Below are 56,651 nucleotides of genomic sequence, written 5' to 3' on the forward strand. Positions count from 1 at the left end.
CGAGGGAGCCCCGCGGGGAAGTCGTCAAGGGGCGGGGTGTTGGTGGGGGCGAACCCAAAGCGCCAACCCCCCCCCCCCCCCCCCCTCGGGCCGCCCCCCCCCCTCCCCCCCGCCCCGCTGTTTGCATAGGGCTTTCCCTAGGGCTGCGCCGCGCAGCCGCGGGACATCGCCCTGCGTGCAGGTCCCGTGGAAGGATGGCCGAACCCACCCATAACGAGGAGATGACCGCGTGCCTGGCACAAACCTGACTCGCGAAGAGGCGCAGCAGCGGGCGACGCTGCTCACCGTTGACTCGTACGAGATCGATCTCGACCTCTCCGGCGCGCAGGAGGGCGGTACCTACCGGTCCGTGACCACGGTGCGCTTCGACGTCGCCGAAAACGGCGCCGAATCCTTCATCGACCTGGTCGCCCCGGCCGTGCACGAGGTGACGCTCAACGGGGACGCGCTCGACGCCGCCGCGCTCTTCAAGGACTCGCGGATCGCGCTGCCCGGCCTGCTGCAGGGACGCAACGTCCTGCGGGTCGTCGCCGACTGCGCCTACACCAACACCGGCGAGGGCCTGCACCGCTTCGTGGACCCGGTCGACGAGCAGGCGTACCTGTACACCCAGTTCGAGGTCCCGGACGCCCGCCGGGTCTTCGCCTCGTTCGAGCAGCCGGACCTGAAGGCGACCTTCCAGTTCACCGTGAAGGCCCCCGAGGGCTGGACGGTCATCTCCAACTCGGCGACGCCCGAGCCCCAGGACAACGTCTGGTCCTTCGAGCCGACGCCGCGCATCTCGTCGTACATCACCGCGCTGATCGTCGGGCCGTACCACTCCGTGCACAGCGTGTACGAGAAGGACGGGCAGAGCGTGCCGCTCGGCATCTACTGCCGTCCCTCGCTCGCCGAGTTCCTGGACTCGGACGCGATCTTCGAGGTGACCCGGCAGGGCTTCGACTGGTTCCAGGAGAAGTTCGACTACGCCTACCCGTTCGAGAAGTACGACCAGCTGTTCGTGCCCGAGTTCAACGCGGGCGCGATGGAGAACGCAGGCGCGGTCACCATCCGTGACCAGTACGTCTTCCGGTCCAAGGTGACCGACGCGGCGTACGAGGTGCGGGCGGAGACGATCCTGCACGAGCTGGCCCACATGTGGTTCGGCGACCTGGTCACCATGGAGTGGTGGAACGACCTGTGGCTGAACGAGTCGTTCGCCACCTACACCTCCATCGCCTGCCAGGCCTCCGCGCCGGGCTCGAAGTGGCCGCACTCGTGGACCACGTTCGCCAACTCGATGAAGACCTGGGCCTACCGCCAGGACCAGCTGCCGTCGACGCACCCGATCATGGCGGACATCCGCGACCTGGACGACGTGCTGGTCAACTTCGACGGCATCACGTACGCCAAGGGCGCGAGCGTGCTGAAGCAGCTCGTCGCGTACGTCGGCGAGGACGAGTTCTTCACGGGCGTGCAGGCCTACTTCAAGCGGCACGCGTTCGGCAACACCCGCCTGTCCGACCTGCTGGGCGCCCTGGAGGAGACCTCCGGCCGCGACCTGAAGACCTGGTCGAAGAAGTGGCTGGAGACGGCCGGCATCAACATCCTGCGGCCCGAGGTGGAGGTCGACGCCGAGGGGCTCGTCACCTCCTTCGCCGTCCGCCAGGAGGCCCCGGCCCTGCCCACGGGCGCCAAGGGCGAGCCGACCCTGCGCCCGCACCGTATCGCGATCGGCCTGTACGACCTCGACTCCGCGAGCGGCAAGCTGGTGCGCACCGAGCGGATCGAGCTCGACGTCGACGGCGAGCTGACCGCCGTACCGCAGCTGGCCGGCAGGCGCCGCCCCGCGGTCGTCCTGCTCAACGACGACGACCTCTCCTACGCGAAGGTCCGTCTGGACGAGGAGTCGCTGAAGGTCGTCACCGAGCACCTCGGCGACTTCGAGGCGTCCCTGCCGCGTGCCCTGTGCTGGGCGTCGGCCTGGGACATGACCCGTGACGCCGAGCTGGCCACCCGCGACTACCTCTCGCTGGTGCTGTCCGGCATCGGCAAGGAGTCCGACATCGGCGTGGTGCAGTCGCTGCACCGCCAGGTGAAGCTGGCGATCGACCTGTACGCCGCCCCGGCCGCCCGCGAGGCCCTGCTGACGCGCTGGACCGACGCGACGCTGGCCCACCTGCGCTCGGCCGAGCCGGGCGGCGACCACCAGCTGGCCTGGGCGCGTGCCTTCGCGGCGACGGCCCGCACGCCGGAGCAGCTCGACCTGCTGGAGGGTCTGCTGGACGGCTCGCAGACGATCGAGGGGCTGGCCGTCGACACGGAGCTGCGCTGGGCGTTCGTGCAGCGGCTCGCGGCGGTCGGCCGCTTCGACGAGGCGGAGATCGCGGCCGAGTACGAGCGGGACAAGACCGCGGCCGGTGAGCGGCACGCGGCCACCGCCAGGGCCGCCCGCCCGACCCCGGAGGCCAAGGCGGAGGCGTGGGCGTCGGTCATCGAGTCCGACAAGCTGCCGAACGCCGTGCAGGAGGCCGTGATCGGCGGCTTCGTGCAGACCGACCAGCGGGAGCTGCTCGCGCCGTTCGCGGAGAGGTACTTCGAGGTCCTCAAGGACGTCTGGGACTCCCGTTCGCACGAGATCGCCCAGCAGATCGCGATCGGCCTGTACCCGTCGGTCCAGGTCTCCGAGGAGATCCTCGCCAGGACCGACACCTGGCTGGCTTCGGCCGAGGCCGGCGCGGCCCTGCGCCGGCTGGTCTCGGAGTCCCGTTCGGGCGTCGAGCGGGCGCTGAAGGCCCAGGCGGCGGACGCGACGGCCGCCGCGTAGTCCGTCGTAACGCCGCCGAAAGGGCGCCCGGCAGCGAGCCGGGCGCCCTTTCGCGTGCTCAGCCGCAGACCCTGCGGGCGACGTCCAGCATGGTCCGTACGTGCAGTCCGGTCTGAGCGGCCACCGGTATCCAGCGCAGCTCGTACGCCTTGTCGAGTTCCCGGCACCACTCGCGCACCAGGTCCGCGAGGACGCAGGCGGTACCTGGCGCGGTGCGGGCGAGGGCCCGGCGCATCATGGACGCCGCGCGCAGTGGGATGCGGCGGCCGGCGACACCCAGGGTCGCGAGGTGGCCCCGGGAGCCGCCGCGTTCCTCGGCGGCCCAGGCGGCGGCGAGCGACGGCGCCACGTCGAGCAGCTCGCGGGCCGCGGTGTACAGCGGCAGGAGTTCCTCGGGCACGTCCGCGGCCGGTACCTCGCCGAGCAGCTCGGTGATCTCCCGGGTACGGGCCAGCAGCAGCTCGCCGACCTGGGCGACCTCCCGCTCCGGGGCGAGTGCGGGCCGGGGGTCGCTCACCGCCGCGGCGGCCCAGGCGGGCGTCTCGACCAGGACGGTCAGGGTGCCGTACCGCCGCGGGTACAGCCAGGTGCTCCCGGCGACGAAGCCGCTCGGGTCGCGTTCGCTTCCGGTGCTGCCGTCCGGGAGCCGCAGGACCCCGGGCGGGTCGGGGTGCCAGTCGGGGCCGTCGCAGGGGTGGTCGTCGAGCGGGATGCCGAGGAGCGCGGCCGTCTCCCGGAAGGCGCGCGCGGCACCGGCCACGGGCCTGGTCTGCATCGTGAAGGCGCCGCCGAACTCGATGCCGTGCAGCGTGAACTGGGCCTCGGGCCGCAGGGTGTCCAGCAGCCGGACGAGCGCCGCCGACTCGGGCAGCGGCCGCCGTCCGGTGCCGGGCGCGGGCAGCGACTCGGGCTGGCAGGCGAACGCGGGGCGGTAGAAGTGCCGGTGGCACTCCTCCAGCGAGGGGGCCGGCTCCTCGGGCTGCCAGCCGTGCGCGAGGCGCGCCCCGTCCGGGTCGAGACACAGCAGGAAGTGCCAGGTGCAGCGGAGCGCGGCGAGGTGCTGCGGCCGGTGTGCGAGGAGCCTGGCGAGCCGGAGCGCGGAGGCCCCGCCCACCGGCTCGTTGGCGTGCGCGCCGGCAACGGTCAGCAGCTGCCGCTCCCCGTGCCCGGCGGACAGCAGCCACAGCGGACGACCGCCCCTGCTCTCACCGACGGCACGCAGCCGCAGCGCCCCGGGCGCCGCGGCGACCAGCGCACGGGCATGGCGCTCCAGTTCGTCGGCGCCCGGATAGCCCATGTCGACTCCACTTCCGCCACTGGTCGTCGAGCGCTTCCATGGGAACGTCGGGAGTGGGCCCCGTCAAGACCGACCCGTGATGTCAGGACACGGTCGAAAGCCCGGCCCTGAGGGCCAGTGCCATGTCCGGATTCCGCCGGTCACGGGCCCCGCCGCGCGCGACGCTGGCTCCATGACCACCTACCTGGCACGACCGCTGACGCCTTCGGTTCTCGAGGAACTGCGCACCCGCGACGACGCGGGTCGCCCCCTGCTCCCCTTCCCCGACGAGGAGGGCGGCTCACCCCTGCGCTGCTGTCTGCGCCGCAGCGCACCCGGCGAGCGGATCGCCCTGGTCTCGTACGCGCCCCTGCGCCGCTGGGCGGCCGAGACCGGCGCGGACCCGGGTGCCTACGACGAGCAGGGCCCCGTGTTCGTGCACGCCGAGAAGTGCGCCGGACCGGACGGCGACGCCCTTCCCTTCGCCGGCGCCCACCGCACGGTCCGCCGCTACTCCGCCGACGGCCGCATCCTCGGCGGCCGCCTGGTAGAGGGCCCGGATGCCTTCGCGCCGGCGTTCGCGGAGGCCTTCGCCGACCCCGAGGTGGCTCTCGTGCAGGTGCGGGCGGTGGAGTACGGCTGCTTCCTGTACGAGGTGCGGCGCCCGTAGGCCCCCGGCTCAGCCCGTCGCCTCCGCCGCCCTGAGCAGGGCCCGGAGCACGTTGTCCACGGCCGCTCCCGCCTCCGCGCCCTTGCGCACGGCCGCCACCACATGCCGGACCGGCCGGTCCGCGCCCAGCTCCCGCATCACCACCCCGTCACGGCGTGCCGCGGCCGTCCGGGGCACCAGGGCGACGCCCATTCCCGCCTCCACCATGGCCAGGATCGCGGTCCAGCCGGAGGCCGAGTGGCCCTGGTGGGGGCTGAACCCGGCGACCTCGCAGGCGCGACGGGTGATGTCCGACCAGGGGCCGCTGCCGCCGAAGATCCACGGCTCGGCCGCGAGGTCGGTCAGGCGCAGGCCGGGCGCGCCGGCCAGGGGGTGGTCCGGCGGCAGGGCGACGTCCAGCGGATCGGACAGGAGGGGCAGCCGGGTGAAGCGGGGGTCGGCCGCGCCGGGTGCCTCGGCGGCGAGGGAGAGCGCGAGGTCGACCTCCCCGGCGGCCAGCAGGTCGTACGCCTCGGCGGCCGCGGCCTCACGCACCCGCACGGTCACGCCCGGGTGCGACGCCCGCAGGGCGCGCACGGCCGGTACGACGAGGGCGGGCACCGCCGTGGAGAAGGCACCGACCCGCACCTCGCCGGCCTCACCCTGCGCGTAGGCCGCCAACGCCGCGTCGGCGCGCTCCAGTTGTTCGAAAACCGCCTCCACGTGCCGGAGCACCAGCCGGGCCGCGTCGGTGAGCCGGACCCGGCGGCCCTGGGCCTCCAGCAGGGGCACGCCCAGCTGCCGGGCCAGATTGGTGAGTTGCTGGGAGACCGCGGAGGGGGTCATGTGCAGGGCCTCGGCCGTCGCGGTGACGGTGCCCCGCTCGCGCAGGGTGCGCAGGATCCGCAGCTTCCTCAGGTCCCACTCGGCCATGGCGGCACCGTACACGCCGGTCGGCGGCGTCTCCGGCGCGGCCGTGCGGTGCCCGCGGACCGCGGACGTCACCGGCGGGAGGCCGCGCCCAGCATGACCCCGCCCAGGATCAGTGCCATGCACAGGAGCTGGGACCGTCCGGTCGGCTCGCCGAGCACCGCCCAGGAGAGCAGGGCAACGCACACAGGCTGGAGGTAGTAGACGATGCCCGCGCGGGTGGCGCCGATCAGGGCGATGGCCTTGTTCCAGGCGAAGAAGGCGACGGCGGAGGAGGCCACGCCGACGTACAGCAGGGGCAGGACCGTGGCGGGCGTGGGCCGGAAGCCGCCCTGCACGGCGAGGTCGGCCGCCTGCACGGGCAGCAGCAGGACCGTGCCGACGAGGAACGTGGTGAACAGGAAGGCGGTGCCGTCCAGTTCGGCGGGCCGGCGGCGGAGCAGCGCGCTGTAGGCGGCGAAGCAGCAGGCTGCGGCGATCATCCACAGGTCGCCGGGGCCGAAGCCGGCTCCGCCGCCCATGAGCAGGAGCACGCCGGCGCAGGCGGTGAGCAGTCCGGTGGTGCGCCGCGCCCCGAGCCGTGCGCCGCCCAGCCGCGCGAACACCGCCATCAGGACCGGTGAGGCGGCCATGATCATGCCCATGGTGGCCGCCGGTGTGGTCAGACCCGCCTGGTTGACGCAGGTGTTGTAGACGGCGACGCCGAGCAGGGAGGCCAGCAGGATGTAGCGGCCGTGCCGACGGACGAGGGCCCGTTGCCGCCAGGCCTGGCGGGCACCGAAGGGGGCGACGGCCACGAGGGCGATCACCCAGCGCCAGAAGGCGTGCTGGATCGGCGGGACGCTGTCGTGCAGCGCGCGGGAGGTGACGAAGCTGCCGGACCAGACGACCGTGGCGAGGGCGGCCGGCGCCAGGCCGAGCAGGGGGGCGGCTGTCCTGCGGGGACGGGCGGTGGGGGTGGTGGGGGCGGTGGTCCGGTGCAGGACGGCGGCCACGGGGGTCCTTTCAGTGGGCGGTGGCGGGTGTGTGCCTACCGTCGCAGCGCCGCACCTGTCAGGTCCATCGAATCTTTTCGAGCATTCCTTTCAGCAGGCCTGAACGTTCGGCGCCTACCCGTGCCCAGCTGCCCGGCCAGCGTCGCCCCGAAGGCCAGCGCCATGCCCGCCACCTGCACCGGTGTGAGCCCCTGTCCGAGGGCCGCCCAGCCGACCACGGCGGCGGTCAGCGGGGACAGCGGGCCGAGGAAGCCGACCCGGGTGGCGCTGAGCCGGCCGATACCGCGGAACCAGAGCCAATAGGCGACCGCCGTGTTGGCCAGCGCGAGGTAGAGACAGCCGCCCGCCGCGGGCGCGTCGAGCGCCGGCGGGGCTCCTTCGACCAGGAGGGCGACCGGCGCGATGAGCAGGCCGCCCGCGGTGAGCTGCCAGCCGGCGAGGGCCAGCGGGCCGACGCCGTCCGGCCGGCCCCACCGCTTGGTCAGCACCGTCCCGGTGGCCATCGAGGCGGTGGAGGCGACGGCCGCGAGCACCCCGACGGCGTCCAGCGCACCGGCGCCCTTGAGCACGACGAGGCTCACCCCGAACCCGGCCACGACGCCGGTGACGAGCGTGCGCGCGGTCGGCCGCTGCCCCAGCAGCAGCGCCGAGAGGCCCACGACGAACAGCGGCCCCACCGAGCCGACGACGGCGGCCATGCCGCCGGGCAGCCGGTACGCCGACACGAACAGCAGCGGGAAGAACGCGCCGATGTTCAGCGCGCCGAGCGCCGCCGCCTTCCACCACCAGACACCGCGCGGCAGCACCCGGACCAGCGCCAGCAGGACAAGTCCGGCGGGCAGGGCCCGCATCAGGCCGGTGAACAGGGGGCGGTCCGGCGGCAGGAACTCGGTGGTGACGGCGTAGGTGGTGCCCCAGGAGACGGGGGCGAGGGCGGTGAGCAGGACGATCGCGTGCCGCTTCATGGCCGGGTCCCTTCGGTCTCGGGCGAGACGGGCGTCGCGCTGTACCGGGTGGGCGGGGCGGCGTCGCCGCCCCGGGTCACGGTCACCGGCAGGGGCCGCAGCGCCTCCGCCGGCAGTCGGGGTTCCGTCCGGATCAGCAGGGCCGCGGCCACCGCCGAGGTCAGGACGAGGAAGGCCCACGGCGCCCGGCCGTCCAGCGCGAGCAGGGCCGTGAACAGGGAGGGCGCCACGGCCTTCGCCAGCGACCAGGACATCTGGTAGGCGGCCAGGTACCGGCCGCGCAGCGCCTCGGGCGCCGCCGCCACGGCGAGCACCTGGGCGGCGGGGCTGTGGATCAGCTCGCCAAGGGTGTAGGCGACGACCACGGCGACCAGGGCGCCGCCCAGCACGGCGTCCGAGCCGGGCCGCAGGGTGCCGAGCACGATCTGGGCGGCGAAGGCGGTCGCGAACAGGCCACCGCCCAGCGCAGCCGCCCGGGTGCGCCGGGCCCCGGCCCGCCGGACCCGGGCACCGACGAGGACGCCGGCCGCCGCGCACAGCACCGTGTTGAGGGTGAATGCGGCGCCGGTGAGCACCGCGGGCCCGTGCAGCCACTCCACGGTGAACAGCGGGAAGAGGACCGAGAGGGCCGAATAGCTCAGCGCGTTCAGAAAGTTGGCGCCGGTGACGACCAGGAAGGGCCGGTCGGCGAGGACGAGCCGGTAACCGGCGCCCGCCCGCCGCGGCATCGGGTCCCCGTCGGCGGGCAGCGGCTTCAGCGGGCGCAGCAACAGGGCCGCCAGCGCGAAGGAGAGGGCGTTGCCCCAGGCCGCGTAGGTGTAACCGGTGCTGCCCGCGAGGGCGATGACCAGGGTGGCCAGCAGCGCGCCCGCCCCGTTGCCGGCGTTCTGCAGCGCACGCGTCGACGCCTGCAGCCGGTCCCGGTCCGACCCGCGCGCCACCTCGCCGATCAGGGACTGCTGTGCGGCCGGAAAGGCCCGGTCGGCGGCCGCGGTGACCAGGGCGACGGCCGCGAAGGCGGCGAGGGAGTGGGCGAAGGGGTAGAGGGCGAAGCCGACGACCCGGACGCCGTACAGCAGGTACTGCACACGCTTCGCGCCGTACCGGTCCACGGCCGTGCCGGCGAGCGGGAGCACGCCGATGCCAGCCAGGCCGGTGGCCGTGAGCACGGCGCCGACGAGCGCGAAGGACAGGCCGGTGACGTGGTGGAAGAACACCAGCGTGAACGGCACGTACATGCCGGTGCCGACGCCGTTGACCGCTGCGGCCACGGGCAGGGCCCACTCCCCCGGGACGCGCTCGCTCGCCCCTCCGTTCCTCTTCACCCTGCCGACACCCCTTCCGAATGACTTGATGGAAAGTAGCTTAGCTTTAAGCAACTTTCCGTCAAGCTACTTTCTTGCGGGTGACCGTCCGGAAGGCGATACTCGGCCCATGAGTGCAGGCCGCCAGCAGGGCAGGGACCCCGTCGACGCGATCATCGACCAGTGGGCGGCCGCGCGGCCCGACCTCGACACGAAGGCGATGGAGGTCTTCGGGCGGATCTACCGCCTGGCCCGCACCATGGGCGACCGCATGGAGAAGGCCTACGCCCCCTACGGCATCTCGCGCGGCGAGTTCGACGTCCTGGCGACCCTGCGCCGCTCCGGCGAGCCCCACACCCTCTCCCCGCGCCGGCTCGCACAGACGCTGATGCTCACCACCGGCGGCATGACCGGCCGCCTCGACAAGCTGGAACGGGCCGGCCTGCTGCGCCGGTCCCCCGACCCCCACGACCGCCGCGGTCTCCAGGTGACGCTGACGGAGAAGGGGCTGGACGTCGTCGACCGGGCGGTCGGCGCGGGCCTCGCCGTCCAGACGGCGGCCCTGGCGTCCCTCGACGGCGAACAGGCCGACCAACTGGCCGGCCTGCTGCGGGAACTGCTCGCGGGGACAGGGACCGAGGAGCACTAGGAAGTGCCTTCCGGGGCATGCCGAAGGAGAGCGCCGCGCCCTCGAAGTCACCGGTGAGCCTCGGACGGGGGTTCGACGACAGGGCCTGGACCTGGCCTAGACCCCGACGTGTTCGGCCACCACCGCCCGGATCCGGGCCGGCTCGGCCGAGTCGGCCGCCCAGGCCACGTATCCGTCGGGGCGCACCAGCAGGGCGGTACGACGGTCGCTCGCCCAGCGCGTCACGGCCAGCCGCTCCGCACGCCCGCCCTCGTACGGTTCCGGGGTGATCAGCACGAACCGGCCGCCGCGCAGCGCCTCGTAGAGGCGCCCGCCGTCGGCCAGTGCGACGTCCGGGACCCGTGTACCGGTGAGGCGGTGGGCACCCCGGGGCGCCGGATAGCGGTAGCCGATGCCGGTGACCTGGCCCGCGACCTTGCGCCGGGCGGGGCCGGCCGCGTCGAGGAACGCGGTGAGCACGGCGCGTGCCGCCAGCGTCCAGGGGCGCTTGGCCATGGCGAGGCGCACGATCCCGCCGCTGCTGCGCAACACCGCCCTGCCGATGGGGTGCCGCTCGGCCTGGTAGCTGTCGAGCAGCTCCGGGGCCGCGTGCCCGGTGAGGACCGAGGCCAGCTTCCAGCTCAAGTTGGCCGCGTCCTGCAGCCCGGTGTTCATGCCCTGCCCACCGGCCGGGGTGTGCACGTGCGCGGCGTCTCCGGCGAGGAAGACCCGGTCGACCCGGTAGGCGGGGGCCTGGCGCTCGTCGCTGTGGAAGCGGGACATCCAGCGGGCGTCGTGCATCCCGAAGTCCCGGCCGAGCGCGAGGCGGGTGATCTCCTTGACCTCGGCCAGGTCCAGCGGACGGTCCTCGGGCACATCGCGGCCGCGGTGCCAGCCGATCACCCGGTAGTAGCCGTCCCCGAAGGGCGCGAGGAAGGCGAAGGCGTCGCCGACGGCGTTGACGGTGAGCAGGGCAGGGGGCTTCTCGGCGAGCAGGACGTCGGCGAGGACGACGGACCGGATCACCGACTTGCCCGGGAACGGCAGTCCGATCGCGTTCCGCACGGCGCTGCGCATGCCGTCCGCACCCACGACGTACTCGGCCCGCAGGCTCTCCGTCCGCCCTTCCGGCCCGCGGGTCCGCACGGTCACGCCGTCCGCGTCCTGGTCGAGGCCGGTCAGCTCGGTCTCGTACCGGAAGTCGACGCCCGCCTCGACCGCCCGCCGCTCCAGCGCCTTCTCCACCTCGTACTGCGGGAGAACCAGCAGGTGCCTGAAGCGTGAGGGGAGGGTGCCGAGGTCGACGGTGAGCCTGCCGAAGAGGCGCAGCCGGTCCAGGGGCCGGCCGACCGCCTCCACGTCCTCGGCGAGGCCACGGGCGTCGAGCTGTTCCAGGGTGCGGGCGTGCAGGACGAAGGCCCGGGACAGGTTGCTGATCCTGTGGGGGCGCTTTTCGAGGACCGTGACCGGGACACCGGCGGTGGCGAGATCGCCGGCGAGGAGGAGGCCGGTGGGACCGGAGCCGATGACGAGGACACGAGGAGCTGCGGGGCCGGTGGTGCCGGTGGTGCCGTTCATGAGGGCCTCCCGAATGCCAACGCTTGTAGGTCAACAGTTGTTGGTCAACGCTTGTTGGCAACGGTAGGACGGCTCAGGCCGCGAAGTCAACAGTTGTTGGCCCACGGCTGTTGGCCTACGCTCGTGGGCATGAACGGCAGCACGAGTACCGGCCAAGGACGCCGCTCCGAGGCCACCCGCACCGCGATCCTCGCCTCCGCGCGCGAGCGCTTCGCCTCCGACGGCTACGAGCGGGCCACCATCCGGGCCATCGCCAAGGACGCCCGCATCGATCCGTCGATGGTGATGCGGTACTTCGGCAGCAAGGAGGGGCTGTTCGCGGCGGCCGTCGCGCTCGACCTGCGGCTGCCCGACCTGGGGCGGGTACCGCGGGAGGAGGCCGGCCGGGCGCTGGTGACCCACTTCCTCGGCCTGTGGGAGCAGAACGAGGAGCTGACGGCGGTACTGAGGGTCGGCGCGACCAACCAGGCCGGCGCCGAGCGCATGCAGGGCATCTTCCGGGACCAGTTGCTCCCGGTGGCCCTGCAGGTGTGCCCCGATCCCGAGCAGGTCCCGGCGCGCGCCGCGCTCTGCGCGGCCCAGCTGCTCGGGCTCGCGCTCACCCGCTATGTGCTGCGACTGCCGCCGGCGGTGGCGCTCACCCGCGAGGAGCTGGTGGCGTGGCTGGGGCCGACCGTGCAGCGCTATCTGACCGCGCCGAGCCCCTGAGGCCCGCCCCGGAAAACACCGAAGGCGCCGGCCTCACCCGTGTGTACGGGAGGATCGGCGCCCTCGGCGGGAGAACTGGGGGCTGGTCAGGCCTTCGCCTCGCCCTTGGCGGCGATGCTGGGCTTGATGACGCGCTTCTTCCTGTCGGACTTGTCCAGCACCATGACCAGACCGGTGATCACCAGGAACAGGACCACCGGGAGGACGACGTAGAGGCCCAGCGTCTGGGCGACGCTCAGGCCCGTACCGGGGTCGTCGCCGTCGTCGCGGGCCAGCGCGAGCGCGGGGGACGACATGAGCAGCATCATCAGCGTCGTACCGGCGGCCAGGGCGCCGGCGCGCAGGGCGTTCTTCTTGTCCACGTTCTCAAGTTAGCGAACGGCCGGAAAGGCCGCGCGCCCGGGGTGCCCTACAAGGGCTCGCCCCCCTCTCCGTCCCGGAGGACCGCGAGCAGCGCCCTCAGCCGCGGCGAGGCCGTCAGTTCCTCGAGACCGACCGGGCGGCCGTCGGCGTCGGCGACGGGCAGCCGCCAGTTGGGGTACTGGTCCCAGGTGCCGGGGAGGTTCTGCGGGCGCCGGTCGCCGACGCCGTCCGGGAGCCAGACGCCGATCAGGCGGGCCGGGGTGCGCAGCAGGAAGCGGTGGACGCCCTGGATCTCCGCCTCCTCGTCGGATCCCGGGGGTCCGGCCGCCGGGCTGTCGAGCAGGCCGAGGCTGCCCAGCAGGGCGAGCCACTCCGCCGTGTCCGCGATCGCCTCCGCGCGCTCCTCGGTGGCCGGGCGGGTCAGCAGGCCGAGGCGGTCGCGCAGGTCGACGTGGTCGCCGGTGAGCCGGGCGGCGGTGGGCGGCAGGTCGTGGGTGGTGGCGGTGGCCAGACAGTCGGCGCGCCAGCGCTCCGGCGGCAACGGACGGCCGTCGCCCTCCCAGTCCCGCTCGAACCACAGCACCGAGGTGCCGAGCACCCCGCGCCGCTGCAGCGTCTCGCGCACCCCCGGCTCCACGGTTCCCAGGTCCTCGCCGATCACCACGGCCCCGGCCCGGGAGGCCTCCAGGGCGAGCAGGGCCAGCATGGCCTCGGCGTCGTAGCGAACGTAGGTGCCCTCGGTGGGCGGGCTGCCCTGCGGCACCCACCAGAGCCGGAACAGGCCCATCACATGGTCGATGCGCAGGGCGCCGGTGTAGCGGAAGAGGGCGCGCAGGAGATGGCGGTAGGGGGCATGGCCGGAGGCGGCGAGGCGGTCGGGACGCCAGGGGGGCAGGCCCCAGTCCTGGCCGCGGGCGTTGAAGGCGTCGGGCGGGGCGCCGACGGAGGTGCCGGCCGCGAAGTGGTCCTGCTGCGCCCAGGCGTCCGCGCCCCCGGGGTGCACGCCGACGGCGAGGTCGTGCACGATCCCGACGCTCATGCCGGCCTCCCGGGCGGCGCGCTGGGCGGCGCGGAGCTGGCCGTCCGTGAGCCAGGAGAGCCGGGAGTGGAAGTCGACGCGGCCGGCCAGCTCGGTGCGGGCGCGGGCGGTCTCGGCGGAGCGGGGGTCGCGCAGCCCGTCCGGCCACCGGTGCCAGTCCGGGCCGTGCTTCTCGGCGAGGGCGTACCAGGTGGCGTGGTCCTCGAGCGCCTGCCCCTCCTCGGCGCGGAAGGCGTCGTACGCGGCCTGCCGACCCGGTCCGAGCGGGATCTCGAGGACCAGCTCCAGGGCCTGCCGCTTCAGCTCCCAGACCGCGTCCCGGTCGATGAGGGCGCCCTTGTCGAGGACGTCGGCGCGCAGTCGCTCGGCACGTTGCAGCAGGGCGCGGACCCCGTCGAGGTCCTCGGGATCCCGGACGTACGCGAACTCGGGGATGTCCTCGATCCGCAGGTGCACGGGGTCGGGGAAGCGGCGCGAGGACGGCCGGTACGGGGACGGGTCGGTCGGGGCTCCGGGTACGGCCGCGTGCAGCGGGTTGACCTGCACGAACCCGGCACCGGCGGTCCGGCCGGCCCAGCCGGCCAGCTCGGCGAGGTCACCGAGGTCGCCCATGCCCCAGGAGCGCCGGGAGAGCAGCGAGTACAGCTGGACGAGCAGGCCGTAGGAGCGGCCTGCGGGGGCGGGCAGCCGGTCCGGCGCGACGATGAGGTGGGCGTGTGCGGTACGACCGTCCGGGGCGGTGGCGCTCACCCGGTGGACACCGAGCGGCAGCCCCTCGACGCCGTCGCGTGCCCCGCCCTGCTCGGTCTCGACGCTCAGCCGGGTGCCCGGGGGCAGCGCGGCGAGGACGGCGGGGCCCTGAGCGTCGCCGGCCCAGTGCACGACCGTCGTCGGCAGCAGCCGCTCGCGCAGCTCGCGCTCCCGCTCGGCGAGTGCGGCCCGGACGGCCTCGGGGGTGCCCGCCTCGACGCCGAGGGCGGCCAGGGCGGAGACCACGGCGGAGGCGGAGACGGCGACCGTGCGGTCCGGGGCGGGGCTGTAGGCGGTGGCGACCCCGTGCAGCCCGGCGAGCCGGGCGAGCTCCTCGTCCTCCTGCGCCGCTGCCATCTACAACCTCGCGCCGAAGAAGTCCGGAACCGGGTCGGACTCGCTGGTCAGCGGGGCGGCGTCGGCGAGCGGCGGCTCGCTGGTCAGGGGTTCGGCATCGGGCAGCGGCGGCTCGCTGGTCAGCGGCGCCTCCGCGCACGCGCTCTCCGCGCTGAAGACGCACAGCCGCGCTTCGTCGGTCTCGGCGGACGGCTCCGCCACGGGTTTCCACTGGGCCGGGATCGAGAGATGAGCCGGTGCGGCCACGGGGGCCTCCTTGTCGCTGCGTCGGGTTCTACCGGGTCTGCGGATGAGAGCAGGCCTACCCCGTGGGCGCGATGCCAGACCTGTACGGCCGAACTACGCGCCTCTTCCGACATGCCGGCCACTCCTTCCAGGAGTTCGCGGACCACTATTCACTCAGTACATGTATCCAGTGCATACTGATCTCCATGAGCACCCGGCACATCCTTCTGGGGCTGCTCGAGGCAGGGCCGAGCCATGGCTACGACCTCAAGCGGCGCCACGACGAACGCTTCCCCCAGGCTCGTCCGCTGGCCTACGGGCAGGTCTACACGACCCTGCAACGCCTGGTCCGGGACGGTCTCGCGGAGGTCGACGGGACCGACGCCGACGGCGGGCCGGAGCGGACGCTGTACCGGTCGACCGAGGACGGAGCGGACGAACTGGCCCGGTGGGCCGGGGAGATCGCCCCGCCCGCGCCCTTCGTGGCGAACGAGATCTTCGCCAAGGTCGTGGTCTCGATCCTCTCCGGCGGCGACCCGGCCGCCTATCTGCGCGCCCAGCGTGCCGCGCACATGGAGCGGATGCGGCAACTCACGGCCGTGAAGACGGACCCGGGCGCCGATCTGGCGACCGTGCTCTCGGCGGACTACGCCCTCAACCATCTCGACGCCGACCTCCGCTGGATGAACACCACGGCGGCCCGGCTGATCACTCTGACCGCGGAGGTCGACGCAGCATGAGCAACAGGGGGGACTCCTCGGTGCCGCTTCTGGCGGGCCGGGACCTCGTCAAGGCGCACGGGAGGACACGGGCGCTGCGCGGTGCCTCGGTCGAACTGCGGGCGGGCGAGATCCTCGCCGTGACCGGGGCCAGCGGCAGCGGAAAATCGACGCTGCTCCACTGCCTGGCCGGGATCGTCCGGCCGGACGAGGGCGCGGTGGTCTACGACGGGCAGCGGCTCGACCGGATGCCGGAGAAGCGGCTGAGCGAGCTGCGCCGTACCGACTTCGGTGTGGTGTTCCAGTTCGGGCAGCTGATCCCCGAACTGACGGCCGTGGACAACGTCGCGCTGCCGCTGATGCTGGCCGGCACCGACCGCGCCGGGGCCCGGGAACAAGCGGGCGCGTGGCTGGAGCGGTTCGGGGTGCGCGGGCAGGAGGAGCTGCGGCCGGGTGAGATGAGCGGGGGCCAGGCGCAGCGGGTCGCCCTGGCCCGGGCGCTGGTGACCGGCCCGAAGGTGGTCTTCGCGGACGAGCCGACGGGCGCCCTTGACTCGCTGGCCACCGAGCAGGTGATGACGGCCCTGGTGCACACGGCCCGCGAGGCGGGTACGGCGGTGCTGCTGATCACGCACGACGCCCAGGTCGCGGCGTACGCGGACCGTGAGACGCGGCTGGACGACGGTGTCGCGCTGCCGGCGGAGGTGGCGGTGTGACGACCCGTACGAGCGGCACCGTGAGCGCTGATGTGCGCCTCGCCTGGCAGCTCACCCGCGGCTCCGACCGGCAGGAGTGGTGGCGGGCCGGGCTGACCTCGGCCGGGGCCGCGCTGGCGACGGGGTTCGCCCTCGCGGCCGTCGCCCTGGCCTCGCTGCGGGGATACCACCGGGTGCCCTTCGGCAGCGGTCTGCTGAACAACCCCGGCGAGCGCTCGGGGGTGATCGTCTCCCTGCTGCTCCTGCTGGTGCCGGTGCTGGGGTTCCTCGGGCAGTGCGCCCGGATCGGCGCCGTGCACCGCGACCGGCGGCTGGCCGGGCTGCGGCTGGCCGGTGCCGGCCCGGCCCAGGTACGCCGGATCGCCGCGCTGGAGACGGGACTGACCTGCCTGCTGGGCTCGGTCCTCGCCACCGCCGTCGCGGTACCGGTCCTGCTGGACCTGTGGGACAGCCCGACCGCCGCGGCCTGGGCCGGACTCGTGCTGGTCGCCCTCGGGGTGCCGGTGCTGGGCGCGGTGACCGGCGCCCTGGCGCTGCGCCGGGTGGTGGCCTCGCCGCTCGGGTGGGTGCGCCGGGTGCGGCCCAGCAGCGGACGGGGGCCGGGGCTGCTGTTCGTCGGCGGGGTGCTGGTCGTCCTGCTCCTGGCGCTCTGGGCCGTCTCGAACACCTCCAGCAGGGACCGCGGGCAGCTGCCGCTGACGGTGTTCGGGCTGGTCATCGCGGTCGGGGCGGGCACGGTGTGGCTGTCCGGGGGCACGGCCGGGCTGGTCGGGCGGGTGCTGGCGGGCCGCGCCCGGGCCGCGGCGACGCTGATCGCGGCGGAACGGCTGCGCGAGGACCCGTGGGCGGCGGCCCGCACGCACGCGGCCGTCCTGCTGGTCACGATCGTCGGGACGGGCTTCGTCGGCGTCCGCCAGGTGTTCCTCGCCGACGTGAACGCCATGAGCCGCGGGGGCCATCTCGGCATGCCCGTGTCCTTCTACACCGCCGGCATCGACCTGACCGGCGCCGCGATCCTCGTCGCCCTCGTGATCGCCCTCTCCGGCCTCGCCGTCGGCACCGCCGAGTCGCTGGCGAACCGCCGCCGGGGCCTGGCCGCACAGGTCGCCGCCGGGGTGCCGCGGGTGGTGCTCGGCCGGGCGCTGCTCCTGGAGACGGCACTGCCGCTGGCTCCCGCGGTCGCGCTGGCCGGCGCGGGCGGCATGGCGATCGGCATCTGGTACGGCGCGGTGGCCCAGGACCACGTCACCCGGACCGTGCCGTACGCCGCGCTGCTGGTCCCGGTGGCCGTGTACGCCTGCTGCCTGCTGGCGGCGGCCACCTCACTGCCCCTGCTGCGCCGCTCGGCGCACCCGGCGGAGCTGCGCTACGCCTGACCACCCCGGGGCCTGTCCGGCGGGTCGGGTCCCAGGAACGTCCGGCCCCGGGGCACGGGGGACCCCGGGGCCGGCCCACGCCGGTGCCCGGGTACCGCCCCGGGTACGCGAAGGCCCGGATCGTCAGGCGGAGATGCCGTCGATCCGGGCCATGGCGTCGTCCGCGCCGTACGGCTGCAGGTAGGGCAGCCAGCGCGGGTCCCTATGGCCGGTCCCGATGATGCGCCAGGCCAGTCCGGTGGGGGGAGCCGGTTTGTGGCGCAGCCGCCAGCCGATCTCCACGAGGTGACGGTCGGCCTTCACGTGGTTGCAGCGGCGGCAGGAGGCCACCACGTTGTCCCAGACGTGCTTGCCCCCGCGACTGCGCGGGATGACGTGGTCGACGCTGGTTGCGACACCACCGCAGTACATGCACCGGCCCCCGTCGCGCGCGAAGAGCGCCCTGCGGGTAAGAGGAACGGGCCCCCGATAGGGAACCCGGACGAATCGCTTGAGCCGGACCACGCTGGGTGCGGGGACTGTGACGGTCGCGCTGTGCATATAGGCGCCGGATTCCTCGAGGGAGACAGCCTTGTTCTCCAGGACGAGGACGAGCGCGCGGCGGAGCGGTACGACGCCGAGCGGCTCGTACGACGCGTTGAGGACCAGGACATGCGGCACGGGTGCCTCCTTGGGCGTCGGCGACGCGTGGCTCGCGCCGGGACGATCTGCAGTCAGTCTCCCCTCATGCCTGGTGAACGCGCCACCATGTCCCGGTAACGGGCTGGGAGTGTTTTCGACCACACCCGAGGCATCCCCCGGATCAGGCCCTGTTCAAGCCCAGGTGAGTCCCGTCTCTCCTGAGGCTCTCCTTTGCGGATCGGCGTGGAGCACACACGATGCCCCGTTAGTGTGTTGGTTCTGTCCGTCCGGTGACCTTTTCGTGACCTTGACCGCCCCACCGGAACGGACCGCGCAGCACCATGGAGGTACCTGCCGTGTCCTTGCCCGTCGTCCTACTGGCCGCCGGTGCGACGCCGACCCCGTCTCCCTCGGGATCGACGGCTCCGGAAGTGCCGACGCTTCAGGACGCCCAGGAGAGTGCGACGAACGCGGCGAGCTGGGTCGAGCAGAACTGGTCGACCTGGCTCGCGATGGGCCTGCAGATCCTGCTGGTCCTGGTCGTGGCCGTCACGCTCAGAGCGGTGGTGCGGCGCGCGATCACCAAGCTCATCGACCGGATGACCCGGTCGGCGCAGGCGGTCGACGCCGGCGCCCTGGGCGGGCTGCTGGTCAACGTCGAGCGGCGCCGGCAGCGTGCGGCGGCGATCGGCTCGGTGCTGCGCTCGGTGGCGAGCTTCCTGATCCTCGGCACGGCCGCGCTGATGGTGCTGTCCACCTTCAAGATCAACCTGGCGCCGCTGCTGGCCTCGGCCGGTGTGGCCGGTGTCGCGATCGGTTTCGGCGCCCGGAACCTGGTCACGGACTTCCTCTCCGGGGTGTTCATGATCCTGGAGGACCAGTACGGCGTCGGCGACACGATCGACGCGGGTGTGGCCTCCGGCGAGGTGATAGAGGTCGGGCTGCGCGTGACCAAGCTGCGCGGCGCGAGCGGTGAGATCTGGTACGTCCGCAACGGCGAGGTCAAGCGGATCGGCAACCTCTCCCAGGGCTGGGCGACCGCCGGGGTCGACGTGACCGTGAAGGCGGGCGAGAACCTGGACCGGGTGAAGGCCACGCTGGACGAGGTCGCCGAGCAGATGAGCAAGGAAGAGCCCTGGAACGAGCTGCTGTGGGGACCGATCGAGGTGCTCGGCCTGGACAGCGTGCTGATCGACTCCATGGTGGTCCGGGTCTCGGCCAAGACCATGCCGGGCAAGTCGGTGACCGTGGAGCGCGAGCTGCGCTGGCGCATCAAGCGGGCGTTCGACGCGGCCAGCATCCGGATCGTGGGCGGGGCGACGGCCGTTGAGGACGTCGAGGACACCCCGGACCCGGCGGCCGCGGTCGCGGCGCCCTCGGTGTACTCCAACACCGCGTCCCCACAGTCGGAGGCGGCTACCCCGATCGCTCCGCAGCAGCGGTCGGTACCGAAGTAGCTCCGCAGGCCGGACGGTAGGCCTCGCGGACCCAGGCTTCTTCGCCGGGGTGGACGCCGCACCGCAGCAGCTCGGTGGCGTCGCCGTCCCAGGTGGTGACGCTGCCGTACACGGGCGTGTCCCGGCCGGGGCAGGTGACGGTGAAGCCCGCCTCCACCAGGAGGACTCCCTCGGCCTGCACGAAGCGCCCGGGCGTCCCCCGCAGATCGACCCGCACCCGGTCCCGCGTCCGCCGGGTGGTCGTCTCCCCGGGCCCGGCCGGCGCGGACACGTCCGTGCCGACGCGGTCGGCGAGCGAGGACGGGACACGGCGCGCGGAGACACCCGGCGCGTCCCGAGGGCGCGCCGGCGCCCGCACGGCAACGCCCCCGAGGTAACGACTCTGTTGCCTCGGGGGCGTTGTCTATTGACGCCCTCTTCGTCCTGGGCTTACGTTCCTCCCACCCCAATAGGAAAGTTTCCTAACAGTGATCTTCCATGCGGCCGGTGATCAAGGCTGGACTCCATGGCCGGGTCGCTGAAAAGCTGGGCAGCTGGAAAGGCAGGTGTCGAGACGCATGGCAGGAACCGCCGGTACGCCGGGCACCCCGCGCGTCCTGCGCGCCATGAACGACCGCGCCGCCCTGGACCTCCTGTTGGAGCACGGGCCGCTGTCCCGCACCCGGATCGGCAAGCTCACCGGCCTGTCCAAGCCGACCGCCTCCCAGCTGCTGGCTCGCCTGGAGGCGGCGGGGCTGGTCCGGGTCACCGGCACCAGCGAGGGCCGGCCGGGACCCAACGCCCAGCTGTACGCGGTCAATCCCGGGGCCGCGTACGCCGCCGGGCTGGATGTTACCCCGCACCGCATCCACGCCGCCGTCGCCGACGTCACCGGCCGCACGGTCGGCGAGTACGAGCTGCCCACCCCCGGCCGCCGCCCCTCCCACCCGGTCGTCCAGCAGGTCACCGACGCCCTCGACGGTGCCGTGAAGGCCGCAGGGCTGGCCCGGGACGACGTCCACCGGCTGGTCATCGGCACCCCCGGCGCCTTCGACCCGGGCACGGGCAGGCTGCGCTACGCCTCCCATCTGCCCGGCTGGCACTCGCCGACGCTGCTCGACGAACTCGCCGCGGCGCTGCCGATGCCGGTCGAGTACGAGAACGACGTCAACCTCGTCGCCATCGCCGAACAGCGCCTCGGCGCGGCCCGCGGGCACGCGGACTTCGTGCTGCTGTGGAACGAGGAGGGCATGGGCGCCGCCCTGGTCCTCGGCGGCCGGCTGCACCGCGGCTGGACCGGCGGCGCCGGCGAGGTCGGCTTCCTCCCGGTGCCGGGCACCCCCCTGGTGCGCCAGGTGACCAAGGCCAACAGCGGTGGCTACCAGGAGCTGGCCGGCTCCCAGGCCCTGCCCAGACTGGCCCGCGAACTCGGTATCGAGGACGTGCCGTCGGGACCGCACGCCGAGGCCGCCGCGCGGCTGCTGGCCCGCGCCGCCGATCACGCCACCGGCCCCCACCGGGAGCTGCTCAACACCTACGCGACCCGGCTGGCCACCGGTCTCGCCTCGCTCGTCTCCGTCCTCGACCCCGAACTCGTCGTCCTCAGCGGCTCCGCCCTGACGGCCGGCGGCGAGGTGCTGCGCGCCCTCGTCCAGGCCGAGCTGGAGGAGCTGGCCGCCGCCCGCCCCCGTCTGGTCGTCGGCGACGTCGGCGAACACCCCGTGCTGCGCGGCGCGCTCGAGTCCGCGCTCGCCGCCACCCGCGACGAGGTCTTCGACACCTCGCACTGAGCCCCGCAGTCCCCCTCACCTCACCCACCCCGCCCCTGGGAGACCTCGCCATGCCCGAAGTCATACCCTCAGTCGTCCGAAACACGGCTTTTGCCCTGACCGCGTCGCTGGCCCTGCTCACCACCGCCTGTACCGGCCAGTCCGGCACCGGCGCCACCGACGACGCCTCCAAGGACACGACGATCAACTTCTGGCACGCCTGGAGCGCGCCGAACGAGGTGAAGGCCGTCAGGTCGCTGATCGCCGGCTTCGAGAAGGCGCACCCCAACATCCACGTGAACATCGTCGGCAACATGACCGACGACAAGATCAACCAGGCGCTGCGCTCCGGCGGCGACAAGGCGCCGGACGTGATCTCCTCCTTCACCACCAACAACGTGGGCAAGTTCTGCTCGTCGGGCGCGCTGGTCGATCTGAACCCCTTCTTCAAGAAGTCGGGCATCGACCCGCAGACGGCCTTCCCGAAGGCGATGAACGAGTACACCCAGTTCGACGGCAACCGCTGCACGGCGCCGCTGCTGGGCGACGCCTACGGCCTCTACTACAACAAGACGGCGTTCAGGAAGGCGGGGATCACCGCCCCGCCGAAGACCTGGTCCGAGTTCGAGGCCGACGCCAAGAAGCTGACGATCCCCCAGGGCGACACCTACAAGCAGCTCGGCTTCATGCCGAACTACCACGGCTGGGAGTCGACCACCGAGCACTACTTCGCCCAGTTCTCGCCGACGTACTTCGACAGGAGCGGCAAGTCCGACGTCGCCCGGGACCCGGCCTTCGAGAAGGGCTTCACGCTCCAGAAGAAGCTCGTGGACGAACTCGGCGGATTCCGGAAGCTGGAGAAGTTCCGGGCCACCCTCGGTGACGAGTGGGGTCCCAAGCACCCCTTCCACACCGGTCAGGTGGCCATGCAGCTCGACGGCGAGTGGCGGCTCGGGATGGCCGAGGAGGCCAAGCCGAAGTTCGAGATCGGCGTCGCCCCGCTGCCCGTCCCGGACGACCGGGCCGACGAGTACGGCAAGGGCTACATCACCGGCACCATCGCGGGCATCGCGGCCACCAGCCACAAACAGAACGCGGCCTGGGAGCTGGTGAAGTACATGACCACGAACACGGACGCGGTGGTCGGCTTCGCCAACGACATCCACAACGTGCCCTCGACGCTGGCGGCGCTGAAGTCCCCGAAGCTGAAGTACGACCCCCGGTTCAAGACCTTCCTCGACATCGCGGCGAACCCGGACTCCACCACCTCGCCCGCCTCGATCAACGGCGGTGTGTACCTGGTGACGATCCAGCAGTTCGGCTACGACTACGAGAGCGGCAAGGTCACCGATCTGAAGGCCGGCCTGAAGAAGACGGCCGCCCAGATCGACACGGACATCGCGCAGGCGAAGTAGCCATGAGCACCGGCACGCTCGCCTCGAAGCGCCGTACCGCCGGCCTCGCCGCGAAGCAGCGGAAACAGGCACTGCGCACGGCCGCCTTCATGTCGCCCTGGCTGATCGGCTTCGCGGTCTTCTTCGCGTACCCGCTGATCTCCACGGTCTACTTCTCGTTCATGCACTACGACGGCTTCCGGCCGCCGACGTGGAGCGGTGCGAAGAACTGGACGTACGTCTTCGAGCACTACCCGCTCTTCTGGCCCGCCCTGCGCAACACGCTGTGGCTGGTGCTGGTCATGGTGACCCTCCGGGTCGTCTTCGGACTCGGTGTGGGGCTGCTCATCACGAAGATCAAGACCGGCGCCGGTGTCTTCCGCACCCTCTTCTACCTGCCCTACCTCGCCCCGCCGGTGGCGGCCACCATGGCCTTCGCCTTCCTGCTCAACCCCGGTACGGGCCCGGTCAACTCGCTCCTGGAGAAGGTGGGCGTCCCGGCGCCCGGCTGGTTCAACGACCCGGCCTGGTCCAAGCCGGCCCTGACCCTGCTGGCGCTGTGGGGCATCGGCGACCTGATGGTCATCTTCATGGCCGCGCTGCTCGACGTGCCCACGGAGCAGTACGAGGCGGCCGAGCTGGACGGGGCGTCGGCGTGGCAGCGCTTCCGCTACGTCACGCTGCCGAACATCTCCCCGATCGTGATGTTCGCGGTCGTCACCGGCGTGATCCAGACGATGCAGTACTACACACAGCCGCTGATCGCGGGGAAGGTCGCCTCGGGCGTGATCCAGGGCGCGGGCACCCAGTTCGAGCCGGGCTACCCGGACAAGTCGACGCTCACCCTCCCGCAGCTCGTCTACAACCTCGGCTTCCAGCGCTTCGACTACGGCTCGGCCTGTGTGGTGGCTCTGGTGCTGTTCGCCCTGTCCATGGCGTTCACCGCGCTGTTGATGCGGCGCCGGGGCGGTCTCATCCAGGCAGGTGACTGACATGACCCAAGTACTGGACAAGCCGGTGAAGCTCGCGCCGCCGGTGTCCGGGGCCGAGCGGACCGCCCGCCGCCGGACGCTGCTGGAATGGATCGCCGTCCACTCCCTCGGCGTCGCCGCCGCGCTGTTCTTCACCCTGCCCTTCGTGTTCGTGTTCCTGACCTCGCTGATGAGCGACTCCCAGGCACTCAGCCGGGATCTGATCCCGCACACCTGGGAGTGGGGCAACTACCGGAAGGTCTTCGACACACCCGGCTTCCTGACCTGGTGGAAGAACACGCTGATCTACGCCGGCCTGGGCACCGTGCTGACCGTGGGGTCGTCGATCCCGGTGGCGTACGCGCTGGCCAAGTTCCGCTTCCGGGGCCGCAATCTGTCCCTCATGCTGGTGATCTCGATGATGATGCTGCCACCGCAGGTGGTCATCATCCCGATGTACCTGTTCTGGGCGAAGCAGCTGGATCTGTCGGGCACCCTGTGGCCGCTGATCATCCCGATGGCGTTCGGGGACGCGTTCTCCATCTTCCTGCTGCGCCAGTTCCTGATGACGATCCCCAACGAGTACGTCGACGCGGCGAAGGTGGACGGCTGCGGGGACCTGCGGACCCTGCTGCGGGTGATCCTGCCGATGGCGAAGCCGGGCATCGCGGCCGTGGCCCTCTTCCAGTTCTTCTACGCCTGGAACGACTACTTCGGCCCCCAGATCTACGCCTCCGAGAACCCCGGCGCCTGGACCCTCTCCTACGGCCTGGAGTCCTTCAAGGGCGCGCACCACACCGACTGGAACCTCACCATGGCCGCGACCGTGCTGGTCATGGCGCCCGTGATCCTCGTGTTCTTCTTCGCCCAGAAGGCGTTCGTGGAAGGCGTCACGCTCACCGGAGTGAAGGGTTAAACCACACATGAAACTCACTGTGGTCGGCGGAGGCTCGACCTACACCCCCGAACTCATCGACGGCTTTGCGCGCCTCAGCGACACCCTGCCCATCGAGGAACTGGTGCTGGTCGACCCCGCCGCCGAGCGTCTGGAACTCGTCGGCGGCCTGGCCCGCCGTATCTTCGCCAAGCAGGGACACGACGGCCGGATCGTCACCACCTCGGACCTGGACGCGGGCGTCGACGGCGCCGACGCGGTGCTGCTCCAGCTCCGTGTCGGCGGCCAGGCGGCCCGCGAACAGGACGAGACCTGGCCGCTGGAGTGCGGCTGCATCGGACAGGAGACGACCGGCGCGGGCGGCCTCGCCAAGGCACTGCGCACGGTCCCCGTCGTCCTCGACATCGCCGAGCGGGTCCGCCGTGCGAACCCGCGCGCGTGGATCATCGACTTCACCAACCCGGTCGGCATCGTCACCCGCGCCCTGCTCCAGGCGGGCCACCGGGCGGTCGGCCTGTGCAACGTGGCGATCGGCTTCCAGCGCAAGTTCGCGGCGATGCTGGGCACCGACCCCAAGGACGTCCACCTGGACCACGTGGGCCTGAACCACCTCACCTGGGAGACCGGCGTGCGGCTCGGCGGGCCCGAGGGCGCGAACGTCCTGCCCAAACTGCTGGCCGAGAACGGCGACGCCATCGCCGACGACCTGCGTCTGCCCCGCACCCTGCTGGACCGCCTGGGCGTGGTCCCCTCCTACTACCTGCGCTACTACTACGCGCACGACGAGGTGGTACGGCAGCTGCGCACGAAGCCCTCCCGAGCGGCGGAAGTCGCCGCGATGGAGCGCGAGTTGCTGGCGATGTACGGCGACCCGTCGCTGGACGAGAAGCCGGCGCTGCTGGCCAAGCGGGGCGGAGCCTTCTACTCGGAGGCGGCGGTGGACCTGGCGGCGGCCCTGCTGGGCGGAGCCGGCAGCCCGTACCAGGTGGTGAACACCCTCAACAAGGGCACGCTGCCCTTCCTGCCGGACGACGCGGTGATCGAGGTACAGGCGGCGGTGGGCGCGACAGGCTGTGTGCCGCTGCCGGTCCAGGACCTGGACCCGCTGTACGCGGGCCTGGTGGCGAACGTGACGGCCTACGAGGAGCTGGCCCTGGAGGCGGCCCTGCGGGGCGGCCGGGACCGGGTATTCCGCGCCCTGCTCTCCCATCCCCTCATCGGCCAGTACGAGTACGCCGAAACCCTCACCGACCGACTGATCGCGCACAACCGGGAGCACCTCGCGTGGGCCTGACCGCACCTGACACCGCGAGCGTCCTCGCCATCGACGCGGGCAACAGCAAGACCGACGTGGCCGTGGTCACCGCCGCCGGAGAGGTGCTGGCCACCGCCCGCGGCGGCGGCTTCCGCCCGCCGGCGGTGGGCGTGGGTGCGGCGATGGACGCCCTGGCCGAACCGGTCACGCGGGCGCTCGCGGACGCGGGACTCGCCGCCGCCTCGCACGTCTCCGCCTGCCTCGCCAACGCCGATCTGCCGGTGGAGGAGGAGCAGTTGGCGACCGAGCTGCACGCGCGCGCGTGGGGCACCTCGGTGGAGGTCCGCAACGACACGTTCGCGATCCTGCGGGCGGGTGTCGCCGAACCCCGGGGCGTGGCCGTGGTGTGCGGGGCGGGCATCAACTGCGTCGGCATGCGCCCCGACGGCCGCACCGCCCGGTTCCCGGCCATCGGCCGGATCTCCGGGGACTGGGGCGGCGGCTGGGGTCTGGCCGAGGAAGCCCTGTGGTTCGCCGCCCGCGCGGAGGACGGCCGGGGCGACCCGACGGCGCTGGCCCGCACCCTCCCCGCCCACTTCGGGCTGCCGTCCATGTACGCGCTGATCGAGGCCCTGCACCTGGAACACGTCGAACACGGCCGCCGGCACGAGTTGACGCCCGTGCTCTTCGAGACGGCGGCCGAGGGGGACGCGGTCGCCCGTTCCCTGGTGTACCGCCTCGCCCAGGAGGTCACGACGATGGCCACCGTGGCCCTGACCCGTCTGGAACTCCTGGAGGAGGAGACCCCGGTCCTCCTGGGCGGCAGCGTCCTGACGGCCGGCCACGCCCAACTGGACGACGCCATCCGCGAACTGCTGGCCGCCCGCGCCCCCAAGGCCGACGTGCGGGTGGTGACGGCCGGCCCGGTCCTGGGGGCGGTACTGCTGGGCCTGGACCTCCTTGGGGCGGGAGAGCGGGCGCGGGAGCGGGCCCGGGCTCACTGGTCCACGTAGAGGCAGAAGGGGTGGCCGGCGGGGTCGAGCAGCACGCGGACGCCGTCCTGCGGCTGGTGGCCGGCCTCCCGGGCGCCGAGTTCCACCGCGTGCGCCACCGCCGCCGGCAGATCGGCCACCTCGAAGTCGAGATGCATGGTGATCCGCTGCGCGCCGTCCCGGGCCGGCCAGACCGGGGGGACGTACCCCTCCGAGAGCTGGAAGGCGAGATAGGCCACGCCCTCCGGTGGCGCGACGGCCGCCCCGTCGGCGTCCTCCTTGGCGATCTCCCAGCCGAGGAGTTCCGCGTAGAAGCGGGCGAGCGCCCCCGGATCGGGGGCCTCCAGCACCACACCCCACCAGTCGTGTCGCGCCGTGCGGGGGGTACCGGGCTCGTGACGTGGTCGTCCGCGCATGTCCGCGAAGGCTACAAGGGAACCGATCGGATGCACCCGGCGTGTTGGTGAACAGGGGGTGGTGCGGCACGCGCCCCGCGCCGTCACGCCCTGGGCCGCGCTGCGATCCGATCAAGATCGAGTGAAGGCTGGTGCGGATGTCGGTCCCGGCGGTGATACTTGGCGGCGAACGGATGACCATGGGGGAGGTCAAGTGACACACCCGCCGAAGAGCAGCGCGGCGCCGCCACAGGCGGGCCCCGCCATGCCCGCGATCCCCCATCAGCCCGGCCCACCCGCACGAGTCGGTCCGCCCCCGGCCCCCCGGCGTACCGCCTTCGCCGAGGGTGTCGAGAAGGTGCGCGCCGCCGCGACCACCGAACCGGGGCGGCTGCGGATCATCGGAGCGCTCCTCGCGCTGCTCGTCGTGGCGTTCGGGGCGGTCACCGCCTGGCAGACCTCCGAACGGGCGGCCGCCGCCGACGACGTGCTGCACCGCAGCCAGCCGCTCAGTTCCGGCGCGGCGGGCATCTACCGCTCGCTGGCCGACGCCAACACGGCCGCCTCCAGCGGGTTCCTGGCCGGCGGACAGGAGAGCGCGGACACGCGCGACCGGTACGAGAAGGACATCCGTACGGCAGCGGCGGGCCTCGTCACGGCCGCCGCCAACGCGGAGCCGGGCTCGGCCTCCGAGGCGACCATCGCCAGGCTGAACCGGCTGCTGCCCGAGTACAAGGGACTCATCGAGCGCGCCCGGACCTACAACCGGCAGGGATACCCGGTCGGCGGCGCGTATCTGCGGTACGCCAACGAGAAGATGCAGAAGCAGATGCTCCCGGCGGCGGAGGATCTCTACACCAAGGAGAACCAGCGGCTCGACGCCGACTACGGGGACGCGACGCCGTACCCGTGGGTGGCGATCGCGCTCGGGGTGCTCGCCCTGGCCGCGCTGGGCTGGGCCCAGCACCGCATCTACCGCCACACCAACCGCGTGCTCAACCACGGTCTCGTCGCCGGCACGGCCGCGACCACCGTGGTGCTGCTGTGGCTGGTCGTCGGGCACACCGTCGCGCGGTCGGAGCTGAACGGCTCCTACGACCACGGCATCCGCTCGCTGAAGGTGCTGCACGACGCACGGATCGCCTCCCTGAAGGCGCGCGGCAACGAGAACCTCAGCCTGGTGGCGCGCGGCGCCGAGACCATCACGGTCGGCACGCAGACGTACGACGCCTACTACTACGACTTCGACATGGACATGGGCGTGCTCGGCAGGGGCCTCAAGGAGGCGGCCGGGCTCGCCGACGACCAGGCGGGCGGCAGGCCGGTCGTGGCGGCCGAGGGCAACATGACGGTGTGGAAGCAGCGTCACGCCTCGGCCCGTGCCGAGGACGAGAACGGCAACTACCAGCAGGCTCTGGACAAGGTGATCGGCGCCAAGGGCGCGACCGGTGAGTGCTTCGACAGCGTCGACCGCAATCTCGCCCTGGCCATCGACCACGAGCAGACCGAGTTCAAGCGGTCCGCCGGGGACGGGCTGGACGCCATGACCGGGCTGACCGTCGGAGCGGCGGTGCTCGCCGTGCTCGGCGCCGCCGGCGCCGTCGCCGGCATCGGGCGCAGGCTTTCGGAGTACCGGTGACAGGGGGCTGGACGATGTACGCAAGCCGTGTACGGGCCTCCCTGCGAGGCTGGGGCGGGGTCGGCGCGATGGCGGTCCTGTGCGCCCTGGCGCTGGCGTTCGTCCTGCTGCTGCCCCGCACGCAGACCCCGGACGGGGTCGGCCGGACCGGCCAGCGGGTGGTCACCGGCAGCCAGGCGCGCGCCGACGACTGCGAGGACTCCGAGGCGCAGAAGCAGACGCTGTCGCCGTCCGGCGCCGACGGCCCTACCATCGACGCCATCAAGTCCCGTACGGGCGCCAAGCGCAAGCTGGTCGTCGGCGTCGACCAGAACAGCTACCACTGGGGCTACCGCAACCCGAACACCGAGGGCGCGGAGCTGGAGGGCTTCGACATCGACCTCGTCCACAGGATCGCCGAGGACATCCTGGGCGACCCGGACGCCGTCCAGTTCAAGGCCATACCGACCAGCCAGCGCATCCCCGCCATCAAGGACGGCCGGGTCGACATGGTGGTCCGCACGATGACCATCACCTGCCAACGGCTCGCCGATGTCGCTTTCTCCGCGCCCTACTTCAAGACCGGGCAGCAGGTTCTGGCACCCAAGTCGTCGTCCATCACGGGCTACGACGACACGCTCGCGCACAAGAGGATCTGCACGGCGTCCGGGTCCACCGCCTACGGCAAGCTGAAGGCGGACCGGGACAAGGGCACCCTGCCGGCCTCCACGGACATCTCCACCACCGTTCCCAACCAGCTCGACTGCCTGGTCAGGCTGCAGCTCGGCGAGGTCGACGCGGTGGTCACCGACGGCGCGCTCGCCGCCAGTCAGGCCGCCCAGGACCCTACGGTCGAACTGAAGGGCAAGGCGTTCACGACCGAGTACTACGGCGTGGCGATGAAGAAGGACGCCACCGATCTGGTACGCCGGGTCAATCGCATCCTGGTCGACTACCGCGCGAACGGCTGGCAGGCGTCGTACGACACCTGGTTGTCGGCCACACTGGGGAAGGACTCGGGCCCGTCCAAGCCGCCCGCGCCGCAGTACCTGCGAAAGAGCTGACCCCGACCGAACCCCGACCCAGGCCAACCACACAGCAGCGAGAGGTGATCGATGGGCGTCACGGACCCCGCCGGGCCGGTGATGGACCGGGACGAGGTGGACCGTGCGCTGGCCCGGCTCGGCGCCGAGCACGAGGCGATCGAGACCTCGCTGCTCGCCCTCCAGGACCACGCGGGCCGCAGGCTCCTCGAAGGCGCCGAGCTCACCGGCGTCACCAGGGACCGCTGGACGGCCGCCGAGGCGTCGATCACCCTGCTGTGGGCGTACTTCGACGCCTACACGGCCGCGCTGCGCTCCGCCCGGGAGATCCGCGCCCGGCGCCGCTGGTCCAGCCGCGAGGACCTGGCGGAGCTGACCGAGCTGCTGCGCGGCGAGTCCGTCACGGTCCCGGGCGGCGCGAGCGGCCACACGGCCAAGCTCAGCGAGGGCTTCTCGCTGGCCGCTCTGGTCGACCGGATGAACGAGCTGTACGCCTCATCGCTGGACATGGTCGTCGCCGCCGACGCGGTCTGGTCGGCGCTGCCCGCGCGGATCGATTTACTCGCCGCGGAGCTCCAGCGCACCCGCAAGCTCGCGCACTCGGTCGGTGTACGCCCCGGCGAGCACCCGGCCGGGGACGACCTGGAGCGCATCACACGCACGCTGACCAGGCTGCGCGAGGACGTGGTCCGCGACCCGCTGGCCTTCTGGACGCCCACCGAGGGCAGTTCGGCACCCGGCGGCGGCCGGCCGGACACCACGGTGTACGACCGTGAGGCGCGCGCACTGGAGGACGTGCGCCGGGAGATCGACGCCGTGCTGACGGTGCGGCAGGACGCGGAGGCGCGGCTGATCCGGCTGCGGGACGTGCTCTCCCGTGCGGACCGCACCCTCGCCGAGGCGCGCACCGCGCGCGGGGAGGTGCTCGCCAAGATCGCGGCGACCGAGGTGCCCGTGGTCAGCGGGCCGCCGACCGTACTGCAGGAGCAGCTGGCGACGGCCGCCGAGTACCGTCGGCAGGCGCAGTGGCACCGGCTCTCCCCGCTGCTGGAGTCCCTCGAGCAGCGGGCGGAGGACGAACTGCTGCGCGCCCGTGAGTCGTTGACGGCGGTCACCGCGCCGCTCGCGGTCCGCGCCGAGCTGCGCGGCCGGCTCGACGCATACAAGGCGAAGGTCGCCCGGCACGGGCTGGCCGAGGACGCGCTGCTGGTGGAACGGTACGACGCGGCCCGGCGGATGCTGTGGAGCGCGCCCTGCGACCTGCGGGTGGCCGAGCAGGCCGTGCTGCGCTACCAGCAGGCGACGGCCGAACTGCTCGGCGCGCCAAGGGTGCCCGAGCAGCACGGGCCCGAGGACCGGAAGGGGGAGCACGCGTGAGCCAGCCACAGCGCACCTGTCAGCGGCCGGGCTGCGAGGGGACGTACGAGGACGTCGGCGGCGGTGAGCTGTACTGCGACACCTGCGGCCTCGCGCCCGTGGTGTCCGTGAGCGGTTCGGTCGGTTCGCCGCCCACCGGGATCACCTCCGGCGGCAAGGGATCGGCCGGCAGCGGCAGTTCACGCAGCTCGCGTACGTCCTCGCAGTCGTCGAGGTCGCGGCGCTCGGTGTCGGGGCGGCTCTCCCGCTCCCTGTCGGGCAGGTCCACCGGCCGGTCGGTGTCGGTGCGCAGCTCGGGCTCGTCCTCCGGCACGTCCACGCGCGGCCGGCTGGGTGCCGGTCTGGTCTCGGTGCCACAGGTCCCGCGGCCCGACCCGCGCGCGATGGTGCTGGAGAACCCGGAGGTGCCCGAGCGGAAGCGGTTCTGCTCGCGCTCCGACTGCGGGGCTCCGGTCGGCCGGGCCCGGGGTGAGCGGCCGGGGCGCACGGAGGGGTTCTGCACCAAGTGCGGGCACCCGTACTCGTTCGTGCCGAAACTGAAGGCCGGGGACATCGTGCACGGCCAGTACGAGGTCGCGGGCTGTCTGGCGCACGGCGGCCTGGGCTGGATCTACCTCGCCGTGGACCGGGCCGTCTCCGACCGCTGGGTGGTGCTCAAGGGCCTGCTGGACACCGGCGACCAGGACGCGATGGCCGCCGCGATCTCCGAGCGGCGCTTCCTCGCGGAGATCGAGCACGCCAACATCGTGCGGATCTACAACTTCGTGGAGCACCTCGACCAGCGCACCGGCTCACTCGACGGCTACATCGTCATGGAGTACGTCGGCGGCAAGTCGCTGAAGGAGATCGCCAACGCCCGCCGCACGCCGGACGGACGGCGCGATCCGCTGCCGGTGGAACAGGCCTGCGCCTACGGCATCGAGGCCCTCGAGGCGCTCGGTCACCTGCACAGCCGCAACCTGCTGTACTGCGACTTCAAGGTCGACAACGCCATCCAGACCGAGGACCAGCTCAAGCTGATCGACATGGGCGCCGTGCGCCGCATGGACGACGAGGAGTCGGCGATCTACGGCACGGTGGGCTACCAGGCGCCGGAGGTCGCCGAGGTCGGTCCGTCGGTGGCGAGCGACCTGTACACGGTGGGCCGTACGCTCGCCGTGCTGACCTTCGACTTCCAGGGCTACACGAACGTCTTCGTGGACTCCCTGCCCGACCCGGACAACATCGAGGTCTTCCACCGCTACGAGTCCTTCTACCGGCTCCTCGTGCGCGCCACCGACCCGGACCCGGCGCGCCGCTTCGCCTCCGCGCAGGAGATGTCCGAGCAACTGACCGGTGTGCTCCGCGAGGTCGTCTCGCTGCAGACCGGGCAGGCGAGGCCCGCGCTGTCGACGCTGTTCGGGCCCGAGGTGAAGGTCACGGACACGGAGCTGTTCCCCAAGCTGCACGGGGACGTCTCGCGGCTGGGGGCGCGCGCGGTGCGCACCGCCGAGTCCGCCCCGGCGCTGCCCCCGGCGGCCCTCGTCAAGCTCGTGGACACCTCGGCCGCCGCCCTCGCCCTGCCCGTCCCGCTGGTCGACCCCGGCGACCCCAACGCGGGTTTCCTCGCGGGCCTGATGGCGTCGGCGCCCGCCGAGCTGATCAGCGCGCTGGACGCGGCGCCCGTACGGACCGTCGAGACCCGGCTGCGGCAGATCCGCGCCCGGCTGGAGAGCGGCGACCACCAGGGCGCGCTGATGTCGCTGGCCAAGCTGGAGGAGGAACGGCCGGACGACTGGCGGGTGGTGTGGTACCGGGGTGTGGCCGCCCTGGTCACCGGCGACTTCGAGGGCGCGGCGCTCTCCTTCGACGCGATCTACGACGCCTTCCCCGGGGAGGCCGCGCCCAAGCTGGCGCTCGGCCTGTGCGCGGAGGTGCTCGGCCAGCTGGACAACGCGGCCGAGTACTACCGCCTGGTGTGGACGACCGACCCGAGCTTCGTCAGCGCCGCCTTCGGTCTGGCCCGGGTCCAGCTCGCCGCCGGGGACCGCGTCGGTGCGGTGCGCACCCTGGAGTCGGTGCCGGAATCCTCCATCCACTACACGGCCGCCCGGGTCGCCGCCGTCCGGGCCCGGCTCAGACAGCGCACGGCGAGCGCGGGTGACGTACCGTTCCTTGACGACCTGACAGCCGCCGCCGGCCAGGTCGAGGCGCTGGACGCCTACGGTCTGGACCCGTCCCGACGCGAGCAGTTGTCCGCCGAGGTGCTCGGCAGCGCGCTGGACTGGATACTCTCCGGAGGCCAGGGCACCGACCGGCCCGCCGCCGGCGGACGGGTGCTGCTCGGCAGCGGTCTGGACGAGCGGGGCCTCCGCTTCGGCCTGGAGCGCGCGTACCGCACGCTGGCCCGGCTGGCGCCCGGCGGCGAGGAGAGGATCGAGCTGGTGGAACGGGCCAACCGTTACCGCCCCCGGACGTGGGTGTAGTTGATGTCGCAGATGCCCCAGCAGGCCGCACTGGCGAAGTGCCCGAGCTGCGCGGAGCCGCTCGAGTCGGGTGACCTCTTCTGCGGCGCGTGCGGTTACGACCTCTCCGTCGTGCCCGCCCCGCCGCAGGACCATCCGACGCTCACCATGACCGGCTCCGCCGCGCCCGGGAACGGCGTGGACTGGCCCGCCCCCGAGCCGGCCGGTTCCGGCAGCACCCCGCCGGCGGTGCATCTGCCGACCGATCTGCCGGGCACCGACTCGGGCGGCAAGGCCCTGCACCCGCAGGAACAGGAACCGGCCACGCCCGGCGTCCGCTTCGACCGGCACCCGGAGCCCGACGAGTACCCGCTGCAGGCGCCGGATCCGCGCGTCGCGGCCGACGCCGCCGTACCGGAGGAGCCCGTGAAGGTGTGTGTGGCGTGCCGGGCGGGCCGGGTCGACGACGACGGCTACTGCGAGAACTGCGGGCACGCCCAGCCCCGCGAACGCGACCACATGGAGCGGGAGTCGGGCCCGGTCGCCGCCGTCAGCGACCGCGGCCTGCGCCACCACCGCAACGAGGACGCCTTCAGCGTCGCCCACACCGCGCTGCCCGACGGCTCGCCCGCGGTCCTGGCCGTCGTCTGCGACGGCGTGTCCTCGGCGACCCGCCCCGACGAGGCCTCGACGGCCGCCTCCCAGGCGGCCGGTGACACCCTGCTGGCGGCCCTGCCGCGCGGCACCCACCCGCAGCAGGCGATGCACGAGGCGATCGTGGCCGCCGCGCAGGCCGTCAACGCGCTCGCCGAGGAGCCCGCTTCGGCCCGCGAGCACGCCCCGCACCAGAACGCGCCGGCCTGCACCATCGTCGGCGCGGTGGTCACCTCCGGGCTGCTGGTGGTCGGCTGGGTCGGCGACAGCCGCGCCTACTGGGTGCCGGCGGACCGCGGCCAGCCCCCGGCCCGGCTGACCGAGGACGACTCCTGGGCCGCGCAGATGGTCGCGGCCGGTCTGATGAGCGAGGCGGAGGCGTACGCCGACGAGCGCGCCCACGCGATCACCGGCTGGCTCGGCGCGGACGCCTACGAACTGGAGCCGCACACCGCCTCCTTCAAGCCGGACCGGCCCGGTGTCGTGGTGGTGTGCACCGACGGGCTGTGGAACTACGCCGAGACGGCGGACGAGATGTCCGAGGTCGTTCCGCCGGACGCGGCCGCGCGGCCGCTGCACAGCGCCCGGGTTCTGGTCGGCCATGCCCTGGACGGCGGGGGCCACGACAACGTAACAGTGGCCGTGCTGCCGTTCCCCGCGCCCCCGCAGGGGGCAGGATCGGCCTGAGGCCGTACGGAACGGGGAAGCCTCGACGGGCCGGAGGGGACCGGTCCGGCCACACGCATTGCCTCGCGTCAGCGGGGTGTCCGAGGGGGATTTGAACCATCATGGCCAATTTCGCGAAGTCGAACGTGCCGCAGTTCTCGGTGGACGTCTACCAGAACGAGTACCTGCCCGAGGGCGGCCGCGAGGTCAACGCCATCGTCACCGTGACCGCGACCGGCGGCGGCACGGTCGGCAGCGCCGTCGCGGCCCCGCACCTGTACACGCCCGGCCACGGCCCCTCCGCCGCGGTGGCGATCATGGTCGACTGTTCGGGCTCCATGGACTACCCGCCGACCAAGATGCGCAACGCCCGCGACGCCACGGCCGCCGCCATCGACACCCTGCGCGACGGCGTGCACTTCGCGGTGATCGGCGGCACGCACGTCGCCAAGGAGGTCTACCCCGGCGGCGGCCGGCTCGCGGTCGCCGACGCCACCACCCGCGACCAGGCCAAGCAGGCACTGCGCCGGCTCAGCGCGGGCGGCGGTACGGCCATCGGCACCTGGCTGCGGCTCGCCGACCGGCTGCTGTCCTCTGCGGACGTCGCCATCCGGCACGGCATCCTGCTCACCGACGGACGCAACGAGCACGAGTCACCGGAGGACCTTCGGGCCGCGCTCGCCGAGTGCGCCGGCCGGTTCACCTGTGACGCGCGGGGCGTGGGCACCGACTGGGAAGTGAAAGAAGTCACAGGCATCGCCTCGGCGCTGCTCGGCACCGCCGACATCGTCGCCGACCCGGCGGGCCTGGCCGCCGACTTCACGCGGATGATGGAGACGGCGATGGGCAAGGAGGTCGCCGACGTCGCGCTGAGGGTGTGGACGCCGGTCGGCACGACCATCAGGTATGTCAAGCAAGTGGCGCCCACGGTAGAGGAGTTGACCGGTCGGCGCACGGAGGCCGGTCCGCGCGCCGGGGACTATCCCACCGGGTCCTGGGGCGACGAGTCCCGCGACTACCACCTGTGCGTGGAGGTCCCCGCGGCCGGTCTGGGCCAGGAGATGCTCGCCGCGCGGGTCTTCCTGGTGGTGCCACAACCGGACGGAACGGCACAGAACCTCGGCGCACAGGGGCTCGTACGGGCCGTGTGGACCGACGACATGGCCGCCTCGACCTCGATCAACCCCCAAGTCGCGCACTACACCGGGCAGGCCGAACTGGCACAAGCCATCCAGCAAGGGCTCGACCTTCGCAAAGCGGGCGATTTCGATGGAGCAACGGCCAAACTGGGGCGCGCTGTTCAGCTCGCGAGTGCCTCTGGGAACGCGGATACTGCGAAACTGCTTGCGAAGGTGGTGGACGTCGTCGACGCGGCGACGGGTACTGTGCGACTGAAGGCGAAGGTCGAGGAGGCCGACGAGATGACTCTCGAGACACGGTCCACAAAGACTGTTCGTGTAAAGAAGTGACACAACAACCGACCACGCAGGACTGAGTAGGACCCTGAAGGAGAGGGGGAAGCGCCGACATGCCGACCTGCCCGAACGGACACCAGTCGGGTTCCGACGACTGGTGCGAGGTCTGCGGTCACCGCATGGCCGGTGCCGTGCCTCCACCCCCGCCGCCGCCCCCGGCCGCCGGCGGCTACGGCTTCCCGCCGCCGCCGCAGGGCACCCAGCCCGGCGGCCGCCCGCAGGCGCCCGGTGCGCCCGAGCCGGAGCTGTGCCCGCAGTGCCGTACGCCCCGCGAGGGCGGCGCGCCCTTCTGCGAGGAGTGCCGGTGGAACTTCCTGACCAACACGGCCACCTCCTACACCCCGGCCGCCCCGCGCCCGGCCCAGCCCCGCTTCCAGCCGCCGAGCGCGACCTACGGCGGCGGTGACTCGTACGAGTACCAGGGCTCGCGGCCCTCGCAGGTGAACCGGCCCGCGGAACCGATCCCGTCCTTCGGCAGCGAGCCGTCGGGCCCGACGCCGTTCGCCGGCGAGCGCGGCCCGTCCGGCCCGCCGCCCACCTCGGGCGGCCAGGGCGGCCCGGGTGCCTTCGGCGGCGGCCGGCCCCAGTCCGGTCCCCCGTCGGGCTTCGGCGGCCAGGGGCAGGGCCCCGGTGGCCCCGGTGCTCCCGGCGGTCCGTCCGGTCCCCCGCCCTTCGGCCACGAGCCCTTCGGCCGTGAGCCCTCCGGTCCCGGCGGCCCCGGTGCGCCCGGCCCGTCCGGCTTCGGTGGCGACCCCTCCCGTCCGGTTCCGCCGCCGCCCCGGCCGACCCCGCCCGCCGGCCCCGGCGGACCGGCGGGCGGTGTGCCGCAGGCCTTCCAGCAGCCCGGCCCGCCCGCGCCGCCCGCCTTCCCGCAGGAGACCGGCCGGCCCCCGGCCGGCGGTCCGGCGTTCGGCGGCGGTGAGGACGACTGGGTGATCTCCCCGCCGTCGTCCGGCGGTCCGGGCGGCGGACACGGCGGCGGCTACGGCTACCCGCCGCCCGGCGCCACCCAGGCCCCACCCGGCCCCGGCTTCCCGCAGGCGCCGCAGCGGCCGGCCACCTGGATCGCGACCATCGGCCCGGACCGCGACTACTTCATGGCGATGATGCAGCGCTCGGGCCCCGAGGCCACGGGCCTGAACCTGCCCGCGTACTCGCCCGAGCAGCAGCGCACCCTCACCGGCAACCAGGTCACCATCGGGCGCCGCCGGCACTCCACCGGCGACACCCCCGACATCGACCTGTCGGTGCCGCCGGAGGACCCGGGTGTCTCGCACCAGCACGCGGTGCTGGTCCAGCAGCCGGACGGCACTTGGGCGATCGTCGACCAGAACTCGACGAACGGCACCACCGTCAACGGCTCCGACGAGCCGATCCAGCCGTTCGTGCCGGTGCCACTGCAGGACGGCGACCGGGTCCACGTCGGCGCCTGGACGACGATCACCGTCCGCAGGGGCTGAACGGACCCACCCTGGCGCCAGGCCCTAGGGCAGGGGCCAGGTGTGGGGTCCCTCCGGGTCGTCCAGCCAGGCCCGGGCGCGCTCGCCGCTGACCGAGACGCCGTACCGTGCGCGGTCCGGGCCGCCCTCGCGCTCCCACAGCGCGTGGGCCTCCCGCGGCTCGAGGGCGCCCCGGGTCAGGGCGAGCAGGAACTGGAAAAGTTCGTTCTCGCGGGCGCCGCTCGGCAGTCCGGCCAGGGACACCGCCTCGGGTTCCGTGCCGCCCGCGCCGCGCAGCGGCACGAAGTAGGCGGGCGAGGGCAGGAAGCGGCCCTCGGCGTGCCCGGCGTCGTGGACGGTGAGGGCGAGCAGGCCGGTGGCCAGCGGGGTCAGGATGCGGGCACCGCGGCGGCACTGGGCGACCCAGGCGAGCGGCACGGTGGGCAGCGCGCAGGTGGCGATGATCCGGTCGAAGGGCGCGCGTTCGGGGACTCCGCGCGCGCCGTCGCCGGTGACGACCACCGGGTGGTACCCGGCCGCCGCCAGGTGCCGGACGGCCGACTCGGTGATCTCCGGTTCCAGTTCGACGGTGGTGACGAGGTCGTCGTCGCCGAGCCGGTGAGCGAGCAGGGCCGCGTTGTAGCCGGTGCCGGCGCCCACCTCCAGGACCCGGTCGCCGTCCCGCACACGCAGGGCCACCAGCATCCGCGCCATCAGCGAGGGCTGGCTGCTGGAGGAGAGCAGCTCGCCGTCGCGCAGCCGGGTGGCCAGCGGGACGTCGAGGTAGGCCCCCTGCACCCAGCGCTCCCGGGCCCGCGGGTCCGGGCTCTCGCCCCAGCGGCGCTCGTAGCCGCCCCGGACGCCGACGTAGTAGTACGGGACGAACAGGTGCCGCGGCACCTCCATGAACGCCTCCCGCCAGACCGGGTCCTCGTCCCAGGTCCCGTCGGCGTCGATCTCCCGCACCAGCGCGGCCCGCGCCGCGGCGGCGAGTGGGCCGGTCTCGGTGTCGTAGGCGCCCATGTGTCCACAGTAGGGGCGAGTGGGTACGGCCGGTCCCTGGGACGGTCGGCAGGTCCTGAGCCCGGACTCCTGGGTCACCCGGTCTGAGACCATGGACGGGTGAATGAGATTCGGCGCGGCACGCTTCAGGAGCAGACCTTCTACGAGCAGGTCGGCGGGGAGGAGACCTTCCGCCGGCTGGTCCACCGTTTCTACGAGGGGGTCGCCGAGGACCCGCTCCTCAAGCCGATGTACCCGGAGGAGGACCTGGGCCCCGCCGAGGAGCGGCTGACCCTGTTCCTCATGCAGTACTGGGGCGGCCCCACCACGTACAGCGAGAACCGCGGCCATCCCCGCCTCCGCATGCGGCACGCCCCGTTCACCGTGGACCGCGCGGCGCACGACGCCTGGCTGCGGCACATGCGGGTGGCCGTCGACGAGCTGGGGCTGTCCGAGGAGCACGAGCGGACGCTGTGGAACTACCTGACGTACGCGGCCCAGTCGATGGTCAACACCCCGGACTGACCGTCAGAATCCCGAATTCCGGTCGTCCGGCGCCGAATTCCGGTCACGATCCGGTATAGACCGGTCGGGAACCGGTTACCCGTGGCTGGTCGGCTCTGCGAACATCACCCGAGATCCAGACAGATTTACGGAAGTCCGGACGACACGGGGGTCGGGTGACGGGGTTCGTCGTCTCACGCGCGCGGGCACACCGCCTGCTGCTCGGCTCCGCGCTGCTCACGGTGCTGCTGACCACCGCCGTGCTGGCGACGCTCACGGCGTACTCGGGCGCGATCGGGGACGCGTCGCTGCGCCATGTGCTGAACGACCCGCGCAACGCGGCCGCCACCGCGCTGACCGTCAAGGCCGACGTCCCCGCCGGGCAGCACGCCGCCGCCGACAGCGCCGTGCGCGAGGGCGCGCGGAAGACCTTCGACGGGCTGCCGGTGACCGTGCGGACGCTGCGCCGCTCGGGCCCGTACGCGCTGCCCCTGTCCCTGCGGCCGCCCGCGCTGCGCTCGGGCGACCCGGACCTGACCTACTTCGCGGCGCTGGACCACACCCAGGTGCGGCCCACCGCCGGGCGGCTCCCGGGCCGCAGGGCCGGCGAGATCGAGGTGGCCGTCCCCCAGGCCGCCGCCCGGCCGCTCGGGCTCGAGCCGGGCGACCGCCTCACCCTGGCCGACCGGCTCGGCGACCGGAAGGTCCGGGTGCGCGTCACCGGGCTGTACCGGCCCGCCGCCACGAACGCGCCGTACTGGCGGCTGGACGACCTGCTCGGCCGCGGTGTGAAGAAGGCGGGCTTCACCACGTACGGGCCGCTGCTCGCCGATCCCTCGGTCCTCGCCGGCGGGCGGGTGAGCACCGGTGGCACGGCCTGGCTCGCCTCGGCCGACTTCGGCGCGATGACGACCGGGCGCACGGGGGAACTGCGCGGGGCCGTGCGGGCGGGGAGCGGGGAGCTGCGCAAGGCCCCGGCCCTGCGCGGTGCGACGGCGGCGACGACCTCGCTGCCGGACGTGCTGGACCGGATCGACCGCTCGATGCTCGTCGCCCGCTCCACCCTGCTGATCGTCGCGCTGCAACTCGTGCTGCTCGGCGGGTACGCGCTGCTGCTGGTGGCCCGGCTGCTGGGCACCGAACGGGCCGCCGAGACCCGGCTGCTCAGGGCGCGCGGCGCCTCCCGCCCCCGGATCGCGGCCCTCGCCGGGGCCGAGTCCCTGCTGCTCGCCCTCCCCGCGGCCCTCTGCGCGCCCCTGCTGGCCGGACCGCTCACCACCCTGCTCACCGCCCACGGCCCGCTGACCCGCCTCGACCTGCGCCTCGACCTCCCGCCCGCCGGGAGCCCCGGGGTGTGGCTGGTGGCGGTGGCAGTGGCGCTGGGCTGCGCGCTGACGGTGACGCTTCCGGCGCTGACGGGCGCCGGCCCGGAACCGTCCGGGCGGCGCGGACTGCGCGGACTGCGGGACACGGCGTCCGGCCGGACGCGCGGTCCGCGCGTCCCCCGGGTGCGCGGGCGCCGTCCCGCGGGCCCGCAGGGTGCCCGCGCCCGCCGCGCGGGTGGCGGTCTCGTCCCCACTCCGCTTCGCGCGGGCGCCGACCTGGGCCTGCTCGCCGTGGCCGGGGTCGCCTACTGGCAGCTGGGGCAGCAGGGCTCCGGCGGCGTCGCCACCGACCGGTCGGGGGCGCTCGGGGTGGATCCGGTGCTGGTCGCCGCGCCCGCGCTGGCGCTGCTCGCCGGGACCGTGCTGACGCTGCGCCTGCTGCCGCCGGTGGCGCGGCTCGCGGAACGGTGGGCGGCGGCCGGGCGGGGGCTGCCGGCGGCGCTGGCCGGCTGGCAGTTCAGCCGCCGCACCGCACGCGCGGCGGGGCCGGTGCTGCTGCTCGTGCTCGCCGTCGCGCTCGGCATGCTGGCCATCGGCCAGGGCGCCTCCTGGAACCGCTCGCAGGACGACCAGGCCGACTTCCGCGCCGGGTCGCCGGTGCGGGTGCTGGACGCCGGGCAGGGCGGACTCGGCCGTACCGAGACGTACGCGGCCCTGCCGCACGTCCGCGGGGCCGTGCCCGCCGTACGCGGCGAGCAGGGCCTGTCCGGGGACCGTACGGCGACGGTGCTGGCCGTGGACACCGCGCACGCGGCGAACGCGCTGCTGATGCGCCCCGACCTGGCGGACGAACCGGTGAAGTCGCTGCTGTCCGGTCTGACGCCGAAGGACTCCCCGGTGGGGGCCCGGGTGCCGGCGCACACCGCGCGGCTGCGGCTGACGGCGAGCCTGCACAGCTCCACGGGACCCGGGACGACCGCCGAGGTCACGGCCCGGCTGGAGGACGGGGCCGGGGTGCCGTACCCGATGCCGGCCGGGCTGGTGCCCGCCGACGGCCGCCCGCACACCCTCGTCGTCGACCTCGGCTCCGCCCCCGGCCCGGCGCTGCTCACCGGGCTCCAGCTCGACATGACCCAGCCCGCCGAGCGCGCCGAGCGGCACCGGCTGACGCTCAGGGGCCTGACCGCCGAGGGCACCGACGGAACCCGGCACCCGCTCACCCTGCCGGCGTCCTGGGCCACGGACGTGCACACCGGCGGCGCGGCCGTCTCGTCCCCGCACACCACCCCCACCCGGCCCCGGATCGTCTCCACCGAGCCCCTGACCTTCTCCTACGGCACCGGCTACCTGCCGGACGCCGACATCTGGACCATCGCCACGGTGTCCGTGCAGCTCCAGGTGGCGCGGCCCGCGCCGCCCGAGGTGCGGGCCGTCGCGACCGACCGGTTCCTGAGCTCGGCGGGCGCCCGTACCGGCCAGCGCCTGGACGTCACGGTCGGCGACCAGAGCCTGCCGGTGCGGATCGTCCGGTCGGTACGGGCGCTGCCCACCACCGGCGCCCCGGCGGACTCCGCCGCCCACGACGGCGGCGCGGTCCTGGTCGACCTGCGCGCCGCGAACCGGGCACTGCAGGCGCGGTACGGGGAAGGCGCCACACCCGACGAGTGGTGGCTGCGGACCGCCCCTGGTGACGCGGCCCGGGTGGCCGCCGCGGTACGGGCGCTGCCGGACGTCGACCCCGAACAGGTGGTGGTCCGCGACGAGATCGCCGCCGGGCTGCGCGACGACCCCTTCGGCGCCGGACCCACGGCCGCGTTCACCGCGGCCGCCGTGGTGGCGGCGGCGCTCGCCGCGGTCGGCTTCGCCGTGGGCGCCGCCGGATCGCTGCGGGCGCGCGAGGCGGACTTCGCGGTACTGCGCGCCCTCGGCGCCCCGCGCCGCCGGCTGGCCCGCACGGTCGCCGCCGAACTCGCCGTACTGGTGGGCCTGGCCCTCGCGGTGGGCACCGTCCTGGGCGCCGTACTGGCCCGTGGAGTGCTCCCGTTGATCGTGCTGACCGGCGAGGCCTCCCGGCCCGTCCCCGATCTGCTGGTCCAACTGCCGCCCGGACGAGTGGCGTTGCTGCTGGCGGGCGTCGCCGCGGCGCCGCTGGCGGTGGCCGTGGTGACGGCCCTGCGCCGGGCCGATCCGGCCCGGGCACTGCGTGAACAGGGGGGTGAGTGACGTGCGTTCCGAACCGGCCGTGGTCGCGCCCTGGGTGCGGACCCGGCTGCGGGCCGCTCCCGGTGCCGCGCTGGCGCTCGCGCTGCTGGTCGCGCTGACCGCCTGCCTGGCGGGCGCGCTGCCGCGCGCGGTGGACCGGTACGAGGACGCGGGCCTGCGGCACGCCCTCGACCAGGCGCGCCCCGAGCGCACCACCGTACGGGCGACCGCGGCGATGCCGGCGTACGGCGCGTCCGGCACGGATCCGGACGTCTCGTTCAGCCCCGCGGCCCTCAAACGGCAGTTCGGGAAACTGCTGCCCGTGGTGGACGGTTCCGTGTCCGTCGACCGCGCCCAGTCGGCGTACGGCGTCACCACCGAGGACGGCAGCTCGGTGTTCGAACCGTGGCTCCCCCGGCCGACCGGCCTGCCCGCGAAGGTCACGCTGGTCGCGCAGAGCGGCCTGGCCGTACACGCGCGCGTCCGCGAGGGCCGGCTGCCGCGTGCCCCGGGCCGGGTGGACCCGGACACGCACGAGACGGAGGCCGCGGTCTCCGCCTCCACCGCCAAGGCCCTGCACATCAAACCGGGTTCCGTCATCCACGTGCCCTGGCTCGCCGGCACCCTCGCCGTCCGGATCACCGGAATCGTCGCCCCGCGCGACCCGGCCGGCGCCTACTGGTCGACGGTGCCGCTGCTGCGCACGCCCGCGCTGGAACGGCTGCCCGACCCCGGCCCGCCGCAGACCTACTGGCACGGCGCGCTCCTGCTCCCCCCGGAGGCGACCCTCACCGTGCTGGGCATCGGCAGGGATCCCTACCGCTACTGGCACTTCGCTCCAGGCACCGGCAGCCGGCACGCCCGTGATCTCGGCAGGCTGCGGTCCGCCGTCGCGTCGCTGGAGTCCGGGCCGGACCTGCGGCGGGCCCGTTCCCTCACCGATCCGGACCTGGACGTGGGCACCGGTCTGGACGACGTGGTCATCGCCTTCTCGCGGCTGCGCTCGGGCATCTCCCCGCTGGTCGGGGTGGCCGCCGCCGGCACCGCCACGGTCGCCGCCGTCGTCCTGCTCATGGCGGGCGGCCTGGCCGCCGACCGGCGCCGGGCCGAACTCGCCCTGCTGCGCGCCCGCGGCGCCTCGCTGCCCGGCCTCACCGGGCGGCTGCTGGCCGAGACCGCCGTGGTCGCCGTGCCCGCCGGGGCGGCCGGCCTCGCGGCCGCCCTCGTCCTCCTCCCCGCCGCCCGCGACGGCTACGCCGTCGCCGCCGCCCTCGCCGTCACCCTCACCGCCTGCGCCGCCCTTCCGCTGCACGCAGCGCTCACCCACCGCTCGGTGCGGCTGACGGGCCCCCGGGAGGACATGGCCTCGGTCCGCCCCTCCCGCCGCCGCACGGTCGCCGAACTGACCCTGCTGGTGCTGGCGGCCGGGGCGGTGGCCACCCTGCGCGACAGAGGCACCTCGGCAGGCCGACTGGTGTCGCTGGCACCGGTACTGACCGGCGTCATCGCGGCCCTGCTGCTGCTCCGCCTCTACCCGCTGCTGCTGCGCCGCCTGGCCCGCCCGGCCGGCCGGCTGCGGGGCGCGGTGGCACCGCTCTCCCTGGCCCGCGCCGGCCGCACCCGGGCCTCGGCGGTACTGCCCCTGCTGGCCCTGCTGACCGCCCTGACCACGGCGGCCTTCGGCGGCTCGGTGCTGGCGGGCGTGGCCGCGGCCCGCGACCACGCGGCCCTGTTCACCGTCGGCGCCGACGCCCGCCTCGACGCGGACACCCCGCTCCCCGCCGACCTGCCCGCCCGGGTGCGCGCGCTGCCCGGCGTGCGCGGGGTGGCGGCGGTGAGCATCGCGTACCAGGCCAGACCGGACGACGGGGAGGAGACCGTGCCGCTGGCCGGAGTCGATCCCGGGACCTACGGGAAGCTGTCGGCCGGAACCGGACTGGGAGCCTTTCCCGCCCGGGGGCTGCGGAAGGCGGACCCGCTTCCCGCCCTGGCCTCGCCGTCCGTCGCCCGGGCCTACGGCACCCGGCGCTCGTTCCCGGTACGGCTCGACGACGGCAGCTCGGTCACCGTCCGGATCACCACCGTCCGCGACACCACCCCGGCCGTGCCCGGGGCCGACTTCCTGATCGTCGACCGTGCCGGACTCCCCGCCGCGGCCACCCGGCCGACGTCGCTGCTGCTGACCGGCGCCCACCTCGACGGGGCCGCGCTGCGCCGTGCGGCCCCCGCCCCGGCCACGGTCCGCGTCCGTGCCGAGGAGCGCGACCGCTACGCCGACTCGCCCCTGCAGACCGGCGCCGGGCACGTGTACAAAGCGGCGGTGGCGGCGGGCGCCGGCTTCGCCGTCCTCGCCCTGCTCCTCGCCCTGCTGCGGGCGGCCCCGGAACGCGCCGCGCTCCTCGCCCGGCTGCGCACGATGGGCCTCACCCGCGCCCAGGGCCGCCGTCTGCTGATCCTGGAGTCCCTCCCGCAGGCCCTCCTCGCCGCCCTCGGCGGCACCCTCACCGGCTGGGCCGCCGTCCGGCTCCTCTCTCCCGGGATCGACCTCACCACCATCGCCCTGGCCTCGGCCCGGACCCCGACGGGCCGGGCCGTGCTCCGCCCGGACCTGTGGTCCCTGACGGTCCCGGCCGTCACGGTCGTGGTGCTCGCGGTGGGAGTCGCGGCGGTCCAGGCCTGGTGGACGGGCAGACGGGGGTCGGTACGGGAACTGCGGGCGGGAGAAGGCCGATGAGCGTCCGGCAGCAGCACAGGGCACCTACGCAGGAGACCCCATGACGACCGACCCCACCCTCACCGAGCTGGCCAACCGCGTCACGGACGCCCGCAACCGCCCCGCCTACGGCCACGACGCCCTCATCACCTGCGACCGCCTCGTCCGCATCTTCTCCGCGGACGGCGTCGAGGTACAGGCCCTCCAGGGCCTCGACCTCCTCGTCCGCGAGGGCGAGTTGATGGCGCTCGTCGGCGCCTCCGGCAGCGGCAAGTCCACCCTGATGAACATCCTCGCCGGCCTCGACACCCCCACCGCGGGAGCGGCCCGGGTCGCCGGCCGCGACCTGCTCACCATGACCGCGAAGGACCGCCTGGCCTACCGCCGCGAGGTCGTCGGCTTCGTCTGGCAGCAGACCTCGCGCAACCTGCTCCCCTACCTCACCGCGGCCCAGAACGTCGCTCTCCCCCTCCAGCTGTCCGGCACCCGGACGCGCCGCCACGCCCGTACCGAACGCGCCCTGGAACTCCTGGAGTTGCTCCAGGTGGCCGACTGCCGCGACCGCCACCCGCACGAGATGTCCGGCGGCCAGCAGCAGCGCGTCGCGATCGTGGTGGCCCTCGCGAACGCCCCCGCGGTCCTGCTCGCCGACGAACCCACCGGTGAACTCGACTCCCAGACCGGCGCACAGATCTTCGACGCGTTCCGCGCGGCGAACGAGACCCTCGGCACCACCATCGTCATCGTCACGCACGACCAGGCGGTGGCCGGCGAGGTCCGCCGCACGGTCGCCATCCGCGACGGCCGCACGTCCACCGAGGTGCTGCGCCGCAGCCAGGTGGACGCCACGACGGGCCACGAGACGGTTGTCGCCCGCGAGTACGCCATGCTCGACCGCGCGGGCCGTCTCCAGCTGCCCGCCGAGTACACCAAGGCCCTCGACATGCGCGACCGGGTGGCCCTGGAACTGGAGTCGGACCACATCGGGGTGTGGCCGGACGACAGCGAGGAGAGGTAGCCGGGCCGGTCAGCGCACGCTGACGCCGAGCGCACCCAGCCCCGCCCGCCGCACCGCGACGGACCCGTACGGCGTGCGCAGCCTGAGCCACGCACCCGAGGAGAACAGACCGGTGTCGGCCGCGCCGGTCCCCGGCCGCAGGAAGCCCAGCGACTGGGCCGCGTGCACGGCCCGCACGGGAAGCCGGGTCGGCGCTATCTCCCGGGACCAGATGTCCCGCCCGATCCGGTCCAGCTCCGCACGGGTACGGCTCTGCGGCGCCAACTCCTCGGTACGGGACCGGAATTCGGCGACGGCCTCGGCGACCGTCGTACGCAGCGCGTCCGGCGCCGGCAGCCCGGGCTCGGGCTGCCAGCCGCCGCGCGGCGGCAGGACGCCGGCCCACGGCGGTCCGGTGACCGCGGCCGGCACGGCGGCCGTGGCCGCCCGTTCGTCCAGGGACTCCAGGAACTCACCGGCGGAGACGGTCACGTCGAGGGTGACGTCGAGTCCGTTCTCGTACGGCTTCGCCAGCCGGACCGCGCGGACCGCCAGCACCTCGAAGGACGGCGGCCGCCCGAACACGGCGAGCGCGGTCCCGGCCGCCTGCAGGCGCACCGCCGCTCCACGGTCGTAGTGGAGCAGCCGCGAGAGGAAGGCGGCGAGGTCGGCCGCCTCCGTCTCGTCGGCCAGGTGGAGCACCGTCATGCGGCGACGGCCTCCTCGGAGGCGTCGTCCGTGTACTCCTGGAGGAACTCGCGCTCCTCCTCGGTGATCCGGCGCGGCCGCTGGTTCTCGAAGTCGAACGGCACGACCACCGTGGAGGCGCGCACGTACACGACGTCCTCGTCCTTCACCTCGTAGGTGATGGTGAAGGACGCGGCCCGGATCCGGGTGACCCACAGCTCGATGTCCACCGGGTGGTGCCGGTGGACGAGCTGCCGCTTGTAGTCGATCTCATGGCGCGCCACCACGGACCCCTGCTTGAACTCCTTGTCCGGGCGGAACAGGAAGTTGATCCTGGCTTCCTCCAGGTAGCGGACGAAGACCGCGTTGTTGACATGGCCGTACGCGTCCATGTCCGACCAGCGCAGCGGGCAGCGGTAGATGTGGCGCAAGATCGATCAGCCCCGGGTCAGCTTCTTGTAGGTGGCGCGGTGCGGACGCGCGGCGTCCGGGCCGAGCCGCTCGATCTTGTTCTTCTCGTAGGACTCGAAGTTGCCCTCGAACCAGAACCACCTCGACTCACCCTCGTAGGCGAGGATGTGCGTGGCGACACGGTCGAGGAACCACCGGTCGTGGGAGACGACGACGGCGCAGCCGGGGAAGTCCAGCAGCGCGTTCTCCAGGCTGGAGAGCGTCTCCACGTCGAGGTCGTTGGTCGGCTCGTCGAGGAGCAGCAGGTTGCCGCCCTGCTTCAGGGTCAGCGCCAGGTTCAGGCGGTTGCGCTCACCGCCGGACAGGACGCCGGTCGGCTTCTGCTGGTCCGGGCCCTTGAAGCCGAATGCCGACACATACGCCCGGCTCGGCATCTCGACGTGGCCGACGTTGATGTAGTCGAGCCCGTCGGACACGACCTCCCACAGCGTCTTCTTCGGGTCGAGGTTCTCGCGGCTCTGGTCGACGTAGGAGATCTTGACGGTCTCGCCGACCTTGATGTCACCGGAGTCCGCCGTCTCCAGCCCCTGGATCATCTTGAACAGGGTGGTCTTGCCGGCGCCGTTCGGACCGATGACGCCCACGATGCCGTTGCGCGGCAGCGTGAAGCTGAGCCCGTCGACGAGGACCTTCTCGCCGAAGGCCTTGTTGAGCTTGTCGACCTCGACGACGATGCTGCCCAGGCGCGGGCCCGGCGGGATCTGGATCTCCTCGAAGTCCAGCTTCCGCATCTTGTCGGCCTCGGCGGCCATCTCCTCGTACCGAGCGAGACGGGCCTTGGACTTGGCCTGGCGCCCCTTGGCGTTCGACCGCACCCACTCCAGCTCTTCCTTGAGCCGCTTCTGCCGCTTGGCGTCCTTCTGGCCCTCGACCTTCAGACGGGTGGCCTTGGTCTCCAGGTACGTGGAGTAGTTGCCCTCGTACGGGTAGGCACGTCCGCGGTCCAGCTCGAGGATCCACTGGGCCACGTTGTCCAGGAAGTACCGGTCGTGGGTGATCGCCACGACGGTGCCCGGGTACTTGGCCAGGTGCTGCTCCAGCCAGTTCACCGACTCGGCGTCGAGGTGGTTGGTGGGCTCGTCGAGGAGCAGCAGGTCGGGCTGCTCCAGCAGCAGCTTGCAGAGCGCGACGCGGCGCTTCTCACCACCGGAGAGGTTGGTGACGGGCCAGTCGCCCGGGGGGCACCCGAGCGCGTCCATGGCCTGCTCCAGCTGGGCGTCGAGGTCCCACGCGTTGGCGTGGTCCAGCTCCTCCTGCAGCTTGCCCATCTCGTCGAGCAGCGCGTCGGAGTAGTCGGTCGCCATCAGCTCGGCGATCTCGTTGAACCGGTCGAGCTTGCCCTTGATCTCGGCGACACCCTCCTGGACGTTCTCCAGGACGGTCTTGTCGTCGTTCAGCGGGGGCTCCTGGAGCAGGATGCCGACGCTGTAACCGGGCGACAGGAACGCGTCACCGTTGGAGGGCTGCTCCAGCCCCGCCATGATCTTCAGCACGGTCGACTTACCGGCACCGTTCGGGCCGACGACACCGATCTTGGCACCCGGCAGGAAGCTCAGGGTGACGTCGTCGAGGATCACCTTGTCGCCGTGCGCTTTGCGCGCCTTGCGCATGGTGTAAATGAACTCAGCCAAGAGAAACCGTCCGGCAGCTTGAATCTGGCAGTGGGCAGATACACCCCATCTTGCCGTACGGCCACCCCTGCGCGGAAACGCGTCTGCCCGGGCGCCTCTGACCTGGGGTTTCGCCGACGGCAGCGGTGGCTCGCCTGTCAGTGTCGGTCGCCGTTGGTCGGCCTCGGCCACCCTGGCACGGCCCAGAGACGGCCCAGGAACGATCACTCGTCATCCGCCTGCCACTCATCGAGCCGGACCCTCACCTGGTGGTTATGTGCGTCGTGCCAGTAGACGACGCCCTTGACCAAGGCCCCGGGCGCAGGCAGCTCCATCCCGAGTGGCATGGCCATGCTCTCAGCCAGCCCCACGGCATCGGGCACACCCTCTATACGCATGGAGATGCCGAAACGGCTGATGGCCCACGACTTCTCCGGTGATCCGGTCCCCCACGGGCAGAGCAGATACGGTCGCCGGCCAGCTCCGCCGCACCATGTCTCCGGCCGACACTTCAGAGCGCGTGAGCCTCGCGTACTCGTCCATCGGTAGATGTCGAGTTGCCGCTACCGTCCGCCGTCGTTACCGCCAGCGCTGCCGCCGGCTGGGCGTCAGCCATGAGACCCGACTACCAAGAAGCTGGGCTGCTGGCGCTGGTAGATGCCTTGTCTGGCGACTGAGCGCGGGGCAGCGTCAGTTAACGGGCTCAGTTTTCGGACTCACCCGGAACGGATGCGATCACTGACCCGATGGGTAATAGTGGAATTGTGGGGCCGAAGGACAGTTGATGCTCGCAAGCGCCGCGCCGGGCGCCGTCGAAACTCAGGCAGACCCAGAGCCGTCTGAGGGAGGAACGGCCGATGGGAGGCAGCAAGAGCCGATACACCGTTAAATCGGCAAGGCGCAGGGCAATTCAGGAGAGGGCCGGACATCGGTCACGATTTCGTAACTGGTGGAGTCGTGTCCCGTGGAAGGTATGGGGTTCGGCAGTTGGAGCTGTCGCGGCTATTTTGACCCTCCTCTTCACCGGTACCGCAACCTATTATCAGGCCCGCGTGTCGATTGACCAGTTGCGTCAGGCTAAAGAGGATGCCATCCGGGCCGAGCGGGACCAAGCATCGCGTGTGTCTTTCTGGGTGACAAAAAGTGGCCTGACAAGTGAGGAGCTCCACCTGGAAAATCGCTCTCCAGATCCCGTCTTCGTGGTGATCCTACGTGTCGATAACGTCCTTGTGGATCGGAAGCCGGAACAGCCGGAGCGTATCGCTAGTCGGGTTAGTCTAGATTCACTACCTCCTTGCTCCGAGTATATTTTCAGGCCGGAGATGATCGCGTACTCCTACACATATCGAGACGAAGGTAAGCAACCCAAGTGGGAACTCGGGAGAATTCCGGCGGATGCATTTTTTTCAGGGCCTCGCATTGCCTTCATTGATGCGGATGGAAGAAAATGGATTCGTAACTTCTCGGGGCAAGTGTATAGGGCTAGCACACTTCCCGACTCGTTTGGCCAACCGTCGACCGATGAGGGGAAAGGATTCTTTATAGGAAAACCGTCGGAAAGGAAGGCCGTTTCATGTGGCTGAATAGGCTGCCGGAGTCAGTTGCTAGCGGATGAGCTCGGAGTTCAGGGACGTCTCGTGTGTACCCTGCTGGACTCCCGAAGGGCTGGCGCCCGATGACCTGGCCGGTGATCCGGGTTCCTACAGGCAGAGCCGCGACGATTGTCGCCCAGCTCTCCCGCACCAAATCAGCGGCCGGCACCTCAGGGCCTGACGGCCAGGCATACTCATCCATCGGTAGGTCATGACGCGCCGAGACCGGCGCTTAGAAGATGCGGGCAAGCCTTGGGGAGGCGATCGACTCTTCCCCTGAGGCCTCCGCGCCGGGCTGTCGAGTGCCGCTGCCGTCCGTCGTCGTTGCCGTCAGCGCTGCCGTCAGCTGGGCGGTCCAACCATGAGACCCGACTACTCGTAGATGCTCGCCGCTCGCAGCGCTCGGGCGAAGAAGCTCCAGTCGCCGTGGGACGGCATCTGGCGGCCGGCGTTGCTGTACCAGCCGTCCGCGTCGTCAATCCATGCAGCGAGGGCCTCCAGGAACGCGGAGAGGTCCGCGTTGGACCAAGAGTCGCCCTCGTCGACGTAGCTGCGGTGCAGGGAGAGGACGAAGGCCGCAAGGTCATCTCTGCTGGTGACGTGATCAGGAGAAGTAGTCATACTGGGCAACCTACTTGGGGCGCCAGCGGGCGGAACGAAGGGCCCGGCTGCTTAGAAGGGGCTCGGGTGGTTCATTGGGGACTTGCTCTGAACTGGCCTTCTCGGGAAATGGTGTTGGGGTGGCCGATTGCTTCGACACGCATTCGACAGGACGGGGTTGGCCGCAGGTGGTCAGGCGCGGCGCCATGCTTCGAAGAATCCTCGCGGTCCTGTGACGTTTCGAACTCCCGCCGACCCGCCAACGCAGCTCCCACGGCTTCGGGCGGCCGGCGTCACCGCCATGACCATCAGCCGCGCGAACCAGGAAGTCCGCCCCTTCTACCACCGAGGTATCCAAACGCGCCTATCTGCGCGAGCTCCCAGAAGATCTCCACAGTTCGAGCCGATTGACAGACAAGACCTCCACTCAACCTGACAACGCCCCTGCCCTGCTGCTCAACTGCCGTGCCGCCCAGTAGTCGCTGCCGCCCGAGATGTCGCTCAGCTCACGGAGACGGCGGATGTGATGCGCGAGCCGACCGCGGAGCCCCATGTCTTCCTGGCCGTGTGACACACGCCACGGGAACCTGCCCTGCCGTGCGGACAATGCTGGACGTGGACTACTCATTGCACACCCGGATACGGGCAGGCGACCCTGAGGCGTTCCGCGAGCTCTTCCGTGACCACGCCCGACTGGTCCACCGGCACGCGGTGCGCGTGACCGGGGACTGGACCGTCGCCGAGGACATCGTCTCGCTGACCTTCTTGGAGGCGTGGCGGCTGCGCGTCAAGCTGCGGGACGAGGGCGACAGCCCGCGCCCCTGGCTGATGGGCATCGCTGTGAACGTGCTGCGCAACACCACCCGCGCTGCGCGCCGTCACCAGCGGGCCCTGGAGCGCCTGCCGGCCAAGGAAACGGTCCCGGACTTCGCAGACGAACTCGTCGGCCGCATAGCCGATGCCGACCAGCTGGCTGCCGCCCAGCGGGTGCTGAAGAAGCTGAGCCGGAGTGAGCGCGAGGTCTTCACACTCTGTGTGTGGTCCGGGCTCAGCTACGAGGAGACGGCGGCCGTACTCGGCGTCCCGGTCGGCACCGTGCGCTCGCGCCTGTCCCGCGCCCGTAAACGGCTGAGCAAGCTGGCCGACGAAGAACTGAGGAAACGCAGGGAACCGCTACCGCGCAACGGACAAGTACAGGGCGGCCGCACATCTGCGGCCCGGTCACATGAGTCGTACGAGGAGAGGTCCGAATGATCCGCAAGAAGTCGCGGCGTGAGGAGTCGCTGGACCACGCGGAACTGGCCCGGTTGCTGCCGGCGCCGGGAGACCCGCACCTGTCGCTCGACCGTCACCTGCTTCTCGAGGAGCACCTGATGAACGAGATCCAGCACACTGCACCCATCCCTGCGCCGTCCCGCCGCCCGGCACGCCGTCTCCTGCTGATCGGTGTCCCGGTCACCGCCGCCGCCCTGGCCGGCGCCTTCGCCTTCACCGCGCTGACCGGTTCCGGGGGCAGCGGCCCGGCCGCGGCCACCCCGCCCCCGGTCGAAGCGCCGGTCGTCCGCATCGAGCCCGGCAGCACCGCCCAGCTCGCCTCCACCGTCGAGCACATCGCCGCCGCCGCCTCGGCCCGCAAGACGCCCGAACCCGGCCCGGGCCAGTACATCTACATCAAGAGCATGGTCTCCTTCCTCTGCGTCTTGCACACCGACACGGACGAGTCCAAGACCTTGGTCCAGCCCCTGCATATCCGTGAGGTCTGGAATTCCCCCGACGGCAAGCAGGGTTGGCTGGACGAGCCCGGCTACAAGCCCAAGGGCGGCATCACCCTCGACAGCGACGTCGAGAGCAGCTTGAACGGCCCCTCCTACGACTACCTCAAGACGCTGCCCACCGACCCGGACGCCCTGCTGAAGAAGATCTACGAGGAGACCGAGGGCCAGGGGAACTCCCCGGACCAGGAGGCATTCGCCACTGTCGGCGGCCTGCTCAGGGAGCAGCTCGCACCGGCGAAGCTGAACGCGGCGCTGTACCGGGCCGCGGCCAAGATCCCCGGGGTTGTGGTGGTGGAGCATGCCAAGGACGCCGCGGGACGCGAGGGCATCGCCCTGGCCCGGGTCGACCAGCAGAACGGCGATCGCACCGAGTGGATCTTCGACCGCAAGACGTACGCCTATCTCGGCAGCCGCGGTGTCCAGGTCAAGCAGGTCGACGACGTCAAGCCCGGCACGGTCCTCGAATCCACCGCCGTGCTGGAGCGGGTCGTCGTCGACGCCCAGAAGCAGCGCCCCGGCGCGCAAGGTACCGATGCGTGAGAACGCGATTGCCCCGCTGGGCGGTGCATATGTTGCCACGCGATCAGGGCCGGTGTGTCGGGCAGCACTCCCGGCGTCGCGGGTGTCGGTCTCGCGGTCGTGGTACAAGATCGTGGGGCACACTCCAGGACGGCCCGGGAGGGCCCTCGTGTGTGAGCACCGCAATAGGAGCGAGGTGGGGCAAGAGTGGGTATGCCTGCGGATTCTCCGGCCTGACGGGCTCCCGGCGGAAGCACCCCTCTGAACCCCAGTTCCCCGTGAGTCCCCGCCCGTTCTGGCACGAGAGTGGCACGGCCGGGGACCGTGCCACGACCCCTCGATGCGGACGGCTGACGTCGCGTCCGTTGCTGTACTTTCCTGCTGTACGGCAGCCGTGATCAGGGGGATCCGTGGAAGTACTGGCCTTGCTTGTCGCAACATTCCTTGATCAGCGGCGGACGTAATGTTTGGCCTGCTGCGGTGTGCGCCACCCCATGCTGGGACGGCGCTACAAGACATAGTCGGAGCAGGGTGCCCCGCGGGCGGTGCTGCCCGCCCGCTCGAAGAAGCTCAGTGACCGCCTCTGGTTTCGATGTACGTCCTCGTCAGCGCGAAAATGATCAGGAGGTCGAGTGTCATCACCGAGATGGCCCACGCCGGGTAGTACGGGATGAACATGAACTGGGTGATCAGGCTGATTCCTGCCACCACTGTGCCGGCGCCGCGACCCCAGCTGCTCTTTGTCAGGACCCCGAAGCCGGCAACGACGAGTGCCACTCCGATCACCAGGTGAATCACGCCCCAGGCGGTCAGGTCGAACCGGTATGCGTAGTGGGCCGAGGCGTGGAACACGCTGTCCTGTGCGATGCCGGCGGCGCCCATGAGAATGCTGAGCGGCCCGCTGAGCAGCAGTGCGGCGCCGGCGAACTGGGACGCGCCGTCGATCTTTTCGCCGCTGTCAGGCCCGAGCCGCGTCCTGTCAGGTACCGCTGCCATGGCCGTCGCCTCTCTGTACGGCGCGGTCACCGACACACACTGTCCGTGTGCAGCTGGCCACGCTCCCTTGACAGCATCACCGCAAACCCGGGGCGCCGCGACTGCAACCGTGCCGTCAGCGCTGCCGTCACTGCCGCCGGCGATCAACGCGGCTTGCTTCCGATGGCCTCGGGGTTACCGCCGCGGGTGACCGCCTCGGGAACGGGACGGCCACGGCGCTCAGTCCTGGTCCGGGACAGCCATCTCTCCGAGAAGGGACCAGTCGTCCTGCGGGATCGTGGTGTTGACGATGCGCGGCGTCTCGCCGAGGAAGGCCGGAAGCGACTCGCAGGCGGTCCGGAAATGCTCGGAACCGACGTGCTCGGCCCCCGCCGCGTCATCGCGGAAGGCTTCGACGAGAACGTACTCGGCCGGATCGTCGACACTGCGCGACCAGTCGAACCACAGACATCCGGGCTCGGCGCGCGTCGCCTGGGTGAAGGCGGCAGTGATCTCCGGCCATTGGTCCGCGTGCTCGGGCTTGACGCGGAATTTCGCGGTAATGAAGATCATCCAGAGGCTCCTTGGCGAGGGTTTTGCTGTCAGCGGTCACGTTCCGCATGACCGTGTTGCGGGTCAGGGGACGAGGATCGCGCGTCCGCGTACCCGGCCGGCGTCGAGATCGTCCAGCGCGTCCTGGAAGCGGTCGAGGGGGTACTTGGCGGTGTGCAGACGGACCCGCTCCTGTGCGGCGAGCACCATGAGCTCACGCAGGTCGCCGTAGGAACCGACGAGGTTGCCGATGAAGTTGATCTCGGTCGAGATGATGTCGATGGTCGGTACGTCGATGTTCTCGCCGTACCCGACCACGTGGTAGTCACCCGCGCGGCGCAGCATGCGCACACCGTCCCGGGTGGCACCGCCCTCGCCGACGAAGTCGACGACGACCTCGGCGCCCTGACCACCGGTGAGCTCGAGAACTTCGTCCACCTGCCGCCCGTCGGCGACGACACCGTGGTCGGCACCGATGGACTCGGCCAGTTTCACCGCGTCGACGTTGCGGTCGACGACCACGATCTCGGCAGCGGTGAGCGCCTTGAGCACCTGGATGCCGATGTGGCCGAGCCCTCCCGCGCCGATGACGACGCACCGGTCACCCGGACGCAGCCTCCGCGCCGCCTTCGCCGCGGCGTGGTAAGCGGTCAGACCCGCGTCGGCGAGGGCGGCGACGTCGGACGGCTCCAGGGAGTCGTCGAGGCGTACGACGCTGCGGGCCGACGTCTTCAGGTACTCGGCGTAGCCACCCGCGGTGTCGATGCCGGGGAAGGCGCTCTGCTCGCAGTGCACGTCGTCGCCCGCCCGGCACGCCCGGCACAGTCCGCAGGTGATCAGCGGGTGGACGATGACCTTGTCGCCCTCGGCGACGTTGGTGACGGCGCTGCCGATCTCGTGGACCCAGCCCGCGTTCTCGTGCCCGATCGTGTAGGGCAGCGTCACGCCCGACTTCTCGGCCCACTGCCCTTCGAGGATGTGCAGATCGGTCCGGCACACGCCCGCGCCCCCGATCTTGACGATCACGTCGTACGGGCCGGTGACCGAGGGCACGGGTACGTCGGTCATCTCGGGGTTACGGCCGTAGCCGACGACCTGGACAGCTTTCACTGGGGCTCCTTGCCGTGCGAGACGAGGGTGGTGTCTTCGGTCCGGGGGGACTGGTCCGGGGCGGAGTCCGGGTAGCGGGTGCGCAGCAGGCCACGGCAGAAGTGCGCGTTGCCGTCGATCGACCGTCGGACCGTTCGGGCGAAGCGCAGCCGCAGCGGGATCTCGCCCGGCGGGTAGGGGCGCCCGTCG

The 56,651-nt window shown here is 72.5% G+C and carries 50 protein-coding genes (1 of these 50 only partly in view); 28 read left to right on the plus strand and 22 right to left on the minus strand.

Features of this window, described 5'->3' with window-relative positions:
• Nucleotides 1-229 precede the first annotated feature (229 nt).
• Complete coding sequence (pepN, locus tag AC07CM_RS07470) at nucleotides 230-2,806, plus strand: aminopeptidase N (protein WP_478875383.1); 2,577 nt, start codon at nucleotides 230-232, stop codon at nucleotides 2,804-2,806.
• A gap of 58 nt (nucleotides 2,807-2,864) precedes the next feature.
• Here the strand turns inward: pepN and AC07CM_RS07475 are convergent, their stop codons facing one another.
• Nucleotides 2,865-4,103 (minus strand): M14 family zinc carboxypeptidase, encoded by a 1,239-nt coding sequence (locus AC07CM_RS07475; protein ID WP_478875384.1) that lies wholly within the window; start codon nucleotides 4,101-4,103, stop codon nucleotides 2,865-2,867.
• A 172-nt stretch (nucleotides 4,104-4,275) separates the two neighbouring features.
• On the opposite strand from AC07CM_RS07475, the gene AC07CM_RS07480 reads away from it, so the two are divergent.
• Nucleotides 4,276-4,752 carry a DUF1203 domain-containing protein gene (locus AC07CM_RS07480; protein ID WP_478875385.1) on the plus strand — a complete coding sequence of 159 codons (477 nt, stop codon included), beginning with the start codon at nucleotides 4,276-4,278 and terminating at the stop codon, nucleotides 4,750-4,752.
• Nucleotides 4,753-4,761: 9 nt separating this feature from the next.
• On the opposite strand, the gene AC07CM_RS07485 is transcribed toward AC07CM_RS07480, so the two are convergent.
• The 4 genes from AC07CM_RS07485 to AC07CM_RS07500 form a co-directional block, all read right to left on the minus strand.
• Nucleotides 4,762-5,664, minus strand: coding sequence for a LysR family transcriptional regulator (locus tag AC07CM_RS07485; protein ID WP_478875741.1), 903 nt, complete (start codon nucleotides 5,662-5,664; stop codon nucleotides 4,762-4,764).
• 68 nt (nucleotides 5,665-5,732) lie between these two features.
• Nucleotides 5,733-6,656: a DMT family transporter gene (locus AC07CM_RS07490; RefSeq protein ID WP_478875386.1), complete on the minus strand. Its 924-nt coding sequence runs from the start codon at nucleotides 6,654-6,656 to the stop codon at nucleotides 5,733-5,735.
• 35 nt (nucleotides 6,657-6,691) lie between these two features.
• The gene (locus tag AC07CM_RS07495) at nucleotides 6,692-7,621 is read right to left on the minus strand and encodes an EamA family transporter (RefSeq protein ID WP_478875387.1); all 930 of its coding nucleotides are present in this window, start codon (nucleotides 7,619-7,621) and stop codon (nucleotides 6,692-6,694) included.
• On the minus strand, nucleotides 7,618-8,946 hold the full coding sequence (locus tag AC07CM_RS07500; RefSeq protein WP_478875388.1) for an MFS transporter: 1,329 nt from the start codon (nucleotides 8,944-8,946) through the stop codon (nucleotides 7,618-7,620). Before AC07CM_RS07500 ends, AC07CM_RS07495 begins: the two co-directional genes overlap by 4 nt.
• 109 nt (nucleotides 8,947-9,055) lie before the next feature.
• Between AC07CM_RS07500 and AC07CM_RS07505 the strand changes: the two genes are divergently transcribed.
• The gene (locus tag AC07CM_RS07505) at nucleotides 9,056-9,574 is read left to right on the plus strand and encodes a MarR family winged helix-turn-helix transcriptional regulator (protein ID WP_478875389.1); all 519 of its coding nucleotides are present in this window, start codon (nucleotides 9,056-9,058) and stop codon (nucleotides 9,572-9,574) included.
• Between the two features lie 96 nt (nucleotides 9,575-9,670).
• Here AC07CM_RS07505 and AC07CM_RS07510 read toward each other — a convergent pair whose 3' ends face one another.
• On the minus strand, nucleotides 9,671-11,131 hold the full coding sequence (locus AC07CM_RS07510) for an FAD-dependent monooxygenase (protein WP_478875390.1): 1,461 nt from the start codon (nucleotides 11,129-11,131) through the stop codon (nucleotides 9,671-9,673).
• Nucleotides 11,132-11,260: 129 nt separating this feature from the next.
• Here AC07CM_RS07510 and AC07CM_RS07515 point away from each other — a divergent pair, with 129 nt between their 5' ends.
• On the plus strand, nucleotides 11,261-11,839 hold the full coding sequence (locus AC07CM_RS07515; protein WP_478875391.1) for a TetR/AcrR family transcriptional regulator: 579 nt from the start codon (nucleotides 11,261-11,263) through the stop codon (nucleotides 11,837-11,839).
• A gap of 86 nt (nucleotides 11,840-11,925) precedes the next feature.
• Here the strand turns inward: AC07CM_RS07515 and AC07CM_RS07520 are convergent, their stop codons facing one another.
• From AC07CM_RS07520 to AC07CM_RS07530, 3 genes are read right to left on the minus strand one after another with little or no spacing between them, the layout of a single operon-like run.
• The gene (locus tag AC07CM_RS07520; protein ID WP_478875392.1) at nucleotides 11,926-12,201 is read right to left on the minus strand and encodes a hypothetical protein; all 276 of its coding nucleotides are present in this window, start codon (nucleotides 12,199-12,201) and stop codon (nucleotides 11,926-11,928) included.
• A 47-nt stretch (nucleotides 12,202-12,248) separates the two neighbouring features.
• Nucleotides 12,249-14,348 carry a 4-alpha-glucanotransferase gene (gene malQ / locus AC07CM_RS07525; RefSeq protein ID WP_478875393.1) on the minus strand — a complete coding sequence of 700 codons (2,100 nt, stop codon included), beginning with the start codon at nucleotides 14,346-14,348 and terminating at the stop codon, nucleotides 12,249-12,251.
• Entirely contained in the window at nucleotides 14,349-14,594 is a 246-nt protein-coding gene (locus AC07CM_RS07530) for a hypothetical protein (RefSeq protein ID WP_478875394.1), read from the minus strand. It abuts the gene before it with no gap.
• Nucleotides 14,595-14,779: 185 nt separating this feature from the next.
• Here AC07CM_RS07530 and AC07CM_RS07535 point away from each other — a divergent pair, with 185 nt between their 5' ends.
• The 3 genes from AC07CM_RS07535 to AC07CM_RS07545 are packed head-to-tail and all read left to right on the plus strand — an operon-like array spanning nucleotide 14,780 to nucleotide 17,384.
• Complete coding sequence (locus tag AC07CM_RS07535) at nucleotides 14,780-15,313, plus strand: PadR family transcriptional regulator (protein WP_478875395.1); 534 nt, start codon at nucleotides 14,780-14,782, stop codon at nucleotides 15,311-15,313.
• Nucleotides 15,310-16,008, plus strand: a complete 699-nt coding sequence (locus AC07CM_RS07540) for an ABC transporter ATP-binding protein (protein WP_478875396.1) — start codon at nucleotides 15,310-15,312, stop codon at nucleotides 16,006-16,008. Before AC07CM_RS07535 ends, AC07CM_RS07540 begins: the two co-directional genes overlap by 4 nt.
• Nucleotides 16,005-17,384 (plus strand): FtsX-like permease family protein, encoded by a 1,380-nt coding sequence (locus AC07CM_RS07545; protein ID WP_478875397.1) that lies wholly within the window; start codon nucleotides 16,005-16,007, stop codon nucleotides 17,382-17,384. The genes AC07CM_RS07540 and AC07CM_RS07545 overlap by 4 nt, the downstream gene beginning before the upstream one ends.
• 123 nt (nucleotides 17,385-17,507) lie before the next feature.
• Here AC07CM_RS07545 and AC07CM_RS07550 read toward each other — a convergent pair whose 3' ends face one another.
• Nucleotides 17,508-18,044: an HNH endonuclease gene (locus tag AC07CM_RS07550; RefSeq protein WP_391329216.1), complete on the minus strand. Its 537-nt coding sequence runs from the start codon at nucleotides 18,042-18,044 to the stop codon at nucleotides 17,508-17,510.
• A 302-nt stretch (nucleotides 18,045-18,346) separates the two neighbouring features.
• Between AC07CM_RS07550 and AC07CM_RS07555 the strand changes: the two genes are divergently transcribed.
• Entirely contained in the window at nucleotides 18,347-19,462 is a 1,116-nt protein-coding gene (locus tag AC07CM_RS07555) for a mechanosensitive ion channel family protein (RefSeq protein WP_478875398.1), read from the plus strand.
• Here AC07CM_RS07555 and AC07CM_RS07560 read toward each other — a convergent pair.
• Nucleotides 19,422-19,820, minus strand: coding sequence for a hypothetical protein (locus AC07CM_RS07560; RefSeq protein WP_478875399.1), 399 nt, complete (start codon nucleotides 19,818-19,820; stop codon nucleotides 19,422-19,424). The genes AC07CM_RS07555 and AC07CM_RS07560 overlap by 41 nt on opposite strands.
• Nucleotides 19,821-20,019: 199 nt before the next feature.
• On the opposite strand from AC07CM_RS07560, the gene AC07CM_RS07565 reads away from it, so the two are divergent.
• From AC07CM_RS07565 to AC07CM_RS07590, 6 genes are read left to right on the plus strand one after another with little or no spacing between them, the layout of a single operon-like run.
• Nucleotides 20,020-21,231, plus strand: coding sequence for an ROK family transcriptional regulator (locus AC07CM_RS07565; RefSeq protein WP_478875400.1), 1,212 nt, complete (start codon nucleotides 20,020-20,022; stop codon nucleotides 21,229-21,231).
• A gap of 50 nt (nucleotides 21,232-21,281) precedes the next feature.
• Nucleotides 21,282-22,625: an ABC transporter substrate-binding protein gene (locus tag AC07CM_RS07570; protein ID WP_478875401.1), complete on the plus strand. Its 1,344-nt coding sequence runs from the start codon at nucleotides 21,282-21,284 to the stop codon at nucleotides 22,623-22,625.
• 2 nt (nucleotides 22,626-22,627) lie between these two features.
• Nucleotides 22,628-23,596: a carbohydrate ABC transporter permease gene (locus AC07CM_RS07575; protein ID WP_478875402.1), complete on the plus strand. Its 969-nt coding sequence runs from the start codon at nucleotides 22,628-22,630 to the stop codon at nucleotides 23,594-23,596.
• Nucleotide 23,597: 1 nt separating this feature from the next.
• A complete protein-coding gene (locus AC07CM_RS07580; RefSeq protein ID WP_478875403.1) occupies nucleotides 23,598-24,491 on the plus strand; it encodes a carbohydrate ABC transporter permease in 894 nt (297 codons plus the stop codon).
• Nucleotides 24,492-24,498: 7 nt separating this feature from the next.
• Nucleotides 24,499-25,764, plus strand: coding sequence for a 6-phospho-beta-glucosidase (locus AC07CM_RS07585; RefSeq protein ID WP_478875404.1), 1,266 nt, complete (start codon nucleotides 24,499-24,501; stop codon nucleotides 25,762-25,764).
• Nucleotides 25,755-26,738: an N-acetylglucosamine kinase gene (locus AC07CM_RS07590; protein ID WP_478875405.1), complete on the plus strand. Its 984-nt coding sequence runs from the start codon at nucleotides 25,755-25,757 to the stop codon at nucleotides 26,736-26,738. Before AC07CM_RS07585 ends, AC07CM_RS07590 begins: the two co-directional genes overlap by 10 nt.
• Here the strand turns inward: AC07CM_RS07590 and AC07CM_RS07595 are convergent.
• Nucleotides 26,723-27,133 carry a VOC family protein gene (locus AC07CM_RS07595; RefSeq protein WP_478875406.1) on the minus strand — a complete coding sequence of 137 codons (411 nt, stop codon included), beginning with the start codon at nucleotides 27,131-27,133 and terminating at the stop codon, nucleotides 26,723-26,725. The genes AC07CM_RS07590 and AC07CM_RS07595 overlap by 16 nt on opposite strands.
• A 244-nt stretch (nucleotides 27,134-27,377) precedes the next feature.
• Between AC07CM_RS07595 and AC07CM_RS07600 the strand changes: the two genes are divergently transcribed.
• The 3 genes from AC07CM_RS07600 to AC07CM_RS07610 are packed head-to-tail and all read left to right on the plus strand — an operon-like array spanning nucleotide 27,378 to nucleotide 31,150.
• Nucleotides 27,378-28,751 carry a hypothetical protein gene (locus AC07CM_RS07600; protein WP_478875742.1) on the plus strand — a complete coding sequence of 458 codons (1,374 nt, stop codon included), beginning with the start codon at nucleotides 27,378-27,380 and terminating at the stop codon, nucleotides 28,749-28,751.
• 14 nt (nucleotides 28,752-28,765) lie between these two features.
• Nucleotides 28,766-29,794 carry a glutamate ABC transporter substrate-binding protein gene (locus tag AC07CM_RS07605; RefSeq protein ID WP_478875407.1) on the plus strand — a complete coding sequence of 343 codons (1,029 nt, stop codon included), beginning with the start codon at nucleotides 28,766-28,768 and terminating at the stop codon, nucleotides 29,792-29,794.
• Nucleotides 29,795-29,845: 51 nt separating this feature from the next.
• Complete coding sequence (locus AC07CM_RS07610; protein WP_478875408.1) at nucleotides 29,846-31,150, plus strand: coiled-coil domain-containing protein; 1,305 nt, start codon at nucleotides 29,846-29,848, stop codon at nucleotides 31,148-31,150.
• Between the two features lie 19 nt (nucleotides 31,151-31,169).
• On the opposite strand, the gene AC07CM_RS07615 is transcribed toward AC07CM_RS07610, so the two are convergent.
• The gene (locus AC07CM_RS07615; RefSeq protein WP_478875409.1) at nucleotides 31,170-31,469 is read right to left on the minus strand and encodes a hypothetical protein; all 300 of its coding nucleotides are present in this window, start codon (nucleotides 31,467-31,469) and stop codon (nucleotides 31,170-31,172) included.
• Between the two features lie 31 nt (nucleotides 31,470-31,500).
• Here AC07CM_RS07615 and AC07CM_RS07620 point away from each other — a divergent pair, with 31 nt between their 5' ends.
• From AC07CM_RS07620 to AC07CM_RS07635, 4 genes are all read left to right on the plus strand, one after another.
• Nucleotides 31,501-33,615, plus strand: a complete 2,115-nt coding sequence (locus AC07CM_RS07620; RefSeq protein ID WP_478875410.1) for a serine/threonine-protein kinase — start codon at nucleotides 31,501-31,503, stop codon at nucleotides 33,613-33,615.
• A gap of 3 nt (nucleotides 33,616-33,618) precedes the next feature.
• Nucleotides 33,619-34,935: a PP2C family protein-serine/threonine phosphatase gene (locus AC07CM_RS07625; protein ID WP_478875411.1), complete on the plus strand. Its 1,317-nt coding sequence runs from the start codon at nucleotides 33,619-33,621 to the stop codon at nucleotides 34,933-34,935.
• Nucleotides 34,936-35,036: 101 nt separating this feature from the next.
• Nucleotides 35,037-36,383 carry a vWA domain-containing protein gene (locus AC07CM_RS07630; protein ID WP_478875412.1) on the plus strand — a complete coding sequence of 449 codons (1,347 nt, stop codon included), beginning with the start codon at nucleotides 35,037-35,039 and terminating at the stop codon, nucleotides 36,381-36,383.
• Between the two features lie 59 nt (nucleotides 36,384-36,442).
• Nucleotides 36,443-37,849 carry an FHA domain-containing protein gene (locus AC07CM_RS07635; protein ID WP_478875413.1) on the plus strand — a complete coding sequence of 469 codons (1,407 nt, stop codon included), beginning with the start codon at nucleotides 36,443-36,445 and terminating at the stop codon, nucleotides 37,847-37,849.
• 24 nt (nucleotides 37,850-37,873) lie between these two features.
• Here AC07CM_RS07635 and AC07CM_RS07640 read toward each other — a convergent pair whose 3' ends face one another.
• Nucleotides 37,874-38,851, minus strand: a complete 978-nt coding sequence (locus AC07CM_RS07640; protein WP_478875414.1) for a methyltransferase domain-containing protein — start codon at nucleotides 38,849-38,851, stop codon at nucleotides 37,874-37,876.
• Nucleotides 38,852-38,950: 99 nt separating this feature from the next.
• Between AC07CM_RS07640 and AC07CM_RS07645 the strand changes: the two genes are divergently transcribed.
• The 4 genes from AC07CM_RS07645 (at nucleotide 38,951) to AC07CM_RS07660 (ending at nucleotide 46,592) form a co-directional block, all read left to right on the plus strand.
• Nucleotides 38,951-39,355 carry a globin gene (locus AC07CM_RS07645; RefSeq protein ID WP_478875415.1) on the plus strand — a complete coding sequence of 135 codons (405 nt, stop codon included), beginning with the start codon at nucleotides 38,951-38,953 and terminating at the stop codon, nucleotides 39,353-39,355.
• A 155-nt stretch (nucleotides 39,356-39,510) separates the two neighbouring features.
• Nucleotides 39,511-42,882 carry an FtsX-like permease family protein gene (locus AC07CM_RS07650; RefSeq protein WP_478875416.1) on the plus strand — a complete coding sequence of 1,124 codons (3,372 nt, stop codon included), beginning with the start codon at nucleotides 39,511-39,513 and terminating at the stop codon, nucleotides 42,880-42,882.
• A gap of 1 nt (nucleotide 42,883) precedes the next feature.
• A complete protein-coding gene (locus AC07CM_RS07655; RefSeq protein ID WP_478875417.1) occupies nucleotides 42,884-45,595 on the plus strand; it encodes an ABC transporter permease in 2,712 nt (903 codons plus the stop codon).
• Between the two features lie 40 nt (nucleotides 45,596-45,635).
• Complete coding sequence (locus AC07CM_RS07660) at nucleotides 45,636-46,592, plus strand: ABC transporter ATP-binding protein (RefSeq protein WP_478875418.1); 957 nt, start codon at nucleotides 45,636-45,638, stop codon at nucleotides 46,590-46,592.
• A gap of 9 nt (nucleotides 46,593-46,601) precedes the next feature.
• On the opposite strand, the gene AC07CM_RS07665 is transcribed toward AC07CM_RS07660, so the two are convergent.
• Genes AC07CM_RS07665 through ettA form a run of 3 tightly spaced genes read right to left on the minus strand, consistent with a single transcriptional unit; the run spans nucleotide 46,602 to nucleotide 49,360 of the window.
• Nucleotides 46,602-47,279, minus strand: coding sequence for a DUF8185 domain-containing protein (locus AC07CM_RS07665; protein WP_478875419.1), 678 nt, complete (start codon nucleotides 47,277-47,279; stop codon nucleotides 46,602-46,604).
• The gene (locus AC07CM_RS07670) at nucleotides 47,276-47,689 is read right to left on the minus strand and encodes an acyl-CoA thioesterase (RefSeq protein WP_478875420.1); all 414 of its coding nucleotides are present in this window, start codon (nucleotides 47,687-47,689) and stop codon (nucleotides 47,276-47,278) included. Before AC07CM_RS07670 ends, AC07CM_RS07665 begins: the two co-directional genes overlap by 4 nt.
• Before the next feature lie 6 nt (nucleotides 47,690-47,695).
• Nucleotides 47,696-49,360, minus strand: a complete 1,665-nt coding sequence (gene ettA, locus AC07CM_RS07675) for an energy-dependent translational throttle protein EttA (RefSeq protein WP_478875421.1) — start codon at nucleotides 49,358-49,360, stop codon at nucleotides 47,696-47,698.
• 836 nt (nucleotides 49,361-50,196) lie between these two features.
• Between ettA and AC07CM_RS07680 the strand changes: the two genes are divergently transcribed.
• A complete protein-coding gene (locus AC07CM_RS07680; protein WP_478875422.1) occupies nucleotides 50,197-50,922 on the plus strand; it encodes a hypothetical protein in 726 nt (241 codons plus the stop codon).
• Nucleotides 50,923-51,303: 381 nt separating this feature from the next.
• Here AC07CM_RS07680 and AC07CM_RS07685 read toward each other — a convergent pair whose 3' ends face one another.
• Entirely contained in the window at nucleotides 51,304-51,552 is a 249-nt protein-coding gene (locus AC07CM_RS07685; protein WP_478875423.1) for a DUF7660 family protein, read from the minus strand.
• A 585-nt stretch (nucleotides 51,553-52,137) separates the two neighbouring features.
• Here AC07CM_RS07685 and AC07CM_RS07690 point away from each other — a divergent pair.
• Both AC07CM_RS07690 and AC07CM_RS07695 read left to right on the plus strand, forming a co-directional pair.
• Nucleotides 52,138-52,785 (plus strand): RNA polymerase sigma factor, encoded by a 648-nt coding sequence (locus tag AC07CM_RS07690; protein ID WP_478875424.1) that lies wholly within the window; start codon nucleotides 52,138-52,140, stop codon nucleotides 52,783-52,785.
• A complete protein-coding gene (locus AC07CM_RS07695; RefSeq protein ID WP_478875425.1) occupies nucleotides 52,782-53,846 on the plus strand; it encodes a CU044_5270 family protein in 1,065 nt (354 codons plus the stop codon). Before AC07CM_RS07690 ends, AC07CM_RS07695 begins: the two co-directional genes overlap by 4 nt.
• 549 nt (nucleotides 53,847-54,395) lie before the next feature.
• Here AC07CM_RS07695 and AC07CM_RS07700 read toward each other — a convergent pair.
• From AC07CM_RS07700 to AC07CM_RS07715, 4 genes are all read right to left on the minus strand, one after another.
• Entirely contained in the window at nucleotides 54,396-54,851 is a 456-nt protein-coding gene (locus AC07CM_RS07700; RefSeq protein ID WP_478875426.1) for a DUF7144 family membrane protein, read from the minus strand.
• A gap of 189 nt (nucleotides 54,852-55,040) precedes the next feature.
• Nucleotides 55,041-55,373, minus strand: a complete 333-nt coding sequence (locus AC07CM_RS07705) for a putative quinol monooxygenase (RefSeq protein ID WP_478875427.1) — start codon at nucleotides 55,371-55,373, stop codon at nucleotides 55,041-55,043.
• Between the two features lie 63 nt (nucleotides 55,374-55,436).
• Nucleotides 55,437-56,462: an NAD(P)-dependent alcohol dehydrogenase gene (locus AC07CM_RS07710; protein WP_478875428.1), complete on the minus strand. Its 1,026-nt coding sequence runs from the start codon at nucleotides 56,460-56,462 to the stop codon at nucleotides 55,437-55,439.
• On the minus strand, nucleotides 56,459-56,651 hold the final stretch of the coding sequence (locus AC07CM_RS07715) for a metal-sulfur cluster assembly factor (RefSeq protein WP_478875429.1). The gene runs 560 nt beyond the window's last position; only the last 193 of its 753 coding nucleotides appear in the window; its start codon lies off the right edge, out of view; its stop codon occupies nucleotides 56,459-56,461. The genes AC07CM_RS07710 and AC07CM_RS07715 overlap by 4 nt, the downstream gene beginning before the upstream one ends.

Source organism: Streptomyces sp. NPDC044061 (assembly GCF_056434305.1).

Coding starts and splice junctions, on each gene's coding strand:
- AC07CM_RS07475 (WP_478875384.1), bottom strand. CDS start 4,103: ATGGGCTATCCGGGCGCCGACGAACTGGAGCGCCATGCCCGTGCGCTG.
- AC07CM_RS07480 (WP_478875385.1), top strand. CDS start 4,276: ATGACCACCTACCTGGCACGACCGCTGACGCCTTCGGTTCTCGAGGAA.
- AC07CM_RS07485 (WP_478875741.1), bottom strand. CDS start 5,664: ATGGCCGAGTGGGACCTGAGGAAGCTGCGGATCCTGCGCACCCTGCGC.
- AC07CM_RS07495 (WP_478875387.1), bottom strand. CDS start 7,621: ATGAAGCGGCACGCGATCGTCCTGCTCACCGCCCTCGCCCCCGTCTCC.
- AC07CM_RS07505 (WP_478875389.1), top strand. CDS start 9,056: ATGAGTGCAGGCCGCCAGCAGGGCAGGGACCCCGTCGACGCGATCATC.
- AC07CM_RS07510 (WP_478875390.1), bottom strand. CDS start 11,131: ATGAACGGCACCACCGGCACCACCGGCCCCGCAGCTCCTCGTGTCCTC.
- AC07CM_RS07515 (WP_478875391.1), top strand. CDS start 11,261: ATGAACGGCAGCACGAGTACCGGCCAAGGACGCCGCTCCGAGGCCACC.
- malQ (WP_478875393.1), bottom strand. CDS start 14,348: ATGGCAGCGGCGCAGGAGGACGAGGAGCTCGCCCGGCTCGCCGGGCTG.
- AC07CM_RS07535 (WP_478875395.1), top strand. CDS start 14,780: ATGAGCACCCGGCACATCCTTCTGGGGCTGCTCGAGGCAGGGCCGAGC.
- AC07CM_RS07540 (WP_478875396.1), top strand. CDS start 15,310: ATGAGCAACAGGGGGGACTCCTCGGTGCCGCTTCTGGCGGGCCGGGAC.
- AC07CM_RS07555 (WP_478875398.1), top strand. CDS start 18,347: ATGGAGGTACCTGCCGTGTCCTTGCCCGTCGTCCTACTGGCCGCCGGT.
- AC07CM_RS07565 (WP_478875400.1), top strand. CDS start 20,020: ATGGCAGGAACCGCCGGTACGCCGGGCACCCCGCGCGTCCTGCGCGCC.
- AC07CM_RS07570 (WP_478875401.1), top strand. CDS start 21,282: ATGCCCGAAGTCATACCCTCAGTCGTCCGAAACACGGCTTTTGCCCTG.
- AC07CM_RS07575 (WP_478875402.1), top strand. CDS start 22,628: ATGAGCACCGGCACGCTCGCCTCGAAGCGCCGTACCGCCGGCCTCGCC.
- AC07CM_RS07580 (WP_478875403.1), top strand. CDS start 23,598: ATGACCCAAGTACTGGACAAGCCGGTGAAGCTCGCGCCGCCGGTGTCC.
- AC07CM_RS07585 (WP_478875404.1), top strand. CDS start 24,499: ATGAAACTCACTGTGGTCGGCGGAGGCTCGACCTACACCCCCGAACTC.
- AC07CM_RS07595 (WP_478875406.1), bottom strand. CDS start 27,133: ATGCGCGGACGACCACGTCACGAGCCCGGTACCCCCCGCACGGCGCGA.
- AC07CM_RS07600 (WP_478875742.1), top strand. CDS start 27,378: ATGCCCGCGATCCCCCATCAGCCCGGCCCACCCGCACGAGTCGGTCCG.
- AC07CM_RS07605 (WP_478875407.1), top strand. CDS start 28,766: ATGTACGCAAGCCGTGTACGGGCCTCCCTGCGAGGCTGGGGCGGGGTC.
- AC07CM_RS07610 (WP_478875408.1), top strand. CDS start 29,846: ATGGGCGTCACGGACCCCGCCGGGCCGGTGATGGACCGGGACGAGGTG.
- AC07CM_RS07625 (WP_478875411.1), top strand. CDS start 33,619: ATGTCGCAGATGCCCCAGCAGGCCGCACTGGCGAAGTGCCCGAGCTGC.
- AC07CM_RS07630 (WP_478875412.1), top strand. CDS start 35,037: ATGGCCAATTTCGCGAAGTCGAACGTGCCGCAGTTCTCGGTGGACGTC.
- AC07CM_RS07635 (WP_478875413.1), top strand. CDS start 36,443: ATGCCGACCTGCCCGAACGGACACCAGTCGGGTTCCGACGACTGGTGC.
- AC07CM_RS07640 (WP_478875414.1), bottom strand. CDS start 38,851: ATGGGCGCCTACGACACCGAGACCGGCCCACTCGCCGCCGCGGCGCGG.
- AC07CM_RS07660 (WP_478875418.1), top strand. CDS start 45,636: ATGACGACCGACCCCACCCTCACCGAGCTGGCCAACCGCGTCACGGAC.
- AC07CM_RS07665 (WP_478875419.1), bottom strand. CDS start 47,279: ATGACGGTGCTCCACCTGGCCGACGAGACGGAGGCGGCCGACCTCGCC.
- AC07CM_RS07680 (WP_478875422.1), top strand. CDS start 50,197: ATGGGAGGCAGCAAGAGCCGATACACCGTTAAATCGGCAAGGCGCAGG.
- AC07CM_RS07685 (WP_478875423.1), bottom strand. CDS start 51,552: ATGACTACTTCTCCTGATCACGTCACCAGCAGAGATGACCTTGCGGCC.
- AC07CM_RS07690 (WP_478875424.1), top strand. CDS start 52,138: ATGCTGGACGTGGACTACTCATTGCACACCCGGATACGGGCAGGCGAC.
- AC07CM_RS07695 (WP_478875425.1), top strand. CDS start 52,782: ATGATCCGCAAGAAGTCGCGGCGTGAGGAGTCGCTGGACCACGCGGAA.
- AC07CM_RS07705 (WP_478875427.1), bottom strand. CDS start 55,373: ATGATCTTCATTACCGCGAAATTCCGCGTCAAGCCCGAGCACGCGGAC.